Source organism: Rhodococcus sp. BUPNP1 (genome assembly GCF_002215235.1).
GTDB lineage: Bacteria > Actinomycetota > Actinomycetes > Mycobacteriales > Mycobacteriaceae > Rhodococcus.
In genome coordinates this window covers 228646-286316 of sequence record NZ_NERM01000001.1, presented here as the reverse complement: position 1 = coordinate 286316, position 57671 = coordinate 228646, and the positions used below count along the sequence as shown (strand labels likewise).

The window sequence follows — 57671 nt, the reverse complement described above, 5'->3', positions numbered from 1 at the left end:
AAAAAAAGGGCAAATCGGTCCGAGGGGTAATGCATTTCCCAATGACATGTGATGCAATGCACACCGACAGTATCTAACGATGGAGGGGTCACAGTGAGTGAGATTGCCGTGCCACAGTCGTTCTCGATCCCCGAGAACACGTCGATGGCCGACAGCGTCTTCCGCCACGAGAAGGAGTCGCCGGAGTTCGTGCCGTTCGAGCGACTGGTCGACGGCAAGTGGGTTCCCGTCACCGCGCGCCAGTTCGCATCCGAGGTACGCGCCGTGGCGAAGGGCCTGATGGCGTCGGGCATCGAGCTCGGCGACCGCGTCGCGGTGCTGGCAGCGACCCGCTACGAGTGGGTGCTCCTCGACTACGCCATCTGGACCGCGGGCGGTGCCACCGTCGCGATCTACGAGACGTCGTCGGCCGACCAGGCCCAGTGGATCCTCGAGGACTCCGGGACCAAGCTGCTCATCGTCGAGAACTCCGGTCACGTCGACACCGTCCGCGAGGTCGCCGAGAACGCCCCGACCGTGCGCGAGGTCCTGCAGATCGAACCCGCGCCGGGCGGCAAGAGCGCGGTCGACGAGCTCATCGCACGCGGCACGGCGGTCACCGACGAGCAGGTCGAGGAACGGCGCAACTCGGTCACGGCCGAATCCGCGGCGACCCTCATCTACACCTCCGGCACCACGGGCCGGCCGAAGGGCGTGCAGCTCAAGCACCGTCACTTCGCCTCCGAGTCCGCCGCCTGCGGTCTCGCCCTGCCCGACTCGATGCACGAGGGTCAGCGCACCCTGCTGTTCATCCCGATGGCGCACGTCTTCGCTCGCCTGATCTCCTTCGCGGCCTTCGACAGCAAGGTCACCGTGGGCCACACCTCCGACCTGTCGACGTTGCTCGACCAGTTCGCGGTCTTCAAGCCGAACTTCATCCTGTCGGTGCCCCGCGTGTTCGAGAAGGTCTACAACTCGGCGAAGCAGAAGGCCTACGACGGCGGCAAGGGCAAGATCTTCGAGAAGGCCTCCGAGGTCGCGATCGAGTACAGCAAGGCACTCGAGAACGGCGGCCCCGGCCTCGCCCTGAAGATCCAGCACTTCGTCTTCGACAAGCTGGTCTACGGCAAGCTCAAGGCCGCGCTCGGCGGCAACGTCACCCGGGCCGTCTCGGGCGGTGCCGCACTCGGCTCACGTCTCGGCCACTTCTTCCGCGGTGTCGGCGTCACCATCTACGAGGGCTACGGCCTGACGGAGACCACCGGCGGCATCATCATGAACACCCCGGCCGCTCAGAAGATCGGCACCGTCGGCAAGCCGTTCAACGGCTGCGCGGCGAAGATCGCCGAGGACGGTGAGCTGCTCCTCAAGGGCCCTCAGGTGTTCGACGGCTACTGGCAGAACGACAAGGCCACCGAGGAAGCCATCCGCGACGGCTGGTTCCACACCGGCGACATCGGTGCGATCGACGAGGACGGCTTCATCTCGATCACCGGCCGCAAGAAGGAACTGATCGTCACCGCGGGCGGCAAGAACGTCGCACCGGCGGTCCTCGAGGACTCGCTGCGCGCCCACCCGCTGATCAGCCAGGTCATCGTGGTCGGCGATTCCAAGCCGTTCGTCGGCGCGCTGATCACCCTCGACCCGGAGGCACTGCCGGGCTGGCTCGAGCGCCACAACCTGCCGGCGGGCACGACGGTCGCGGAACTGATCAAGAACCCCGACCTGATCGCCGAGATCGACGAGGCCGTCGCCGAGACCAACAAGAAGGTCTCGAAGGCCGAGTCGATCCGCAAGTACCGCATCCTCGAGACCGACTTCAGCATCGAGAGCGGTGAGCTGACCCCGACGCTCAAGCTCAAGCGGAACATCATCCATGACAAGCACGGCGCCGAGATCGCAGCGATCTACAACTGACGCTCCGAACACCACCGGGCCCCTCGCAACCGCCACCGCGAGGGGCCCGGTGGTCTTCCGGGGACTGCGGTGTCAGACGGACAGGCCGCCCACGAACTCGGCGACGTCCGAGGTCACCCTGCGATGGACGGGCTCGTGGAGCAGGTCGTGCCCGGCATCGGGATAGTCGAGCAACTGCGCCCGCGGCACCGCCGCCGCCCAGTCGCGCACCGGATCGATCGGGGCGAGCCGGTCGTCGACACCGTGGACCAGCAGGACCGGCAGGTCGCTCGCACGAAGGGCTTCGGCCGTCGCCGGCAGCGCCGCGGTGCGCGGCGTACCGCACAGGACGACGCCCACGAAACGGGTGCCGCTGGACGCGCCGGACGCCAGCGCCGTCAGGACGGTTGCCGCACCGAGCGAATGCCCCATCGCCACCAGGGGCAGACCCGACTCGGCGGCGATCGCGGCGAGCACGCCGAAGTCCTCGGCGTGGAGCCCGACATCGCCCGGTGAACCGGGTTCTCCCTCCGAGAGTCCGTGTCCGGCGAGATCGAGTCCCCACAACGCAATGCCGTGGGTCGCGAGACCGGACGCGAAACGGTGGTAGTGCCCGGTGTGCTGCCCGAAGCCGTGGGCGAACACGACACCGGCACGCGCATCCGCGACCGGCCAGGACCGCCAGTGGACCCGGCCGACCGCTCCGGGGAAGAACGTCAACGGCATGGACTCATTCTCACCGGGGGCGAGGGGTCACCAGCAGCCGCCCTCACCGCGATAGGTGGGCACCTCGGTGCGTCCGTGCTCGTCGACGAGATACACCCGGTCGAACCTCTCGCACAGTTCGCCGGCCTTCGCGTGGCGGAACCACACCCGTCCCCCGATGGGGATCGACGCGGCCGCGCGACCGCGGACCGGGGTCTGCACCTCTCCCGCGCCCTCGGTCCCCAGCAGTTTCAGTCCCGCCGGCCGGACCGGACTCGGGACCCGCGAGGCCCCGGCCGGGCCGGATGCGATGTACCCGCCGCCGAACAACGTCGTGATCGACGGGGCCGGTTTCCGCACGGCGGGCAGCGCGAAGAACATCGACGGCTTCGGAGTGAACGCGCGGTAACCGTCGAACAGGGTGGGAACGTACAGTCCCGATCCCGCCGTGGCCTCGGTGACGACCCGGTCGGCGGTGGTCACCTCGAGCGACCCGGTGCCGCCGCCGTTGACCAGTTCGAGTTCGCCCACGACCGCGCGGACCGCGTCCACCACGGCGCGGCGGCGCGAAGCGAGCTCCCGCGCCGACAGGCTCTTGACGAGCCGGACCGGCAGCGACGAGTCGGGTAGACCTGCGATCTGGGCCTCGTAGAACATCACGCCGACGACGTCGAACCCGGCGGCCTCGGCGCGACGAGCCAGCTCGGCCGCGGTTTCGGGGGTGCGTATCGGCGAACGCCGCACCCCGAGGTGGACCGGGCCCACTCGCAGCGACGCATCGATGTCCAGGCAGACCCTCGGGCGGAAGTCGTTCTCCCCCACTGCCTCACGACCTGCCTCGTGGATGACGCGGAGATGCTCCGCCGAATCGATCATGAGCGTGATCGCCTGTGCCGCTTCGGGCGACGCCGCGAGACGCCCGAGTGCCGTCCGGTCGACCGTCGGATATCCCATCAGGATGTCGCGGGCGCCGTGCTCGACGAGCCACAGGGCCTCGCGCAGCGAATACGCCATGATGCCGCGAAAACCGCCGCGGGTGGTCAATTCCGGGCCCAGGACCTCGGACAGGACGGCGCGGCACCGCACCGATTTGCTCGCGACCCGCACGGGCACACCGTTCGCGCGGCGGATCAGGTCGTCGGCGTTGCGCCGCAGGGTGGGAAGATCGACGGCGGCGAACGGCGGGTCGAGGTCGGCCGTCGCCGCCTGCACTCGGTCGAGGGCGTCGTCGTGAGCGGAAGCAGCACGGAGCACGGGCGATCCCTTCGGAAAAGGTCGGGTCGGGTCAGGAACGTTCTACGGCACGGGTCGCGATGATGTCGGCGACGACTCCCAGTTCGGTCGTGGCCGCGTCGCCGTCCCGATCGACGAGCCACCGGAGTACGACTCCGTCGAGCACGGACAACGACAGTCGTGCGAGCGTCTCGGTGGGCAGCGACCATTCGACGCCGCACCGCTCGGCACAGGAGTCGAGGAACAACCGGGCCTGCTCGTCCATCAGGCGGTACTGCTCGATGGCGATGTCGCCGCCGGCGGGACTGCCGTCGGTGCGCTGCCGGAGCGAGTAGGCGGTGATCTCGTATGTGAGGGTCTGCAACCCCGGCGTGGATTCGATCGCCGACCACATGGCACGAAGACCGGTGTGGAGCATCGAGCGGAGACAGTCGACGCCGCCGGCCTGCTGCGTGTCGACGGGCACGTCGAAGGCCGCATGCATGGCCCCGGCGAGTTCGCCCACAACGGCGTTCGCCATGGCGACGACGAGGGCTTCCTTGCTGTCGAAACAGTAGTGGACGACGCCCAGTGACACTCCGGCCTTCTCGGCGACGGCACGGACCGTGACGGCCCCGACTCCCCCACCTTCCGCCAGTTCCAGTGCTGCACCCACGAGTTGGGCGCGGCGCTCGTCAGCAGGCAACCGATTCGGCATGACCTGATGGTAGAGGTCGGGAAAGATTCGCGAGCAGGTGTTGACTTGGACGCTCGTCCAGGTCGAAGATGAGGCATGGCCACCTGGCGCAACTGGGCGCGTACCGAGCGCGCGACACCCCGCCGTTTCGAGACTCCCGGCAGCGTCGACGACCTCGCGCGCGTCGTCGTCCGCGCCTCCGAGCGGGGCGAACACGTCAAGGCCGTGGGCGCCGGGCACTCGTTCACCGGCGCGGCCGTCACCGACGGCACGCTGATCTCGCTCGACCGGATGTCCGGTCTCGTCGCGGTGGAACCGTCGGCCACCGGCGCGCGCGTCACCGTGCGGGCAGGGACGCGACTGCACGACCTGAGCGACCTGCTGTGGGCACAGGGTCTCGCCGTACCGAATCTCGGCGACATCGACGTCCAGTCCGTCGCCGGCGCGATCTCGACCGGCACCCACGGCACCGGTGCGACCTTCCGCGGACTGGCGGCAGCCGTGTGCGGTGCGACGATCGTGCTCGCCGACGGCCGGATCGTCGACTGCTCCCCCGAACACGAACCCGACCTGTTCGAGGCCGCGCGGCTCGGCCTCGGCGCTCTCGGCGTGCTCGCGACCGTGACGCTCGACTGCGTCCCCGCGTTCCGTCTGCGCGCGGAGGAAGCACCCTCGTCGCTCCGCACGACACTCACCGCCCTCGACGAACTGCGCAGCGGTGTCGACCATTTCGAGTTCTACTGGTTCCCGCACACCGACGGCGTGCTCGTCAAACGCAATACCCGACTCCCCGGCGACGCCCCGGTGCAGCCGGTCGGGCGGGTGCGCACCCTCCTCGACGACGAACTGCTCTCCAACGGCGCGTTCGCACTCTTCCAGCAGGTCGGGACGCGGATTCCGGCCACCATCCCGGCGCTGAACCGGGTCGCGTCACGGGCGTTGTCCCCGCGCACCTTCGTCGACCGCAGCTACCGGGTGTTCGCCTCCATCCGCCGGGTGCGGTTCCGGGAGATGGAGTACGCGCTCCCCGCCGAGCACCTGCCCGAGGTCCTGCGCGAGATCGATGCGTGGCTGCAGCGCAAGGACGTTCGCGTCGGTTTTCCGGTGGAGGTGCGGTTCGCGCAGGGTGACGACGTGTGGTTGTCGACGGCCCACGGCCGCGACACCGCCTATGTGGCTGTGCACCAGTACCATCGGCGCGACCACGCGGCCTACTTCGACGGTGTCGAGCCGATCCTGCGTGCGGCGCAGGGACGCCCGCACTGGGGCAAGCTCCACTCCCTCACCGCCGACGACCTGCGCGAGCTCTATCCCCGGTTCGACGACTTCCTCGCCGTGCGCGACCGCGTGGATCCGCACCGCACCTTCACGAACCCGTATCTGCGCCGCGTCCTGGGCGAGTGACGCCCGGGCAGACCCACCCGGACGGACTCAGAGGAAGGCGGCGTCCCACGAATTGCGCCGGAGCACATCCCGTTCGGCGTCGGTGAGACCGAGCTGGTCCTTCAGTCCCGCGAGGTTGTCGTCGACGTAACCGCCGAAATAGGCGGGATCGTCCGAGTGCACGCTCACCGACAGGCCCGCCTCGAGCATGCGGCGCAGCGGATGGTCGGCGAGCGTATCCACCACGCGGAGGCGGACATTCGAGAACGGGCAGACGGTGAGGGGAATACTCTCGTCGACCAGGCGCGCCACGAGCTCGGGATCCTCGAGCGAGCGGATGCCGTGGTCGATGCGCTCGGCGCCGAGCAGATCGAGGGCCTGCCAGACATATTCCGGAGGTCCCTCCTCCCCCGCGTGCGCCGTGATGTGGAGGCCTTCGGCCCGTGCCCGCGCGAAGACGTCCTCGAACAGCGACGGCGGGTGGCCCACCTCCGCCGAGTCGAGGCCGAGCGCGATGATCGGCGCGCCGAGGCGCAGCAGTTCGCCGAACACCTCGTGAGCTTCGGGCACGGGACGATCACGCACGATCGACGCGATCATCGCCGCGTCGACCCCGAACTCCCGGTGTGCCCCGGCGACGGCGTCGGAGAGCCCGGCCACGACCTCGGGCAGCGGGACACCGCGTGAGGTGTGGGCCTGCGGATCGAAGAAGAACTCCGCGCGGGTGACGCCCGCCCGCGCCGCACGAGCGAAATAGGCGCGGGCGAGGTCGGCGAAGTCCTGTGCGGTGCGCAGGACCTCCATGTTCGCGTAGTACAGGTCGAGGAACGACTGCAGGTCGGTGAACCGGTAGCGGCTGCGCAGATCGTCGAGATCGCGATAGGGCAGCTCGACGCGGTTCCGCTCGGCGAGGGCGAGGATCAGTTCGGGTTCGAGCGTGCCCTCGATGTGCACGTGCAGTTCTGCGAATCCGTCGGTCACCTGATCCTCGCCATCTCTCGTTCGGTTGCCCTCGAGTGTCAGGAGCTCAGCGACCCTTCCACACAGGAGGCCGCTTCTCGGCGAAGGCGGTGGCGCCTTCACGCGCGTCCTCCGAGGTGAACACGGGCCCCATGATCTCCATCTGCTTCGCGAACGCCTCCTCGCTCGACCAGTCGGCCGAGCGGACGATGATCTCCTTGGTCGCCGCCACGGCGAGCGGTCCGTTCGCCGTGATGCGCTCGGCCAGTTCGAATGCGCCCTCGAGTGCCTCACCGGGTTCGGTGAGGCGGTTGACGAAACCGTATCCGTAGCCTTCCTCGGCGGTGAACGCGTCCCCGGTGAGGGCGAGTTCGAGGGCCTTCTGGTAGGGGATGCGCGACGGCAGGCGCAACAGGCCACCGCCACCGGCGACGAGGCCGCGCTTGACCTCCGGGATGCCGAACTTCGCGTCCTTCGCGGCGACGACGAGGTCGGTGGCCAGGACGAGTTCGGTTCCGCCGGCGAGGGCGAATCCTTCGACGGCGGAGATGAGCGGCTTGCGCGGCGGCGCCTCCGTGAAGCCGAGGCCCTTGCCGGGCACGACCACGTTCTCGCCGGCGACGAACGCCTTGAGGTCCATGCCCGCGCAGAAGTTGCCGCCGGCGCCGGTGAGCACACCGACCGACAGGGAGTCGTCGCTGTCGAGCTGGTCGACCGCCTCGGCGAGCGCGTGGCTCACGGCGGCGTTGACGGCATTGCGCGCCTCGGGCCGGTTGATGGTGATGACGAGAACGCGATCGCGTCGTTCGAGCAGGACTACGTCGGACATGGACACACCTCTCCACTACGGAAAATGCCGGTTCACCCGGTTACAGGCTGTATACCCGACGAGAACCTGTTCCAGGGTTCACGACACCCGGACGGCGATCTGATCGACGAAGCCCTCGTCGTCGATGCGCACCTGATCGCCCGTGCGGAACCAGCCGTCGTCCGTGAACGCCTCGTCCGCGGCGCACGGATCGCGCCAGTAGCGGCGGGCCACGCTCGGTCCGCGGCAGAGCAGTTCGCCGACGCCGTGCTCGGCGTCGGGTCCGAGCAGCGCGACCTCGATCCCTCCGAACGGCACGCCGACACTGCGGGGGTGGCGGGCGCGGTGTTCCGAGGGCAGCAGGAGGCCGATGCCGCCCGTCTCGGCGACACCCCATCCCCGCACGAAGCGTGAGGCGGGGAAGGCGGCGCGGAGATGGCGCCACGGTGCGCGGATCACGCGGGACCCCGAGACCACGACGGTTCCCCCGAAGGCGAGTGTGGGCAGCAACTGGACGCTGCATCCGACCGCCGTGGACAGCGGCGCGGTCAGCACCGTCCGTACGCCGTCGCCGACGAGATCCATGGCGTGGGCGACGGCTTCGATCGTCGACAGCACGTTGGTGTTGGTCAGTTCGACGCCGCGCAGTCCACCACCGGCGACGCGCACGTAGTAGAGCACCGCGAGTTCGTCCGGTGACGCGCCACCGTCGAGGAAGGCGACGCCGTCGGGAAGATCGGAGTCGAGGGTGAGTACCGCCCCGCTGTGGACCTCGACCTCCGCCGCCTCCTCGGGGCTGCAGCTCGGGTCGGGGAGCACCGGGACACCGCCGGCGAGGACCACGCCCAGGAAACCGATCAGCCAGCGGACGCCGTTCGGCTGGTGGATCACCACCCGGTCGGCGGGGCCGACGCCCTGATCGAGGAGGCCACCGGCGACGCGGGCGGCGGCGGCCCACAGTTCGCGGTAGGTGAGGGTGCGGCCGCATCGGTCGACCACGGCCACGCGGTTCGCGAAGCGCAGCGCACTCCGGTCGAGCAGCTCGGCGAGGCACGGCTCCAGGCAGTCGTACTGGAGGATGCCGCTGTCGCGGCGAGTGACCCGATCGTCCCGGAGCCAACGACTCCCTGCAGGAATTTCCACTACGGCCACCGACATGCCACCTCCCACCCGGCGTGCGTGCCTGCACTATATGGCGTGGATCACAGCCATGTGAGGAAACGACGGGTCATGGACACCTCGGAGGGCGCCGCGGGTGGTCGACGGATCAGCCGTCAGGCGCTCGCCGGCGCCGAACGCTCCTCGGCGGCACGCTGTTCCTTCTGGCTCGCGGGCCGGTCGAAGGCGAGCACGGCCACGAGCCCGACGAGCAGGATGCCGGCGGGTAGCCACAACGATTCGGCCATCGCCGCGGCGAACGGTTCGCGCAGGGGCTCCGGCAGGACGGAGCCGGACGCCTCCATCTCCGCCGACCCTCCTCCCCCGCCGACGCCGTTGGCGGTCAACCGCGCCGCCATCATCGCGCCGAGCGCGGCACTGCCCATCACCGCGCCGACCTGACGCGTCGTGTTGTACACACCGGAACCCGCGCCCGCCCGGCTCGGTGCGAGACCGTTCGTCGCGGTGGCCGAGAGCGGCGACCAGATGCCCGCGTTCGCCACCCCGATCAGGGCGATCGGGAGCAGCAGCTGCCAGATCTCCGCGTCGGGGGTCATCACGAGGGCGAGCCAACCCAGTCCGATGGTGAGCAGCGAGAAGCCGGTGCCCGCGATCAGTCGCGGATGGACCCGGTCGACGAGCCTGCCAACGAGCGGCGCGAGCACCCCGCTGAAGACCGCCATCGGCACCATGAGCATCGCAGCACCGGTCGGGCTCAGACCGCGCACCGACTGGGCGTAGAACATGATCGGCAGCATGACGCCGGTGATGGCGAAACCCATCGTCGCGATGCCGATGTTCGCCAGCCCGAAGTTGCGGTCCCGGAACAGCGACAGCGGTACGAGCGGTTCACCGCGGTTGCGCGACTGCTGGACGACGAACACGACGAGCAGCACGATGCCCAGGCCGATCAGTGCCCACACGCGGGCGGTCCACTCGAACGAGTTGCCCTCCTGGATCCCGAACACGAGACAGAACAGGCCGGCACCGCTGAGCAGCATGCCGAGCACGTCGAAGCGGTGCGGGCTCGTGGGCAGCACGGGCACGTACCGCACGGCCAGCGCGAACCCGACCATCCCGACGGGCACGTTCACGAAGAAGATCCACTCCCAGCCCAGGCCGTCGACCAGGACACCGCCGGCCAGCGGCCCGACGAGTGTCGCGACCCCGGCCACGGCGCCCCACAGTCCCATCGCGGTTCCGCGCCGCTCACGCGGGAAGATCCGCGTCACCACGGCCATGGTCTGCGGCGACATGAGCGCCGCGCCGAACCCCTGGAAGACGCGGGCGACGATGAGCATCTCGATCGTCGACGAGAAACCGCACCACAACGACGCGATCGTGAACAGCACCAGCCCGCAGAGATAGACCCGGCGCTGACCGAAGCGGTCGCCGAGGCGGCCCGTCACTAGCAGCGGCACCGCGTAGGCGAGCAGATAGGCGCTCGTGACCCACACGACAGCGGCGATGTCGGCCCCGAAGGTCCGCATGATCGCCGGGTTGGCGACGGCGACGATCGTGCTGTCCACCAGGATCATGAAGAAACCCAGGCACAGGGCGCCCAACGCCGCCCACCGGGCACCGTCGGACATCTCCACCGCCACATCGGACCCGCGGTCGCGCGTGTCCACCTCGCTGTCGTCGCTCACCGGACCTCTCCCCTCGTCGGCGGTCTACGGTAGCGGGGTGGACCCGCACATCTCGAGCATCGCCGCCCTCGCGTGGTGTCGTGCACTGGGCCTACCCGACGGTGCCCTCGTCGAACCCGGGTGCGTGACGCGTGTCGACGACTCGTTCCGCGACGTCCGGCTGCTCGCCGTGGGGCGCACCACCGCGATCGTCGGACCCGACGCCGCGGTCTCCCGCCTCGCGGCCGAACCCGACCCGGCCGAGATCGACGCCCCGAACGCCGAGCTCGTCGTCGCAGGCCACGCGGGTCGTACGGAGATCCTCGCCCTGTGCACCGACTGGATCGACGCGACCCGCGTCGAGAACCCGCTCATCTCCGACGACCCCGAGGACCTCGCCGAGCTGCTGCGGAGCTGCCCGCCCGACGACGTCACCGAGGCCGAACTGTCGCCGACGGGACCGTCGCGCGTGTTCGTGCTGCTCGACGACGATCACCGGCCCCTCGCCGGCGCGGCGTACAGCGAACTCGGGTCGTTGCTGGCCGACGTGCGGGTGCTGACGACACCGCCGGCGCGCCGGCTCGGACTCGCCTCGACCGTCGCGACGCTGGCGACCCACGACGCGCTCGACGCCGGACTCGTCCCGCTGGCCCGCATGCGCCGCGACAACCGCGGTGCCCGCACGGTCGCGGCGGTGTCGGGATACGACATCTGGGGAACCCTCGTGACTGTTCGGGTTCCACCCGAGAAGTGACAAGTGTGCGCGGAAGGATGCGTAGGTGACCGAGAACAAGTACGTCGAGCCGGGTGCGGAGTTCACCCGCGACACCAACTACATCCCCACCCGCATCACCGCGGACGGGCGCGACGGCTATCCCGTCGAGTCGGGGCGGTACCGGCTCGTCGCCGCCCGGGCGTGCCCGTGGGCCAACCGCACCCTGATCGTGCGGCGGCTGCTCGGTCTCGAGGACGCCCTGTCGCTGGGACTGTGCGGCCCGACGCACGACGAGCGCAGCTGGACGTTCGACCTCGACCCGGGCGGAGTCGACCCCGTCCTCGGCATCCCGCGACTGCAGGACGCCTACTTCGCGCGCTTCCCGGAATACGACCGCGGCATCACCGTCCCGGCCGTCGTCGACGTGCCCACCGGGCAGGTCGTGACGAACGACTACCCGCAGATCACCATCGACTTCTCCACCGAGTGGACGCAGTTCCACCGGGAGGGAGCCCCGGATCTGTACCCCGATGAGCTGCGGGACGAGATCGACGAGGTGGCCGAGCTCGTCTACCAGGACGTCAACAACGGCGTGTACCGGTGCGGTTTCGCCGGTTCGCAGGAGTCCTACGACAAGGCCTTCGACCGCCTCTTCGCCCGCCTCGACTGGCTCGAGGAACGCCTCGGGGCGCAGCGCTATCTCGTGGGCGAGACCATCACCGAGGCCGACGTGCGCCTGTTCACCACGCTCGTCCGGTTCGATCCCGTCTACCACGGGCATTTCAAGTGCAACCGGAACCGGCTGGCGGACTTCCCGGCGTTGTGGGCCTACGCGCGCGATCTGTTCCAGACACCCGGTTTCGGCGACACCATCGACTTCGTGCAGATCAAGCAGCACTACTACCTCGTGCACACCGACATCAATCCGACGGGCATCGTGCCGAAGGGACCGGACCTGTCGAACTGGCTCGATCCGCACGGCCGAGAGGCGCTCGGCGGGCGGGCGTTCGGGGACGGCACACCGCCGCCCCCGCCGCGCCCGAGCGAAGTGGTCCCCGAAGGGCACGGCGCGGTCGCCCGCTGATCCCCTGCCACCGTTCCCCTGCGGCGGTTCCTACGGCCGGCGCGGCCGGTAGGTGCCGATCGTCCAGTACACACCGTGCGGGTCGCGGCAGGTGAACCCGTGCGATCCGTAGTCCTCGTCGCGGAGTTCGACGGTCACGGTCGCGCGGACCGCCGGGTCCTCCGCCTGCGCCGAGGCGAGCACCCTCTCGTACAGGGCGTCGACGGTCGCGTCGTCGGGGAGCACGAGATAGGCGGTTCCCCTGTCGGCGTGCTGGTCGAGCGGCGACCCGCGACCGGTCGAGCCGAGCATGACCCCTCCGCCGTGCGGCCAGAGCAGGGCGGCGTGGTCGACGCGGTCCCCTTCCCCGTAGACCTCTGCTTCGGTGAACCCGAGGGTCTCCACGAGGAAGCGGATCGCGCCCCGGGCGTCGGTGTAGGCGAAGCACGGCCACACCGCGTCGACGGTGGGTGTGACGGTGGCCGACTGCTGCGTGGAATTCGTTGTGTTCGTCATGTCTCCGAGTGTCGGACCGGAACGTCCCGGTCGTCTTGGACGAATGGGAACACTTCGTCCTCGAGCCACCGCGACGGCGGGACGCCCGCCAGATCGCGCCAGTCGCGGGCGAGATGCGCCTGGTCGTAGAAGCCGCACTCGGCGGCAACGTCGGCGAGGCGGCGGCCGGGCTCGGCCCGCAGCATCCGCCGCGACCGGTCGAAGCGCGCCACCCGGGCAACATCCTTCGGGGACAGTCCGAACTCGGCGGCGCACCGGTTCGCGAGGTGCCGCCTGCTCCATCCGAGTTCGTCCGCGACCGCGCCGACCGGGCGACCCGGATCCGTCACGAGCAGGTGCCAGGCGTGGACGAGGTGCCCGTCCGGGCTTGTCGACCGTGCAGCGACCAGGCGGCGAGCGAGGATCCGGTCGAGGACGGCGAACCGCTCGTCCCAGGATCCGGCCGCGGAGATCCGGTCGAACAACTCCCGGCCGTCGGCGCCGATGACGTCCTCGAGATCGACGGCCCACGGACCGAGTGCGGCGGCGGGCACACCCAGCAGGGCGCGGGCACCCGCGGGGGTGAGCGCGAGCTGGATCCCGTGCTGCCGTCCGTGGTGGACGATGGGCACCGGTTGCGTCGACAACCCTCCGGCGAGTGCGTCGAAACGTTCCGGGCACCGTCCGTCGCCCCGCGAGAGTTCGACGGGTTCGGAGATCGTGAGGATTACGGTGACCTCCGGAGAGGGCATACCCAGATGGGTCCCCGGCGGGAAACCGTCGAGCCGATACCCCTCGTACGACCGTACGTAGGGTGTCAGCAGGGGTGCCGGACGCCGCCTGGCGCCGTCCGACACACCGACTGCGGACCCGGTCATGGCACCAGCGTAGTGAGAGCAGTCCGGAAGACAAGAGCACCGGAGGACAGGGGCACGATGAGCAGCAAGGCAGGCGTCGCAGAGGCCTTTATCGTCAAGATGCTGGACAACGGCGCGAGACTGCAGGGCCCTGCGGTGGCCAAGTACGTCGATCTCGTGCGGCGCTCACACCCCGACGAGTCCCCGGCGCAGATCATCGAGCGGCTCGAGAAGCAGTTCCTGCTCACCGTCACCGGCAGCGGGTCCGCGGCGGGTGCGACCGCGGCCTTCCCCGGCATCGGGACACTCGCGGCCATCGGCGCGGTGGGCGCCGAGACGGCCTTCTTCTTCGAGGCGTCCGCGCTGCTCACCCTTGCCATCGCGTCGGTGCACGGGATCGAACCCCACAACCACGAGCAGCGCCGCGCGCTGGTACTCGCCGTCTCCCTCGGCGACGCCGGCCGGGAGATCGTCGCGACCGCGACCGGCGCGTCGCTGCGGAACTGGCCCAAGGCCCTGACCACCGGCGCGGGCGGCACCCAGCTGAAGACGCTGAACAATTCCCTGGTCAAGAAGTTCATCCGCCGGTACTTCGCCAAGCGCAGTCCGCTGCTGATCGGCAAGCTCGTCCCCGCCGGCATCGGTGCCGCGATCGGTGGCGTCGGCAACCGCGCGCTGGGCAAGCGCACGATCCAGAACGCCCGCGACGCCTTCGGTCCGCCTCCGGCCGCGTGGCCTTCCGCCCGTCCCGTCCTCCCGGCGAGCGGAGAGGCGCCGGCGCTCGACGCCGGTGTTCCGGTCACGAAGGACTGACCGTGCCGGCCGACGGCAAGGTGTTCGTGCGGGAGTCCGGTGCGGGACCGCGCACCGTCGTCCTGCTGCACGGCTTCTCCGATCACGGCGGTACGTGGTGCAAGGTCGCGCCGGCGATCGCCGAGCGGCACCGGGTGCTCACGGTCGACCTGCCCGGTTTCGGACGCAGCGCGCAGCACTGGCAGACACCCGTGCTCGACCACTACGTCGACGTCCTGGCCGACCTCGTCGACGACGTGCCCGAGCCGGTGTCGCTGGTCGGGAACTCGCTCGGTGCGGTCACCGCGCTGGTGTTCGCGTCGGTCCATCCGTCCCGGGTCGACCGCGTGGTGCTCGCCGACATGCCTGGTCTCGCCGGGATCCCCCGGTGGTGGACGCGAGGTGCGCGCATGCCGGTCGAGCTGTCGCGCCTGTTGCTGCGTCCGCTGCCCGCTCCGGTGATGCAGCAGGCCATGGGTGCCCTGTATGCGCGGGCCGCCGTGCACCGACGCGGCACCTTCGACCGCGCGGCGCGTACGGCCTTTGCGGCGAACTACGCGACCCGCGAGCAGGTCGACACGCTGCTCATGGTGGGCCGGCACGCGATCGGTGAGCTCGGCCGGCTGCCGATCCCGGAGATGGTGCACGCCCTCGACATGCCGGCCCTGCTGGTGTGGGGCGCTCGCGACCGGTTGACGCCCGCTCACGCGGCGCGGCGGGTGCAGGCCGGCGGTCGGAGACGGGTGGTGATCATCCCCGATGCGGGGCACTGTCCTCAGCTCGACGCGCCCCGCGAATTCCTCGACGCCGTCCTGCCCTTCCTCGACTGACCCGTAAGCTCACGGCGACCGCGGCACGAGCCGCACCCACATCTCGACGACGCGGGGGTCCGAATCCGTGACAGCACCGTCAGCGCAACCGCCGTACGGCACACCCGATCCCCGGGTGCCCTCGGGGGCACCGGGCGCGGGGATCGCCGTCCACGGCCTGAGCAGGACGTTCGGTGACCACACGGCGGTATCGAATCTGTGGTTCACGGTGCCGCCGGGCTCGATCACCGGTTTCCTCGGCCCCAACGGATCGGGCAAGACCACCACGCTCGGCATGATGCTCGGCCTCGTCCGGCCGAGCGCCGGGAACGCCTTCGTCGACGGCGTGCCGTTCACCTCCCTACAGCAGCCCGCACAGGTCGTCGGAGCGGTGCTCGACGCGCGCAGCGCCCACCCCAAACACCGGGCGCTGACACACCTGCAGGTCTACTGCGCCGCGATCGGCGTGCCCGACGAGCGGGCGAGGCAGATGCTCGACCTCGTCGGCCTGGGGCCGGTCGCGCGGCGTCGCATCGGCGAGTTCTCCCTCGGCATGCGGCAGCGACTCGCCCTGGCGACGGCCCTGCTCGGACAGCCGCGTTATCTCGTACTCGACGAACCGGCGAACGGGCTCGATCCCGAGGGCATGGCCTGGCTGCGCGACTTCCTCCGCGCGTTCGCCGCCAACGGCGGGACCGTGCTGATCTCGAGCCACATCCTGCGGGAGATCGAGCAGATGGCCGACCGTCTCGTGATCATCGCGAACGGGCACCTGGTCGCGGAGACCTCGATGACCGACCTGCGCGACGCCTACCGCTCGCGGGTGTTCGTCGCGGCCTCCGACCCGGCCCGCCTCGCGACCGCACTCGCCGCGGCCGGGCACACCGACGCGCAGGTGCAGCAGGACGGACGGCTCGCGGTGGTCGGCGTGACTCCCGACCGCATCGCCGAGATCGCCGCGACCGCGGAGGTGACGCTGTTCGGGACGAGTGTCGAGCACGTCGATCTCGAGCAGGTCTACCTCTCGATGACGGCCGGTCGCTACGCGGCCGCGCCGGTCGCGCAGTATCCGGGGCACGGCCCCCACCATCCGCAGGGCCCGCAGTACCCGGGTGCCCAGCAGTACCCGCAGTCGCAGCAGTACCCGCAGTCGCAGCAGTACCCGCAGTCGCAGTGGGGGCAGCCGAACCGACCGCCGACCGGGCAAGGAGGTCCCACCGCATGACCGCGCTTCTCACCGCCGAGTTCCGCAAGGTCCTGAGCCTGCGCTACTGGTGGATCCTCGGCATCGCCCCGCTGCTGGTGGGACTGTTCTGCGGAGCGCTGACGCTGCCGGTCGCGCGGCAACTCGAACTCGGCTTCGGTGACGGTTTCGCCGAGGCCGTCGCCGCCGCAGTCGGTATCTCCCTCTCGCTGTCGCTGGTGTTCCTGTTCGCCGCGATCTTCGGTGCGGTGGCGACGGGCAGCGATTTCGCGCACCGCACGATCGTGACGACCTTCCTCACCGCGCGGGGACGCGACCGGGTCGTCGGCGTGAAGTTCGCGACCGTCGCCGTGATCGGGTTGCTGTACTGCCTCGTCACGGAAGTCGCGGCGGCCGCGACGCTCGTGTTGTTCGGTGGGGGCTTCGACGGTGCCGATCTCGGATCGGTCGTCAAGGTGATGGGGATCGGCCTGTTCTGCGCGCTGTTGTGGTCGCTCATCGGAGCGGGGCTGGGTCTGCTCACGCGGTCGACGACGGGCAGTGTGCTCGCGATCTGCGCATGGGTGCCGTTCGGGGAGCTGATGGTCTCGGTCGTCCTGCACGGTCTCGGTCTCGGCGCCATCGCGTCGTACCTGCCGGCGCAGGTCACCTGGTACGTGCTGTTCTCGGCGGTGTCGATGCCCGAGGACGTCATGCTGGAGATGACATGGCCGGCGGCCCCGCTGCTCCTGGTCCTGTGGACCGTGGTGCTCAGCGGCCTCGGCTGGTGGCGCGCCCGCACCGCCGACGTCCTCTGACACCTCCGGCGACCTGCGTCTCCGTCCCTGGTCGAGCGGCTCCGCCCTGCCCTGTCGTCGCTCGGCGCTAATGTCGGTTCGATGGCACACGACCCGATTCCGCGCTCGCCGGGATGGATTTCCCGGCTCGTCGCCGAATGCCTGAAGCACCGCAGAACAGCCGTCGGGGCGCTGACCGTCACCGTCGTCGCCGCCCTCATCGACATCACCTTTCCGCTGCTGACGAAGGTCGCGGTCGACAGCGCGACCGGGCAGGGCGACGTGCCCGCCGACGACCTGCGTCTGATCGGTCTGGCCGCAGCGGCGATCGCAGGCGGTGCGGTGATCCGGTTCGGCTGCCAGTACGGGCGTCGCATGCTCGCCGGACGCCTGTCGCTCGACGTCCAGCACGACCTGCGGTTGCGTCTGCTCGGCTCGCTCCAACGTCTCGACGGCCACGGCCAGGACCGCATCCGCACGGGCCAGGTGGTCTCGCGGTCCATCACCGACCTGCAACTCGTGCAGGGCCTGCTCGCGATGGTGCCGATGTCGGCGGGTGCGCTGCTGCAGTTCGTGCTCGCGCTGGTGATCATGACGACGCTCTCTCCGCTGCTGACGCTGGTCGCGGTGATCATCGTCCCGATCATCGCGGACATCGTGCGGGTCGTACGCCCGAAGCTGTTCGCGGCGACCTGGTCGGCGCAGCAGCGCGCGGCCGACCTCGCCCAGCACGTCGAGGAGACCGTCACGGGCGTGCGGGTCGTGAAGGGATTCGGGCAGGAGTCGCACGCGGTCGACCAGCTCGAGGAACACGGTCGCAGGCTGTACGCCGAGCGTCTGCGCGCCGCCCGGATCAACGCGTGGTTCTCGGCGCCGATGGGTGCGATCCCGCAGTTCGGGCTCGTCGCCACCATCGCGCTCGGCGGCTGGCTCGCCCTCGAGGGCGGGATCACCGTGGGCACCTTCGTGGCGTTCACCGCCTATGTGGCGACGATGACGGCGACGACCCGCACCCTCTCGCAGGTCGTGATCATGGCGCAGCTGTCCCGCGCCGCCGTCGAGCGGGTGTACGAGGTGATCGACACCGAACCCGACGTCGCCGATCCCACGCATCCCGTCGAGCTGCCCGACGGTCCGCTCGGGGTGCACCTGAAGGACGTGACCTTCGGCTTCGACGACGACCGGGACGTGCTGCGCGGCCTCGACCTGGAGATCGCGCCCGGCGAGACCGTCGCGATCGTCGGCCCGGCAGGCTCGGGCAAGACCGTGCTGTCGCTGTTGCTCCCCCGCTTCTACGCGCCGCACCGCGGATCGGTGTGCCTGACGGCAGAGGGCCGCGACCTCGATGTCGCCACGCTCCGCGCCGACGATCTGCGCGGGGCGGTCGGCCTCGTCTTCGACGAGCCGTTCCTGTTCTCCGACACGGTCGCGTCCAACATCGCTCTCGGCCGGCCCGACGCATCGGACGACGAGATCCGCGCCGCGGCCGCGGCGGCACGTGCCGACGACTTCATCGAGGCCCTGCCCGAGGGATACGACACCGTCGTCGGCGAACGCGGCCTGACGCTGTCCGGCGGGCAGCGACAGCGGGTGGCGCTGGCGCGGGCGCTGCTCGTCGATCCGCGGGTGCTGATTCTCGACGACGCGACCTCTGCGGTCGACGCCGAGACGGAGGCCGCGATCTACGGCGCGCTACGGGCCGGCCGGCGCCGCACGACCCTCGTGCTCGCCCATCGGCGGTCGACGCTCGCACTCGCCGACCGGGTCGCCGTGCTCGACGAGGGACGCATCGTCGACATCGGGACGGTCGAGGAACTCGACGAGCGCAGTCGCGTCTTCCGGCGTCTGCTCTCGACCGACGACGAGGCCGCACCGGCACCGGAACGCCCGGTTCCGGCCGGCGCGTTGTGGCCCGAGGAACCGGACGACGACCAGCCGTCCGAGACCGTCCGGAACCCACCGGCCGTCGGTGGAGGTCGCGGCGGACCAGCGGGCGGTGGCGGCCGCGGAGGGCCGGTGTCCGGTGCGCTCGGTGCGGTGGCCCCGACCCCGGAACTGCGCGCGGCCGTCGACGCGCTTCCCCCGGCCACCGAGACCCCCGGCCGCGATCCGGCGCTGCAGTCCGAGGCCCTGCGCCTGCCCGACCCGCAGTTCCGGCTGTGGACGACCCTGCGCCCGGTACGCGCACTGCTGGCGGTCGTCGTGCTGTGCCTGGCGGTGGAGTCGCTGACGAGCATCGCGTTCCCGTCGCTGGTGCGGTACGCCGTCGACCGCGGGGTGACCCCGGGCGATCCGTCCCGGCTGTGGCAGGCGACCGCCGCTGGTGTGGTGCTCGCGCTGCTCGGCTGGTTCGTGGTCGCGATCCTCACCGTGCTCACCGCCCGGGCGGGCGAACGGGTGCTGTTCGGGCTGCGCGTGCGCTCGTACGCGCACCTGCAACGACTCGGGCTCGACTACTACGAACGCGAGCTGTCGGGCCGGATCATGACGCGGATGACGACCGACGTGGACGCGCTGTCGCAGTTCATCCAGACCGGCCTGTCCACCGCGGTCGTGGCGGTGCTGACGCTCACCGGTATCTCGATCGCGTTGATCGCGACCGATCTGTCGCTGGCCCTGGTGGTGCTGGCGGTGCTGCCCGTGCTGGTCGGCGCGACCCTGTGGTTCCGGAAGGTCTCCGGCACGGCGTACGCGCAGTCCCGCGAACGCATCTCCCTGGTGAACGCGGATTTCCAGGAGAACGTCACGGGTCTGCGCGCCGCTCAGGCCTACCGCCGGGAGGAGACCGCCGCACGCAGGTTCGCCGAGCGCGCGGAGGCCTATCGGCGCAGTCGCCTGCGGTCGCAGCGGGCGATCTCGCTGTACTTCCCGTTCATCACCTTCCTGTCCGATCTGGCGCTCGCGGCGGTCGTCTTCGTCGGCGCCCGTGAGGTGGCCTCGGGTGCGGTCGGCCCGGGCGTGCTGATCGCATTCGTGCTGTATCTGAACCTGTTGTTCGCGCCGATCCAGCAGCTCTCCCAGGTCTTCGACGGCTACCAGCAGGCGCGGGTCGGTCTGCGCCGGATCGGCGATCTGCTCCGGACCGAGAGCTCGCTCGAGTCGTCCGAGGAGGGCACGGTCGCCATCACCGGGCACCTCCGCGGCGACGTCGATCTGCGGCAGGTGGGTTTCCGGTACAGCGAGGCCGATCGCGAGGCGCTGAGCGATGTGGACCTGTCGATCCCGGCCGGATCGACGGTCGCCCTCGTGGGCCGCACCGGCGCCGGGAAGTCGACGGTCGTCAAACTGCTCGCCCGGTTCTACGACCCGACGTCCGGTTCGGTGCGGGTGGACGACACCGATCTGCGCCGCTACCGCCTGCGCGACTACCGGGGCCGGCTCGGCGTGGTGCCGCAGGAGGCGCACCTGTTCACAGGCACGGTGGCGACCAACATCGCCTACGGCCGGCCCGACGCGACGCGCGAGGAGATCGAATCGGCCGCGCGCGCTGTGGGTGCGCTCGACATGATCGCGGGACTCGCCGGTGGCATGAACCACCCGGTGGGTGAGCGCGGCCAGGGTCTGTCGGCCGGCCAGCGTCAGCTCATCGCCCTCGCGCGCGCCGAACTGGTGGATCCCGATCTGCTGTTGCTCGACGAGGCCACCGCCACCCTCGATCCCGCCACCGAGAAAGCAGTGCTCGAGGCGGGTGCGCGGGTGGCCCGCTCGCGCACGGCCGTGGTGGTGGCGCACCGTCTCGCGACCGCCGCGCGCGCCGATCTGGTGGTGGTCGTCGACGACGGCCGTATCGTCGAGTGCGGGCCCCACGACGAGCTCCGCCGAGCGGGAGGTCTGTACACCACTTTGTGGCAACTCGCTACCGGTGGTCTCGTTCCGGAGGAGCCCGAGGTCCTGCTCACTTCGACGACGGAAGGATCGAACATGAGATCGTCCTCACGTTTGTAACGGGGTGCGCGCTGCGCCGATGCACCTTAGAGGGAATAATCGGCTCTCGAGAACCGTCATCGATGGAGACCCCATCGCACCAGATTGTGAGGTAGCCCACCGACATGCGCGGTCAGTTCGGATCGTCACATGCCACGGGCTAGCCTCATATTCACAGGCGCTCCGATCGGGTACCGAAGAAAGAAACGAGGCGAACAACTGCCGTGAGCAGCAGCTCTACATCACAGTTCGGACAGAACCAGTGGTTGGTTGACGAGATGTACCAGCGCTTCCAGGACGACCCTTCGTCCGTGGACGCGAGTTGGCACGAATTCCTCACCGACTATTCGCCGGAAGCCGCGGTGGCCGGAGGCACCAACGGCTCCGACACCGCCACGACCGAGAAGCCCGCGCCGAGCACAGCATCTGCGCCGAGTTCCTCCGCTTCGGCCCCCACCAAGCCTGCACCGAAGGCCGAGACCGCGTCGGCGAAGCCCGCACCGCAGGCCGAGGCCGCGCCTGCGAAGCCTGCACCGAAGGCGGAGACCAAGCCTGCGGCGCAGCCGAAGGCCCAGGCCGCACCCGCGAAGCCGGCTCCCAAGCCCGCCGCGGCCCCGTCGGGCCAGGCCACCGAGGAGAAGAAGGTTCTGCGCGGCGCCGCTGCTGCCGTTGCGAAGAACATGAACGCCTCGCTGTCGATCCCGACGGCCACCAGTGTTCGCGCGGTGCCCGCGAAGTTGATGTTCGACAACCGCATCGTCATCAACAACCACCTCGCCCGCACCCGGGGCGGCAAGGTCTCGTTCACCCACATCCTCGGTTACGCGATCGTCCAGGCGGTCAAGGCGTTCCCGAACATGAACAACCACTTCGCCGAGGTCGACGGCAAGCCGAACCTCGTCGTGCCCGCGCACACGAACCTCGGTCTCGCGATCGACCTTCCGGGCAAGAACGGCCAGCGTTCGCTGGTCGTGGCGGCCATCAAGAACTGTGAGACGATGAACTTCGCGCAGTTCTACTCGGCCTACGAGGACATCGTGCGCCGCGCCCGCGACGGCAAGCTCACCGGCGACGACTTCTCGGGTGTCACGATCTCGCTGACCAACCCGGGCGGCATCGGCACCGTGCATTCGGTCCCGCGTCTGATGCAGGGCCAGGGCGCGATCATCGGCGCCGGCGCGATGGAGTACCCGGCCGAGTTCCAGGGCGCCTCCGACGCACGCATCGCCGAGATGGGCATCGGCAAGCTGCTGACGCTCACCTCCACCTACGACCACCGCGTGATCCAGGGCGCGGAGTCGGGTGAGTTCCTGAAGAAGATCCACGAGCTGCTCATCAGCGACGACTTCTACGACGGCATCTTCCACACCCTGCACATCCCCTACGAGCCGGTCCGCTGGCGCAAGGACGTGCCGGAAGGCCTCGTCGACAAGCACACCCGTGTGCTCGAGCTCATCGCCGCCTACCGCAGCCGCGGCCACCTCATGGCCGACACCGATCCGCTGCAGTTCGTGCGCGACAAGTTCCGCTCGCATCCCGACCTCGACGTCACGACCCACGACCTGACGCTGTGGGATCTCGATCGCGAGTTCAACGTCGGCGGCTTCCACGGCAACCAGAAGATGAAGCTGCGCGACGTGCTGTCGGTGCTGCGCGACGCGTACTGCCGCCACGTCGGTGTCGAGTACACCCACATCCTCGAGCCCGAGCAGCAGCAGTGGCTGCAGGAGCGGGTCGAGGCGCACCACGTCAAGCCGACGGTCGCCCAGCAGAAGTACATCCTGAGCCGCCTCAACGCCGCAGAGGCGTTCGAGACGTTCCTGCAGACCAAGTACGTCGGTCAGAAGCGCTTCTCGCTCGAGGGCGCCGAGTCCGTCATCCCGATGATGGACGCGATCATCGACCAGGCCGCCGAGCACACGCTCGACGAGGTCGCCATCGCGATGCCGCACCGCGGTCGCCTGAACGTGCTCGCGAACATCGTCGGCAAGCCGTACTCGCAGATCTTCTCGGAGTTCGAGGGCAACCTGAACCCGGCCGCTGCGCACGGTTCCGGCGACGTGAAGTACCACCTCGGCGCCGAGGGCACTTACATCCAGATGTTCGGCGACAACGACATCAAGGTCTCGCTCACCGCGAACCCCTCGCACCTCGAGGCGGTCAACCCGGTGCTCGAGGGCCTCGTCCGCGCCAAGCAGGACATCCTCGACAAGGGTGAGGACGGCTTCACCGTCCTACCGCTGCTGCTGCACGGCGACGCTGCGTTCGCCGGTCAGGGCGTCGTCGCGGAGACCCTCAACCTCGCGCTGCTGCGCGGCTACCGCACCGGCGGCACCGTGCACATCGTCGTCAACAACCAGGTCGGCTTCACCACCGCACCGGAGCACTCGCGTTCGTCCGAGTACTGCACCGACGTGGCGAAGATGATCGGCGCGCCGATCTTCCACGTCAACGGTGACGACCCCGAGGCCTGCGTGTGGGTCGCGAAGCTCGCCGTGGACTTCCGCGAGAAGTTCCACAAGGACGTCGTCATCGACATGATCTGCTACCGCCGCCGCGGTCACAACGAGGGCGACGACCCGTCGATGACCCAGCCGGCGATGTACGACGTGATCGACACCAAGCGCAGCGTCCGCAAGAGCTACACCGAGGCCCTGATCGGCCGCGGCGACATCTCGCTCAAGGAAGCGGAAGACGCCCTGCGCGACTACCAGGGACAGCTCGAACGGGTCTTCAACGAGGTCCGCGAACTCGAGAAGTACCCGCCGGAGCCGTCGGAGTCGGTCGAGCTCGACCAGACCCCGCCGAAGCGTCTCGACACCTCCGTCGACCGGTCGGTGCTCGAGCGGATCGGCGATGCCTTCGCCGAGGCGCCCGAGGGCTTCACCGTGCACCCGCGCGTCAAGCCGGTGCTCGAGAAGCGTCGTGAGATGTCGCGCAACGGCAAGATCGACTGGGCGTTCGCCGAGCTGCTGGCGTTCGGTTCGCTGGCCGAGCAGGGTGCCCTGGTGCGCCTGGCCGGTCAGGACTCGCGCCGCGGCACGTTCACGCAGCGCCACTCGGTCATCATCGACCGCAAGACCGGCGACGAGTACAGCCCGCTCGCCATGCTGGCCAACCAGGCCGGCAACGGCGGCCGCTTCATGGTCTACGACTCGGCGCTGACCGAGTTCGCGGGTCTGGGCTTCGAGTACGGCTACTCGGTGGGCAACCCCGACGCGCTCGTGCTGTGGGAGGCGCAGTTCGGCGACTTCGTCAACGGCGCGCAGTCGATCATCGACGAGTTCATCTCGTCCGGTGAGGCCAAGTGGGGTCAGCTCTCCGACGTCGTGCTGCTGCTGCCGCACGGCCACGAGGGCCAGGGTCCCGACCACACCTCGGGCCGTATCGAGCGCTGGCTGCAGCTGTGCGCCGAGGGCTCGATGACGGTCGCGGTTCCGTCGACCCCGGCGAGCTACTTCCACCTGCTGCGTCGCCATCACCTCGACGGCATCCGCCGCCCGCTGGTGGTGTTCACGCCGAAGTCGATGCTGCGCAACAAGGCCGCGGTCAGCAACGTCGAGGACTTCACGCAGGGCAAGTTCCGTTCGCTGCTCGAAGAGGTCCCCTACGAGGAGGGCACGGCCGACCGGTCGAAGGCCACCCGCGTGCTGCTCACCTCCGGCAAGATCTACTGGGAACTGCTGGCGAAGAAGCAGAAGGAAGGTCGTGACGACGTCGCGATCGTGCGCATCGAGCAGCTGTACCCGGTGCCGCGCCGCCGCATCGCCGAGACGCTCGAGCAGTACCCGAACGCCACCGAGTTCTTCTGGGTCCAGGAGGAGCCGGCGAACCAGGGTGCCTGGCCGTTCCTCGGCCTCGCGCTGCCGGAACTGCTGCCCGAGAAGCTCAGCGGCATCAAGCGCGTGTCGCGTCGTGCGATGTCGGCACCGTCGTCCGGATCGAGCAAGGTCCACGCTGTCGAGCAGCAGGAGATCATCGAGAAGGCCTTCGGTCGCTAGAAGCTCCGTTTCGGATCCTTCGGGTCCTTGACGGTTCTCATGTGAGCCGGGTCGGTTCGTCCCCGCGAGGGGCGATCGACCCGGCTCACGCCTTGTGCGGTGTGTTTCGGGCCGGCTCACGCCTTTCCGGTGTGTTTCGGACCGGGCACGACGGGCACCCTTCGGAGGACCCCCGATCGCGTCCTGCGAGGAGCTACCGATGGCGAATCCGACCGTGGCCGACTACCTGTTGCACCGCCTGCGCGCGTGGGGGGTGGATCACGTCTTCGGATATCCCGGCGACGGCATCAACGGGATCCTCGCCGCCTGGACGCGCACCGGCAACGATCCGGTTTTCGTGCAGTCCCGGCACGAGGAGATGAGCGCCTTCGAGGCGGTCGGCTACGCGAAGTTCACGGGCCGGCCCGGGGTGTGCACGGCGACCTCCGGCCCGGGCGCGATCCATCTGCTCAACGGCCTGTACGACGCGAAACTCGACCACGTTCCGGTGGTGGCGATCGTGGGCCAGACCGACCGCTCCGCGATGGGCGGGTCGTACCAGCAGGAAGTGGACCTGCACACGCTGTACAAGGACGTGGCGTCGGCGTTCGTGGAGACCGTGACGGTGCCCGAGCAGTTGCCGAACGTCCTCGATCGGGCGATGCGCACCGCCATCGCCTACCGCACGCCCACGGCGGTGATCATCCACGGCGACGTGCAGGAACTCGAGTACTCCCCGCCAGGCCACGAGTTCAAGATGGTGCCGTCGAGCGTCGGCTTCGACCGTCCGCGCATCGCGCCGGACGACGACGCGATCCGGCGGGCCGCGGAGATCCTCAACGCCGGGAACAAGGTCGCGATGCTCGTCGGCAGCGGCGCCCGGGGTGCCCGTGCACAACTCGAACAGGTCGCGGATCTGCTCGGCGCCGGGGTGGCGAAGGCCCTGCTGGGCAAGGATGTGCTGTCGGACGAGTTGCCGTGGGTCACCGGATCGATCGGGTTGCTGGGCACACGGCCCACCCACGAGATGATGACCGGTTGCGACACCCTGCTCATCGTCGGTTCGTCCCTCCCCTACAGCCAGTTCCTGCCCGAATACGACCAGGCCCGCTGCGTGCAGATCGACATCGACCCGAACATGATCGGGATGCGCTATCCGAACGAGGTCAATCTCGTCGCGGATGCCGCCGCCGCACTCGACGCGCTCGTCCCGCTGCTGCAGCGCAAGGAGGACCGGTCGTGGCGCGAGGGCATCGAACAGAACGTGCAGCGCTGGTGGCAGATCATGGGGCAGCAAGCCGAGGTCGAGACGGAGTTCGTCAACCCGCTGCGGATGTTCGCCGAGGCCTCACCGCGACTGACGGACGATGCGATCGTCACCGCGGATTCCGGGTCGGCCGCCAATTGGTATGCGCGCCAACTGAGGTTCCGCGGCGACATGCGCGGTTCACTGTCGGGCACCCTCGCGACGATGGGTCCGGCCGTGCCGTACGGGATCGGCGCGAAGTTCGCGCATCCGGGCCGTCCGGTGGTCGCGTTCGCCGGCGACGGGGCGATGCAGATGAACGGCATGGCCGAGCTGATCACCATCCAGCGGTACTGGCAGCAGTGGACCGACCCGCGGCTCGTCGTCGCGATCATCCACAACAACGATCTGAACCAGGTCACCTGGGAGATGCGTGCGATGGGTGGGGCACCGAAATTCGCGGAGTCCCAGTCGCTTCCGGACGTCGATTACGCCGCCTTCGCGCGCGGCCTCGGGTTGGGCGGTGAAATCGTGAAGTCCTCGGACGAGATGGGCTCCGCTTGGGATCGCGCGCTGGCCGCGGATCGCCCGACGGTGCTGGACGTGTACACCGATCCGGACATGCCACCGATCCCGCCGCACGCGACGTGGGAGCAGTTCACCGACGTCGCCAAGGCCGTGCTCGCCGGTGACGAGAACCGTTGGGGCTTCGTGAAGCAGGGCGTCAAGACGAAGCTGCAGGAATATCTTCCCGGAAACGATCGCTGAGATCCCCACCGGCCGGAGCCTCGCCACCGGCCGGAGAGTGGAGCGAATGCGCGGCCAGCGCAACACCGGACAGCGCCGCGATGGCCAGTTCGACGAACTCGTCGCGGGTGAGTTCGGGGTCGCGTAGCCACGCGACGGTCGTGTCCTCGACGAAGGCCACCCAGCCGCGCACGGCGAGCCGCACGGCCGGTGTCGGCTCGATCCCGATGGCGGGCAGGTGCGCGACGGTCCGGTCGACGAGCGCCGTGCGAGTGTCCTCGAAGGCCGCCCGCATGTCGGGGTCGCCACTGGTCGCGCCGCGCAGGATCGAGACGTACATGTCGCGACGCCGGGTGACGTAGTCGACGTACGCGACGAGCGTGCCGCGCAGCATCTCGATCGGTTCGAGGCCCTCGTCCGGTGCGGTGTACTCGACGAGATCCCGGCCGACGCATCGCACGAGTTCGACGTGGTAGTCGTGCTTCGAGGCGAAGTAGTGGAACAGCAGCCCCTTCGAGACACCGGCCCGTTCGGCGACCTCGTCGACGGAGATCTGCTCGAGGGGCCGGTCGGCGAGCAGCTCGAGGCCCTGCTCGATCAGCTGGGCTCGGCGTTGGGTGGGACCGAGTCGGGTCCGGCGGGGTCCGGGACTGTCTTCTGCCACGTCCACCATGCAAACACCGTTATTGAATTATGGTCAACAAGTGTTGACCAGGTCACTGGAACGCTCTAGCCTCAAGTACATGAGTCTTCCGGTAACAGATACCGTCGCCGACGCGGAGATCCGTCAGGTCGACACGCTGATCATCGGCAGCGGGTTCGCCGGGCTCGGCGCGGCCATCCGACTGTCGCAGGCGGGCAAGGACTTCCTCGTGCTCGAACGCGCCTCCGAGGTGGGCGGCACCTGGCGCGACAACACCTACCCCGGCGCGGCGTGCGACGTGCCGTCGAACCTGTACTCCTACTCCTTCGCCCTCAACCCCGGCTGGACGCGCTCGTTCTCGCCGCAGCCGGAGATCCAGGAGTACATCCGCTCGGTCGCCGACCGGTACGACGTGCGGCGACGCACCGTCTTCGGGTGCGACGTGCAGACGGCCCGCTGGAACACCGCGACGCACCGCTGGGACGTGGCCACCACGCGCGGGAAGTACAGCGCCAAGGTCGTGATCTCCGCGGTCGGCGCACTGTGCGAGCCGTCGCTGCCCGACATCGAGGGCATCTCCGGGTTCGAGGGCGAGATCTTCCACTCGGCACGGTGGAACCACGACGCCGACCTCGCCGGCAAGCGGGTCGCGGTCATCGGCACCGGAGCCTCCGCCATCCAGATCGTGCCGGCCATCGCGGGCACCGTCGGCCGTCTCGACGTGTACCAGCGCACGGCACCGTGGATCCTCCCCCGCTTCGACCGCGAGTACACCGCACCCGAGCGGTTCGCCTTCCGCTACATCCCCGGCTTCCAGCGCCTCTCCCGGGCCCTGCAGTACACCGCCCGCGAGACGCAGGTCGTGGGCCTGGCCAAGGCTCAGGCATTCATGAAGCCGCTCGAACTCGCCGCGCGCATCCAGGTCCGCCGGCAGATCCGCGACAAGGAACTGCGCCGGAAGGTCACGCCGAACTACGGCATCGGCTGCAAGCGGATGCTGATCTCGAACAACTACTACCCCGCACTCGACCGGCCGAACGTCGACCTCGTCACCGACGGCATCGCCCGCGTCACCCCGCGCGGCATCGTCACGAAGGACGGAACCGAACGTGAGGTCGACGCGATCGTCGTCGCGACCGGCTTCCACGTCACCGACTCCCCGACCTTCGCCGGCATCTTCGGCAAGGACGGACGCTCGCTGGCCGAGGTCTTCGACGAGACCGGCATGCAGGGGTACAAGGGCAGCTCGGTCGCCGGCTTCCCCAACCTGTTCTTCCTCGTCGGCCCGAACACCGGACTCGGCCACACCTCGATGGTGTACATGATCGAGTCGCAGCTCGACTACGTCGTCGACGCGATCCGCACGATCGACCGCAACCGCATCGGCACGGTCGAGGTCCGCGCGGACGTGCAGGACGAATACAACCGCGACCTGCAGCGCGCGCTGCGGCCGAGCGTGTGGAACAACGGTGGGTGCGCGAGCTGGTATCTCGACAAGCACGGCAACAACACCACGCTGTGGCCGGGATTCACCTTCGAATTCCGCCGTATCACCCGCAGATTCGACCTCGAGGCGTACCGTAGCGTCGCCGAGTCGGATCTCCCCGTCGCCACCGACCGTCCCGCGCAGGAGCGCACGTCCCGAGAGGCAGCAGTTCGATGAGTGATTTCGCAGGCCGGGTCGTCGTCGTCACGGGCGCGGGTTCCGGGATCGGACGTGCCCTCGTCCTCGCGCTCGCCGCCCACGGTGCCCGCCTGGCGATCTCGGACGTCGACACCACGGGGCTCGAGGAGACCGCGCGTCGCGCACGGGAACTCGGCGCCGAGGTGAAGGCCGACCATCTCGACGTCACCCAGCGCGAGAAGGTCCTCGAATACGCCGAGCAGGTCGCCGCCCACTTCGGTGCGGTCCACCAGGTGTACAACAACGCGGGCATCGCCTATCACGGCGACCTCGAGCGCACCGAGTTCAAGGACATCGAACGCGTGATGGACGTCGACTTCTGGGGAGTCGTCAACGGCACCAAGGCTTTCCTGCCGTATCTCATCGCGTCGGGCGACGGTCACCTGATCAACGTCTCGAGCCTGTTCGGCCTGCTGAGCATCCCGGGCCAGGCAGCGTACAACTCGGCGAAGTTCGCCGTGCGCGGCTTCACCGAGGCGGTGCGGCAGGAGATGCTCGTCGCGCGACATCCCGTACAGGTCACGTGCGTGCATCCAGGGGGCATCAAGACCGCGATCGCGCGCAACGCCGCCGTCCCGGACGGCGACGACCAGGCGACCTTCGCGGAGTTCTTCGACCGCAAGCTCGCACGCACCACCCCCGAGGACGCGGCGAAGACCATCCTCACCGGTGTGCGGAAGAACAAGGCCCGCGTGCTCATCGGCGCCGACGCGAAGCTGCTCGACGCCTTCGTCCGCGTCGCCGGACCGGCCTATCAGCGTGTCGTCGCGACCGTGACCTCCCGGGTCGTGCCGAAGGGATAGGCTGCGGCATGCCTCCGACACCCGAGATGTCACCGCGGGTGGCGCGTACCGCCCTGCGTCCTCTCTTCCGTGCGCTGCTGTCGCCGCGCTGGTCGTTCGCCACGCAGCGCCGGTTGCTCGATCTCGCGGCGCCGTTGCAGTTCCTCCCGAAGGACACCGTGGTGCGCCCGATCCGTCTGGCGGGACGCCCCGCCGAGCGGATCACCGTGGGCGCCACCGAGCGGACCACAGCGATCCTGTATCTGCACGGCGGCGCGTACACCGGCGGGTCGCTCGCCACGCACCGCTCGCTCGCGGCGTATCTCGCGGCCGCGTCCGGGTCGGCCGTGTACGTCCTCGACTACCGGCTCGCTCCCGAGCATCCCTATCCGGCGGCGCTGAACGACGCCGAAGCGGCCTATCTCGAACTCGTCAGCGAGCACGGCTTCGAGGTGCCGGGCACCGCGATCGCCGGCGACTCGGCCGGTGGTGGTCTCGCTGCGGCCACCACGCACCGGCTCATCGATCGCCACGGGATCACCCCGCCCGCGCTCGGTCTGCTGTCGCCGTGGACCGATCCCGGTGTCCGCGACCTGCCCGAGGTGAACGACGTCGTGATCAACACCGGCTGGCTGTACGCCTCGGCCGAGGCATATCTCGGCGGCGGCGATCCCACCGATCCCGGTTACGCGCCCATGCACGCCGATCCCGCGGGTCTGCCGCCGACGCTCATCCAGGTGGGCACCGCGGAGATGTTCTACCCGCAGGTGCGGCAGTACGCCGAGAAGCTCCGGGCGGCGGGCGTCGACGTCACCCTCGTCGAGCAACCCGAACTGTGGCACGTCGCGCCGTTGCAGGCGTCGCTCGTTCCCGAGGCCGCCGCGGCGATCTCCGATTTCGGCGTCTTCCTCCGCGACCGGATGGGCACCCGCGCCGGCTGAGTACCAGCGGGGTGCCGTTCACGCTCCGGCGTGTTCGTCGATCCACTCGCGGGCCACGGTCTCGGGATCGTCTCCCTCGTCGACCCGCGCACGCAGTTCGGTGAGATCGCTCGAGGTGAGCTCACCGGCGATGGTCCGCAGCGCGTCGAGTTGCGCCTCGTCGAGTGCGCCCTTGCGGAAGACCGGGACGACGTTCTGGGCCGGCAGGACCGGTGCGGGGGCGTCGTCGGCCTCCGGATCGTCCTGCGGGTTGCGGTCGGGGGCGTCGGGCACGGTGCTCACGGGCGAGTCCGCGTCGATCTCCGCGAGGGCGGGTGACGTCGTGGTGGTTCCGACGACCGTGTCGGCTTCCGATGCGACGGCAGCGGACTGCGCATCCTCGATCCGCCGCACCTCGCGCGGGCGGCAGTCGGCGCGTTCGAGTGCGGTGAGTCCACCGGCGGATTCGAAGTCCTCGGTCACCGCGAACGTCAGGTCGGCGCAACGGTCGGCGAGGTCGGCCACGCGGCTCACCGACCATTGTGTGAGCCGTTCGCGGTCGGCGAGCAGCACCGCGCGGTCCTGCGCCGAGGCGTAGTCGGAGATCGTCAGTTCGTCGGGCAGTGCCCGCGCCAGCGCCTCGAAGACGTCCTCGGCGTCGGTCGCGTCGGCACCGGGGTCGTAGGACGCGAGCAGCCGTCCCGTGTAGCCGGGGATCAGCGTGAGGTCGGCGGCGTCGAGCGCTGCGGGCGGGTCGGCCACGTCGGAGCGGACCTGCACGTCGATCCCGCTGCCGCGCAGTGCTCCCGCGTACAGCTGCGCGAGCAGTTCCTCGTCGGGCCGCTCCCCCGCTCCGACGATCACCGTCGTCGACGGTGCCGCCTCGTCGAGGACGGGTGACGCGCATCCCTGGAGCACAATCACCGCCGCGCATGCGGTGAGCCCCGTCGCCGCGACCGGCCGGATCCGTCTCGCTTCGTTCGCCACGGCGGTCATTGTCGCCCACCGGTGTGCCACGGTCCGCACGTGCCCGGGCGTCCGGCCCGCCGGGACGCCGAACGCCCCGGTCCGGAACCCTTGTGCGGTTCGGATCGGGGCGTTCGGTGCGATCTCGCCGGGAGCGAATCCCTAGTCGGTGACACCCTCGGCCTTCGCCGCGGCCGCGACGGCCTCGGCGACGGCGGGCGCCACGCGCGGATCGAGCGGGCTCGGGACGATCTTGTCCACGGCCAGTTCGTCACCGACGACCGAGAGGATGGCCTCGGCGGCGGCGAGCTTCATGCCCTCGGTGATGCGGCGGGCACCTGCGTCGAGCGCGCCCTTGAACACACCGGGGAAGGCCAGCACGTTGTTGATCTGGTTCGGGAAGTCGCTGCGACCCGTCGCCACGATCGCGGCGTGCTTGTGGGCGATGTCGGGGTGGATCTCCGGATCCGGGTTCGACATCGCGAAGATGATGGAGTCGTCGGCCATCGTCGCGACGATCTCCTCGGGCACGGTGCCCGACGACACGCCGAGGTAGACGTCGGCGCCGTCGAGCGCCTCGGCGATACCGCCCTTGCGGCCCTCGGGGTTGGTGCGGGAGGCCAGATCGGCCTTGATCTCACCGAGATCGGTGCGGTCGGCGGAGATGATGCCCTTCGAATCGAGCACCACCACGTCGCGCGCACCGGCGGCGAGCAGGATGTTCGTGCACGCCACGCCGGCAGCACCGGCGCCGGAGATCACGATGCGCAGGTCGGCGATGTCGCGACCCTGCACCTTGAGCGCACCCTTGAGGGCGGCCAGGGCGACGATCGCGGTGCCGTGCTGGTCGTCGTGCATGACCGGGCAGTCGAGCGCCTCGATGACGCGCTTCTCGATCTCGAAGCAGCGCGGAGCCGAGATGTCCTCGAGATTGACGGCGCCGAAGGACGGACGCAGCCGGATGAGGGTCTCGACGATCTCGTCGGGATCGGTGGTGTCGAGCACCAACGGGATGGAGTTCAGGCCCGCGAACTTCTTGAACAGCGCGGACTTGCCTTCCATCACCGGAAGCGAGGCGCGTGCGCCGATGTTGCCGAGACCGAGGACCGCGGTGCCGTCGGAGACGACGACGACCAGGCGGTTGGTCCAGGTGTATCGGTCGACGAGGGTCTCGTCGGCGGCGATGGCCCGGCAGACCTGGGCGACACCGGGGGTGTACGCGATGGACAGGTCGCGCTGGTTCTCGAGCGGCGCGGTCAGCTCGACCGACAGCTTGCCGTCGACGTGACTCGAGAAGATCTCCTCGTCCGTCAACTCGAGCTTCTGAGGGGTAGGTGCATCAGACACAATTGACACGATGACACTCCTGCGTGTGCCGAGTCGACCTCTGGACTCGGTTGCTGCGAAAACACCGCATTTCAATGCATTTCACACACGTGTATGCATCGAGATGCAGTGCTTCGCCAAGGACATTGGGTTGAAGCTTCCGGGCGCGATCACGACTGCCGCTGTACAACGCTGTACGGCTTCCGGAACGTGATGGAGCCGGGGCGGGTGGCCCTGGCATCGAGCCCTGGGTGATCTAGCCCTGGGTGGGTCTGCCATCCTTCGTCCGATTCCGGGGTATTCCGGCTTTCGGATTGCCGCAAGTTTGCCACCTTCGCAGACGAACAATCAAATCGGCGTCGATTGCGAAGGTCTCACGGTTTTATCGCCTCACCTGTGAGTTTACGTGCCGTGAACACCGCGCCGCGGGCGCATCGGCCTGAATTTCCGCAGTTACACGAGGGCTACCGGCGGGTAGCCGAGATGGCACTCGGGGCCGTCATCCCCACCACTGGGTGATCATCAGAATCGATGCAGTGAAGATCACCACAAGGCTCGACAGGAGTGCTGCGCCACCCGACCGCCGATCCGCGGTCACCTGGGCGATCACGGCCACCAGCGCGGCGACGAGGTGCGCGGCGACCGAGGTGGTCCCCGGACCGGGGAAACCGCGGTCGCCGGCGAGGTACTGGGCGCCGCACACCACGAGCGTCAGGACCAGCACCGCTCCGCACACCACGCCCGAGAGAGCGCGGAGGACGCGGACCGGCAGACTCGCCCGGCGCGGTGCGGATTCGTACGGATCGGCGTAGTACCCGTCGTCCGGGTAATACGGCTCGGTGTAGTACTCACTGTCGTAGTAGTTTTCGTCGTCCGGCGACCCGTACTCCTCGTCCGGATACCGCGCGCCCCGTCGCCTCATCCCTCGAGCACCTCCACGCCGGTCGCGCGGTCGAGAAGCGCCTCGTACGCCGACGAAGCAGTGGTGAAGCTGCCGAGCCTCACGGTCTTGTTGTCGCCGTGATAGTCGGACGATCCCGTGACGACCACGCCGAGCGACCGCGCGAGGTCGCGCATCGTCCGTACGTCCTGCTCGTTGTGATCGGGATGGTCGGCCTCGACACCACCGAGCCCGAGTTCGGCGAGTTCCTCGATGTGGTCGAGGGCGAGGAGCCGCCCACGCGCACGTGCCCGGGCGTGCGCGACCACCGGCACACCACCCGCGGCCGTCACCATCTTCACGGCGTCGACGAGCGGGGTGTCGGCCTTCGGTACGTAGTAACGGCCGCGCGGCGACAGCAGCTCGGTGAACGCGTCGGCCACCGTGGGCACCACACCGGCGGCAACGAGCGCCCGCGCCAGATGGGGCCGGCCCGCGGCGGGGCCCGCCTCGGCGAGCACCGCATCGATGTCGATCGGCAGACCGTCGTCCGCCATCCGCACACCCATCGCCCGGATCCGCGACACCCGCTCCCCGCGGAGCCGCTCGAGTTCGGCGACGAAGACCGCGTCGTGCGGATCGAACAGATAGGCCAGCAGGTGCACGGCGACCGGAGCTCCGTCCTCCCCGCGTCCCGTGCAGGACATCTCCATCCCCCGGACGAGACGCAGGCCCGCCGGCAGGGCCGCCGCGGCCTCGTCCCATCCCGCGGTCGTGTCGTGGTCGGTCAGGGCCACGACGTCGAGACCTGCCCGGGCAGCGGCACGGACCAGGTCCGCAGGAGCATCGGTGCCGTCCGACGCGGAGGAGTGGGTGTGGAGATCGATACGCACGCCACCAGTCTGTCAGGTCGGCGGGCTAGCATGACTGGAGCTGCCCCGCCCGGTCCCCCGACGGGCGACCGCCGCGTCGCGGGCCTGCGACCGGGCCGCGTCCCAGCGGCATGCCGTGAGGAAGGACAACATGCCGCACCAGCCTTCTCGTGCCGCCCGTCGCGGTCCCACTCCCCCGGTTCCCACCGTCCCCACCGAGCACGCGGTGGTCGACTGCGCGGTCTACGTCGACGGGCACCGCCTGCCCGGCCGCTACACCCACACCGAGGCAGTGGCGGAGGTACGTCGGCGCGGTACGGGATTCGTGTGGCTCGGGCTCCACCATCCCGACGAGGAGCAGATGACGAACGTCTCGCGCACCTTCGGCCTCCACGAGCTGATGGTCGAGGACGCCGTCCACGCCCACCAGCGGCCGAAGCTCGAGCGCTACGACGACGTGCTGTTCCTGGTGCTGCGCACCGTCAGCTACATCGAGCACGAGTCGGTGACGACCACCAAGGACATCGTCGAGACCGGCGAGATCATGTTGTTCACCGGCCCCGACTTCATCGTGAGCGTGCGGCACGGCGACCACTCCGAGCTGTCGCACGTGCGCAAGCGCCTCGAACTCGATCCCGATCGTCTGGCCCGCGGTCCGGCGGCCGTGCTCCACGCGATCGCCGACCATGTGGTCGACTCCTATCTCGCCGTCACCACGGCCGTTCAGCCCGACGTCGACGACATCGAAGAGCTCGTCTTCACACCCGACACGCGGATCGCCGTCGACCAGATCTACATGCTCAAGCGCGAGATCGTGCAGCTGCGCCGTGCCGTCGTTCCGCTCGCCGAACCGCTGCAGCAACTCATCCGGGCGCCGGGTAACCCGATCCCGAAGGACGTCCGGCGGTACTTCCGCGACGTCGCCGACCATCACACGACGGTGTCCGATCGCATCGCCGCCTTCGACGAGACGCTCGGCACGCTGCTCGACGCGGCGATCGCGAAGGTCACCGTGCAGCAGAACACCGACATGCGCAAGATCTCCGCGTGGGTCGCGATCGCCGCCGTGCCGACGATGATCGCCGGGATCTACGGCATGAATTTCGATCGCATGCCCGAACTGCAGTGGGAGTACGGCTATTACGTCGTGCTCTCCGCGATCGTCGCGATCACCGTGGGACTGTTCGTCACCTTCAGGCGCAACAACTGGTTGTGACCACCGAACTCGACCGCCCCTCGACACGCGCTGCGCAGGCGGCGCGATCTCCTCGGCGCCACGTGCTCGCCGTCGCCCTCGCGCTGATCCTGCTGCAGACGATCCTCCGGACCGTGGTGGCCGCGACCGGCGAGTTCTACTGGGACGACCTGATCCTCGTCGGGCGCGCGGGGTCGTATCCACTGCTGTCCGACGTCTTCCTGCGGTACGACCACGACGGTCACCTGATGCCCGCCGCCTTCCTCGTGGCGGGGATCGCCACGGCGATCGCGCCGCTGGAATGGTGGCCGGCGGCGGCCTCGCTCGTGATCGGTCAGCTGCTCGCGTCGCTGGCGGTGTTGCGGGTGCTCTGGTTGCTGCTCGGCCCGCGACGCGCGCTGTGGGGGCCGCTGCTGTTCTATCTCCTCACACCGCTGACACTTCCGGCGTTCGCGTGGTGGGCGGCGGCGCTCAACGCGCTGCCGCTGCAGGCGGCACTGGCCTGGGTGACGGGAGATGCGCTGCAGTACAGCAGGACCGGTCGACGGCGTCATCTCGTGAGCGCCCTCGTCGTCACCGCTGTGGCGCTGGTGTTCTTCGAGAAGTCGGTCCTCGTTCCGTTCGTCGCGTTCGCGACGGTCGCGCTCGCACACCACGTCGACGGACTCGCCCGGCCGATCCGCAGCACGTGGGCGCAGGGCCGCCCGTTGTGGCTCGGTTCGGCAGCCGTGCTGGTCGCGTGGGCGGTCGGTTACGCGACGATCGTCGAATCCCGGTTCGGGATCCCGCCGTGGTCGATGGTGGCCGGGCTGACCCATCACGGCATCTCCTACGGGCTGTTGCCGTCGCTGCTCGGTGGTCCGTGGGAGTGGGAACGGTGGAATCCGAGCCCGCCCTGGGCCGATCCCCCGCTCGTGCTCGTCGTCGTCGCGTGGCTCGCCGTCGCGGGTGCGGCAGTGTGGACGGTGCGCCGGCGGCGACGGACCGGGCCGGTGTGGCTCGCAACGATCGCCTACGTACTCGCCTCCCTCACCGCGATGATCAGCACCCGCTTCGGCCCGGAGACCACTTACGAACTCGCACGCACGCTGCGCTACTTCGCCGACTCCGCGGTGGTCGTCGCGATCGCCGCGGCGCTGATCCTGCGCGCCCCGCGACGGGGCACGACGACCCGTCCGCGTGCCGTGCGTGCGACCGCCTGGATCTGCGCGGCCGTGTTCACCGTCGGCTCGCTGTGGTCGACCGTGACGTTCGCGCGCAGCTGGTCGGACAATCCGACGGGCGACTATCTCGCGGCGGCGAAGGCCGCGCTCACGGCCCGGCCCGACCAACCCGTGCTCGATCATCCGGTGTCGGTGTGGATCCTGCTGCCCGTGACCTACCCGCACAACCTGGTGGGGTCCGTCTTCTCCGCGCTGCCCGGCAGGTCCGACATCCGCGACCACGCGACCGACCTGTGGGTCCTCGACGATCTCGGCCATCGCACCCCCGCCGACCTGCTGCCGCTGCGCTTCGTCCCGCCCGGCCCCGAGCCCGACTGCGGTCATCGCGTCACCACCGGCGCCGTCACGGCCGTGCCGCTCGACTCCCCTGCGGGCGACTGGGAGTGGACCGTGCAGGTGAACTATCGGGCCTCCGCCGACGGCACGATCGACCTCGGTTTCCCCGGCCACGCATCCGTCACGGTTCCCGTCACCGAAGGACTCGGGACGGTGTACGTCCGCGTGTCCGGGGACGGCTCGGCGTTGCAGGCGCGCTCGTCCACTCCCGGCACCACCGTGTGCCTCGGTGCCGGATCGCTCGGGGTCGTCGTGCCGCAGGGATGACGACGGGTCGGGAGCGCCTCAATCGGCGTCGACGAACCGCACGTCGTGCGTGCCGGCCTCCGGCGCCGCGAAGTTCAGCAACCGCAGGCCCTCGGCTTCGAGCGCCGACCGCGCGGACACAGGGATCGTCCGCCACAGCGTCATCTCCACGGCGGCAGCCTTCCGGTCGGTCGTCACGCGGGCGCTACCGGCGACCGTGCCTCCGACGAGCAGCAGGGGCGCGATGATCCCGTTCTCCGCCATGATGCGCTTGCGGTGCTCGTCCGAGACGAACCGGGTGCGGTCGGCGTGCGAGAGGAGCACGTTGTCGAACGGCGCGAGGATCCGTACGGGTGCAGGGGTCGACGGGTCGGGTCGCGGCGCGTCGGGCAGGTCGAACAGTTCCGTTCCGCGTTCGTCCCGGAAGACCACGAGTTGCGGGCGGAGCCGGTCGACGATCTCGGCGAGCCGGGTCAGGCCGCACCAGGTCTGCACGTCCCTGACGCTCGCGGGACCGAAGGCCGCCAGGTACCGCAGGATCAGCCGATCGGGCCCGGGAAGCGCGGGCGATGGACCGACATACTCGTCGAGGTGCGCCAATCGTGGCTGTCCCGATCGTCCCCACAGTCCTCGCGGCGGCACCTGCACGAGCGGGAGCAGGCACCGCACCGCGTGTGCCAGCGCGGCCGGATCCTGGTCGGGGAACCGTTCGGCGAGCAACGGCCGCAGCTCGGCCTGACTCATCGGGGTGCCAGCCAACAGATCCCGGGCGACCGACACGAGCGCCGACCGGTCGAGACCCTCGAGGCCGATGCGGTGGGCCTTGTTCGCGTCTACGCCCCGGTCGAGCACCGGCTGCACCCACGGTCGCAACGCCTGCGCGTCGGCGCCGGAGACCGCGAACACGGTGCCGCGCATCAACGCGATGCGGACGACCGCCCGCGACTCCAGCAGCTCCGACAATGCGTCGGGCCGGAAGTTCCGTATGCGGGTCCACAGCGCGAAATACGGGGCGAGAGGTGCCTGCGCCTGCAACCCGAGCAGATGCTCGATCATCGACAGGGCATCCGTGCTGCTCCGCCGCAGCAGGTGCTGGCGGGCCAGCGTGGCGCGTCCGAGCGCGCGGTCGGTGAGAACCGGGACGGTCACAGACGTGCTTGCGCCCGGCGCGGGTCGCTCAGGTCGATGCCCGCTTCCTCCCACGCCTCGCGCAGCGCCTCGGTTCCCTTCAGCCGCTTCCAGGCCGCCTCGGTACCGGTGATCGGGCGGGCCTCGAAGAAGTGGACCGGGTCGGACGGCTCGGGCAACTCCAGCGACGGCACGTCGGCCGCCTCGAGCAACACCGCGGTGAACGGGGCACCCGGCCACAGCGGCTCCCCGAGATCGAGCAGGGCGTCGTCGGTGAGAACCACGCCCTCCACGGCGGGCAGCGCCGCGAGCACCGCGAGGGTGCGGTGGACGCCGGCGGTGACGCCCTCGTTGTCGCGCAGGCTGAGGACCAGTTCGGCACGCGGCCCGCGCGTCGGGTCGGCCACCATGTCGGTCGGGTCGCCCATCGGGTGCCGGGAACACCCCAGGGTCGCGTACCGCAGGAGTTCGGAGCCGCGGAAACGGAGGACCTCGATCGGTTCGAGACCGAGGAAGGTCACCGACGCCGATTCCGGTTCCGGATCACCCGGCGCGGTCAGGTGCTCGGTGAGGTGGCTACGGACGGTGGCGAGAACTGCGTCGGTCACCCCTGCAATGTAGCCCCCGTCCCGCACATGCGGTTCCCACCCGGACCTGTGCACCGCCCGGTACCGTCGAAGCGTGGCTCGCGACACCGGTTTTCCGGTCTCCGATGCCGGCGACGATTTCGCCCGGCAACGCCGGCGCGCCGAGTACGCCCGGCTGATCGCATGGCTGCGCCGCGAACCGGCCGACATCAACACGGTGCTGCCCTTCGACGACGTCGTCGCGGCCCTCGGGCGTATCGGCGAGCGGCGCCTCGGGTTGCAGATCATCGAGGTCGCCTCGATCGTCGGCAGCGTCGACCGCGCCGACGACTTCGACCGCCGCTTCCGCCCCACCTCGGCGCGTCTGCGTGCACGCTGGGAACGCATCGCGGCCGCGCGGCGTCGCGGCGAGGCCATACCCCCGATCTCGGTGTACCGGGTGGGGCCGATGCACTTCGTGCAGGACGGGCACCACCGCGTGTCGATCGCCTACGCGCAGGGCGACCGCACCATCGACGCCTACGTCACCGAGATCACCACGAAGGTGCCCGCGGAGGGCATCACGGCCCGCCCCGATCTCGTGCGCAAGGACCACTTCCGCATGTTCCTCGGCCGCGTCCCCCTCCATGGCGCGGCGCAGGACGCGATCCGCGTGTCCGACCCGTGGGGGTACGCCGAACTGGCCGAGGCCGTCGAGGCGTGGGGTTTTCGGCTCATGCAGGATCTCGGCGAGTACCTCACCCGTGAGGAGGTCGCGCGTCGCTGGTACGAGGAGGAGTTCGTTCCCGTCGTCGCGATGGCCCGGGAGGCGGGAATGCTGCGCTCACGCACCGACGCCGAGGTCTATCTGTGGATCGCGAGCGAGCGGTATCGACTCGTGCGGCGGCACGTGTGGAGCGAGGAGATCGTCGACGAGCTCCGCAGCCGCGCACCCCGCTGACGACTTCGGTGGATCCGGCCCCGCTTTCCGGGGCCGGATCCACCGAAGTTCGTATTCGTCAGAGGGTGACGTTCGCGCCGGTCTCCTGATCGAACAGCGCGATCTTCGCCGGGTCGAACCACAACTGCACGGTCCCGCCCTTGGTGGCCTGCGATTCCACCGACAACCGCGCGACCAGCGATTCGGCCGACATGTCGGCGCCGGCGTCGGCGGCGAGTTCGTCGAGGTCCTTCGAGTGCACGCCCGGACCCTCGGTCGAGAAGTAGGCGAACTTGTCGGAGCCCATCGACTCGAGCACGTCGACCTCGGCGGAGAAGGTCACGCCCGCCTCCCGCTGGGCCGGGTCGAGCAGGTCGGCGTCCTCGAAGTGCTCCGGACGGATACCGACGACCACCTCGCGCGACGGATTGTTGCGGCGCACGGTCTCCCACCGCTCGTCGGGCAACCGGAACTCACCGAACGAGGTGCGGATCGAACCGTTCTCGATCTGTCCCGGAACGAAGTTCATCGACGGCGACCCGATGAATCCGGCGACGAACAGGTTCTGCGGATGGTCGTACAGTTCCTGCGGCGCCCCGACCTGCTGCACGAGCCCGCCGCGCATCACGACGACGCGGTCGCCGAGCGTCATCGCCTCGGTCTGGTCGTGGGTGACGTACACCGTCGTGGTCCCGAGACGCTTCTGCAGTCGCGCGATCTCGGTGCGCATCTGCACGCGCAGCTTGGCGTCGAGGTTCGACAGTGGCTCGTCCATGAGGAACGCCTTGGGGCTGCGCACGATCGCCCGCCCCATGGCCACGCGCTGCCGCTGACCACCCGACAGGTTGGCGGGCTTGCGGTCGAGATGCTGTGTGAGATCGAGGATCCGGGCCGCTTCGTCGACCTTGCGGCCGATCTCGTCCTTGGGCACCTTCGCGAGGGTGAGCGGGAACGCGATGTTGTCGCGCACCGACATGTGCGGATACAGCGCGTAGGACTGGAAGACCATCGCGATGTCGCGGTCCTTCGGCGCCCGCTCGTTGACCCGCTCCCCCGCGATACGCAGTTCGCCGTCGGAGATGTCCTCGAGACCGGCGATCATGTTGAGCGTCGTGGACTTTCCACACCCGGACGGGCCGACGAGGATGATGAACTCGCCGTCGGCGATCTCGAGATCCACGTCGCTGACGGCCTTCGCTCCGTCCGGATATTCCTTCGTCACCTTGTCGAGCACGATCTCGGCCACGGTAGTTATCCCTTCACTGCGCCGGAGGTCAGTCCGGCGACGATTCGACGTTGGAAGATCAGGACGAACACGATGATCGGGATCGTGATGACGACGGCGGCCGCCGCGATCGACCCGGTCGGTTCCTCGAACTGCGAGGCACCCGTGAAGTTCGCGATCGCGGCGGGTGCGGTGATAGACCGTTCGGTGGAGGTCAGCGAGATCGCGAACAGCAGGTCGTTCCAGCAGAAGATGAACACCAGGATCGCCGCCGTGATGATGCCGGGAGCGGCGAGCGGGGCCACGACCTTCCGGAACGCCTGACCCGGTGTCGCGCCGTCCATCTTCGCGGCCTTCTCGAGTTCCCACGGGATCTCTTTGAAGAAGGCCGAGAGGGTGTAGATCGCGAGCGGCAGCGAGAAGGTGATGTACGGAAGGATCAGCGCCGCCCACGTGTCGAACAGTCCGAGGCCGCGCATGATCTCGAACAGCGGGCTGACGAGTGAGATCTGGGGGAACATCGCGATGAGCAGCGCCACGCCCACCAGGATCTTCTTACCGGGGAAGTCGAGCCGGGCGATCGCGTAGGCCGCCATCGTCCCGAGGATCACCGCGATGACCGTGGCGATCAGGCCGATGCCGATGGAGTTGATCAGGGCGCTCGTGAACGCGTCGGTGCGGAAGATGCCGCGATAGTTGTCCAGCGTCCACTGCTGCGGAATGAACCGGCCGTCCTGGATGGTGCCGGGCGGCTTGAACGACAGGCTCGCGATCCACAGCACCGGAACGAGTGCGTAGAGCAGGACGATCAGGTTCACCGCCGACCACGACAGGGTCCGTTTCCTGGTCTCGGCCATCATCGGCCCCCTTCGTCCGAACCGGGCGCGGATGCACCGAACAACTTGATGAACACGAACGCGATGATCGCGACGCACAGGAAGATCAGGACGCTGATCGCCGACCCGATGCCGAGGTTGAAGGCCCGGAACAGATTGTCGTAGCCGAGGATCGACACCGACCCGGTGCCGTTGGCACCGCGGGTGAGGACGTAGATGTTGTCGAAGATGCGGAAGGCGTCGAGCGTGCGGAAGAGCAGGGCGACGAGGATCGCCGGTTTCATCAGCGGCACGATGATCCGCACCAGACGCGTCCACGCCCCGGCGCCGTCGACCTGTGCCGCCTTGAGCAGATCGTCGGGGACGAGTGCGAGGCCGGCGAGGAGGAGCAGCGCCATGAACGGCGTGGTCTTCCACACCTCGGCGAGCACGATGATCGCCAGGGATGGGATCTGGTCGGTGAGTGGGGCGCTGCCGTCGGGCAACAGATTCGCGAGATAACCCGTGCCCGGGGTCCACGCGTAGTACCAGCTGTAGGCGGCGGCGACGGTGACGATGCCGTACGGGATCAGCACCACCGTGCGCACGATGCCCTTGCCGACGATCGTGCGGTGCATGACGAGAGCGATCGCCAGACCGAGCACGAACTCGATCGCGACGGAGACCAGGGTGACGAGCGAGGTGACGACGAAGGCCTGCCACCAGAATCCGTCGCTGAGCACCGCGACGTAGTTCGACAGTCCGACGAAGCGGCGCTCGTCGGGGAACCGCAGATCGTAGCGCTGCAGACTGAGCCAGACGGCGTATCCCACCGGATAGGCCGTCACGGCGAGCATCACGATCGCGGCGGGCGCGACGAGCAGCAGACCGAGTCGTCGTTCGGCCTTCTTCCCCTCCGACAGCGCTGCTTTCGTCTTCGTCGACGGTTCCTTCGGGGTCTCGTCGGTCGGTTTCGATTCGACGGCGGTCACGGGATCAGTCCTTCCGAATTGACCGCCTTCTGCACCTGTTCGGCGAGTTCCTCGACGGTGCGGGGCGGCTCGATCTGGTCGACCGGGTTGAGGGTGGCCGTCACCAGCGTCGAAATGCTCTGGTAGGCCGGTGAAGCGGGACGCACCGCGGCGTTCTCGAGACCGGCGCGGACCTCACGCCAGGCCGGATAGGCCTCCTGGAATTCGGGGTCGTCGTACAGCGCGGCCAGCGTCGGCGGCACGCCGCCACCGATGGCGTTGTTGCGCTGGTTCTCCTCGTTGCGCAGGCACTGCATCGCCTCGAACGCGAGGTCGGGGTGGGTGCTCGTGCGGGCGACGGCGATGTTGAACCCGCCGATGGTGACCTGGGCGGGCTCGCCGGGGATCACCGAAGGGTACGGGGCGGGAAGGAAATTCTGCTCACCGTCGACGGTCAGGACCGTGTTGCCGGTGTCCTGCGAGGTGACGTTGCCGTTCTCGTCGATGAAGGGCAGGGCCGCTTCGTTCTCCAGGATGCCCGGCAGGACGAACGGCCAGTTGACCTGGAATGCCGTGCGCCCGCTCTCCATGCCGAGACGGACGGCCGCCTCGTCGGCCTGGTTCAGGGACGGATCGGCGCCGGGCGCCGTCGCGACGCGCTTCATGATGTCGAGCGCGGTCACCGCGGCGTCGTTGTCGGTGAGGGTGACGGTGACACCGTCCTCCCCCACCACCGAACCGCCGGCGCTCGAGAGCAGGGTGTTGAACCACACCATCAGCCCCTCGTACTGCCGGCCCTGCACACCGATCCACGACGGCCGGCCCTCCTCTGCGAGGCCGCTCGCGATCTCGATCATCTCGTCCCAGGTCTCCGGAGGTCGCCCGTCCGGCATGAGATCCTTTCGGTACCAGAGCAACTGGGTGTTGGTGTTGAGCGGCGCGGCGTACAGCTGGTCCTGCCAGGTCGCCGATTCGAGGGGGCCTTCGAGGGTGCCCTCGGAGACCGCGGCGGCCACGTCGTCGGGCAACGGCAGTGCCCACCCGGCCTCGGCGAACTCGGCCGTCCACACGACGTCGAGGGTCATGAGGTCGAGTCCCGGGTCGTTACCCGTCAGCCGCCGCGCCAACTGCAGTCGCTGGTCGTCGGCGTTCTTCGGAAGTGTCCTCTGCTGCACGCGATATCGGCCGCCGGCCTGCTCGGTGCACACCTCCGCGGCCTGCGCGTACTGCTCGGCACCGTCGGCGGCCGTGTAGAAGGACAGGACGACACCCTCGTCGTCGCTGCCGCACGCGGCCAGTCCCGACGCCAGGAGCACCGCGGCCGCAGAAGCTGTGACCGCCCGGCTCGTCCGCCGTCTCTTGCCCGACCGTCTCATGCGCGACTCCGCTCGCATCGGGGACCTGATGATCCGACGATATCGCCCGTACCGGCCAGCCGTAGCAAAACGAGCAGGGCGTACAACCGGAGCGGAATCGGCACGACGACGAGGTCAGAAGGAGGTCCCCGAGAAGGGTGCCTGGGGCCAGGAGAACAGCAGGTCAGCGGTGTCGACGGCCTCCGGTCGGTGCACCCGGGCGCGACCCGCGTCGACCATCCGGTGCCAGCCCTGCCGGCCCAGCAGGAGCGCACCGAGGTCGGCGATGTCGATCGTCAGATCGGCCGGTCCCGCGGTGCGCGCCACGCCATCGGCGGATATCTCGAAGACACCGGCGTTGTCGGTCAGCAGCGGATCGGTCACCTCCACGGTCACCGAGCCGAACCCTCGGTAACTGCGCGCCGACAGCGCCCGATCGAGGTCGAGGATGCGCAACCACGTCTCGTCCGAGACCGAGCGGAAGTGCACGGCACGCGCGTCGCCGAGCATGAGCGGGAGCTGGTCGTCCTGCGGAAGCGCCGCGAACCGCAAGGTGTCGACCAGATCGAGGTCGAGCAGGAACCGGATCAGGCCGGCGTACGCCCCGGGCGACGGGGCGAAGAAGTCGTCGACCACGACGGTGCGGTTGCGACTGGTGAACCACCCCTGCGTGTCGATCGGGTGGTATCGGACGAAACCGTCCTCCTGCCCCGGTTCGCCGTGCACCGCCACGTACATCGGATCGGTGAGCGAGTCGGCCCGCCACCGGCGCGAGTTCCACCAGTACTCCGACCGGTCGATCATGCCGGGGCGCGGCGGCAGATGACGGGAATGTATCTGCGCCAGCACGTCCCACGCATCCGGATAGGTCAGCAGACGCACCGCTCCGGACTCGGGCACGTCGGGACGCAGCGCGGCACCACGCACGTCGACGTCGACGGATACCGAGGTCGAGGCGACGCCGTAGCCGAACCGGCCGTAGATGGTCGCTTCGGAGGCCCGCAGCGTCGCAAGGATCTCACCGCGGTCGCGCGCGTCGCTCAGCTGCCGGTGCACGAGTCCGGAGATCACGCCGCGACGCGTGTGGGTGGGCAGCACACCGATGTGGGTGACCGCCGCGTGCGGTACCCGGGCACCGCCGGGCAGGGTCAGGTTTCCGCTCGTGGCATCCACGGTGCCGACGAGCATGCCGTCGAGGAAGGCGCCCCACGTGCGACCGGCCTCGAGGTAACGGCTCACCGTCCCGTCGGGAACCTCGGGCCACGAGGGCAGGCCCACCATCGCCGTGCGGAACAGCGCGGACGCCTCCCGCAGTTCGGCTTCCGACTCCAGAATTCTGATCTCCGGTTCCGTTCGCTCACCCATGGAACGACATTATCGAGCGCGAACTTGCACCGCGGGTGAACGGCCGTGACGTTCGGTACACCGGCTCCGGGCGGGTAGGTTTCCAGCGTGCGACGCGAGTGGGATCCAGCAGACACCGGGGTGCTGCAGCTGCCCTCCGGCCGACTCGTGCGGGGACGCGGGATGCGCAGACCGGTGTTCGACGAGCCGTTCCCCGACTTCGGGGTGTATCTGCTCGGCCGACCCCCGGCAGCACCGTTCGAGTGGGAGTCGCGGTGGATCCACTGGCCCGACTTCCGCACGCCGCGCGACCCGGAGGACGCTCTCGCCATCCTGTACGAGGCGTGGATCCGGGCGGGACGGCAGCGGGTGGAGGTCGCGTGCGGGCGGGGACGCGGCCGCACCGGCACCGCACTGGCGTGCCTCGCCGTCCTCGACGGGCTCTCCCCGGAGGAGGCGGTCGACTTCGTTCGGCGGCACTACCATCCGCGCGCGGTCGAGACTCCCTGGCAGCGAAAGTTCGTCGCGCACGCGAAGGCGCACTCCTGACGGCTCAGTTCTTCGTCCGGGCCAGGTCGGCCTCGGCAGCCGAGACGGCACGTTCGGCGGCGACCACCCGTTTCTTCGCCTCGGCGGCGGCGCGACGCGCGAAGGTGCGTTGCTGCTCGGCGTGTTCGAGCTTCGCCCGCAGCTCGGCGACCTCCTCCTCGTGACGGGCCAGCTCCTGCTCGGCCGCCGACGCGGCCTCGCGCGCCTCCTCGGCCGCGTTGTGCGCCGAGTCGAGAGCGGCAGCGGCCTCGTCGATCTCCGCCTCGCGAGCCGCCTGCGCCGCCTTCTCGCGCTCGGTGGGTTCGCGCTCGCCCTTGCTCGTGCGTGCAGACTTGCCCGCTGCCGTTCGGTCGTCCTCGTCGTTCTCCTCCGACCCTCCGCGGACGACGGTGAGCGGCATCGCCGACAGGTCGCCGAAACCGTCGGACTCGACGATCGCGTCGAGCCGGCCCTGCCGGACCTGCTCCCCGATGTCGGGATCCGACAGTGCAGCGTTGAGGGTGCGCCCCACCTCGCGCAGTGCGCTCTCCGAGACGGTGCGGCCGCGGTCGGCAGCGAGCCGTCCCGCGTCGCGCTCGAGGGCGGCGACCACCCGGCGCCGCTGCTCGGACAGTTTCCGCATCTCGCTGCCGGACAGTCGTCGTTGCGCGGTGCGCAGGGCAGCTCCGATGTCGAGCAGCGCCGCGAGTTCGTCGGCCCGTTCGCGGGCGAGCAGGTTGACCATCCAGGCCGCGACCGTCGGTTTGCGCAGTCTGCCGATGGCCGCCGTCAGCTCGCGGTCGCCCGCTTCGCGTGCCTGCGCCGCGAATTCGGAGCGGGCCGCCACGAAGTCTCCTGGGTCGAGGCCGTAGAGGGCGTCGGCCACCGAATCGAGGTCGGGCATGGGATCGACAGTAGTGGCGCGAGGCCCGTCGCGACGAGTGCCGTTCTCGGCGAACGCGCGACCTCCCGACGATCAGATGGCCAGCTTGGCGAGGATGTCGCGCGCCTTCTCGGCGGTGGGCGGCTGGCACAGCACGTCGTAGCGGCCGGCGACGAGCTGCATGGTGGACGAGAAGTCGCGCTGGCCGCGGGTCGCGGCGTACGGGATGGTCGCCGAGATGAGGCCGAAGACGATGCCGCCGACGAGGCCGACGAGCAGCGGGCCGAGGAAGTCGGTGGAGAAGATGCCGAGCAGCAGACCGAAGAACACGCCGAGCCATGCGCCCGAGACGATGCCGCCACCGATCACCTTCGGCCACGTGAGCCGACCGGTGACCCGCTCGACCTGCATGAGATCGACACCGACGATGGTGACGTCCTCGACGGAGAAGTTCTGATCGGCCAGATGGTCGACCGCGCGTTGCGCCTCGGCGTAGGTCGGGTACGAACCGACGGGCCAGCCCGTGGGAGGAGTCGGCAGACCGGGTACCTGGCGACCGGGTCCGAGGGGATTCGTCATGTCGTTTCGGCTCCTTCGCGATGCACGCCGACCGTCGCGGCGCCGGTCTCCATTCTGCCTCGACGGGGACCGGCACGCCGCGATGGTTCGCCCGATATGTTCTTTTTCCTGGTCGTTCCCGTCAGGAGGCCGGCGGCTCGAACTTCTGGGTGCGCTGCAACCCGGCGGCGCGGCCCTTGGCGGAGATCACGAGGGCCATCTTCCGGCTCGCCTCGTCGATCATCTCGTCGCCGAGCATCGCGGCACCGCGGGCGCCGCCCTCGGCCGAGGTGTGCCACTCGTAGGCGTCGAGGATCATCTCGGCCTTGTCGTAGTCCTCCTGCCGGGGGCTGAAGACCTCGTTGGCCGCGTCGATCTGACTCGGGTGCAGCACCCACTTGCCGTCGAAGCCCAGGGCAGCGGTGCGCTGCGCCGACCGGCGGAAGGCGTCGATGTCGCGGATCTGGAGGTAGGGACCGTCGATGGCCTGCAGCCCGTGGGCACGCGCGGCCATGAGGATCGTCATGAGGATGTGGTGGTAGGCGTCGCCGACGTCGTAGCCCTCGGGCTGCTCACCGACGACGAGGGTGCGCATGTTGATGCTCGCCATGAAGTCGGCGGGACCGAACACGAGCGTCTGCACGCGCGGGCTCGCCGTCGCGATCTCGTCGATGTTCGTCAGCCCGATGGCGTTCTCGATCTGCGGTTCGATGCCGATCCGTCCCACCTCGAGACCGTGGGCCTTCTCGACCTGCGTGAGGAGCAGGTCGAGTGCCTTCACGTGGCTCGCGTCGGGCACCTTCGGCAGCAGGATCGCGTCGAGGTTCGCGCCGGCGCCACCGACGACCGTCGCGACGTCGAGATAGGTCGCGTCCGTGGTCCAGTCGTTGACGCGCACGACCTTGATCTGGTCGTCCCAGCCGTCCTCGTTCAGAGCTTCGACGATGGTGTTGCGGGCCTGTTCCTTGGCCAGCGGCGACACGGCGTCCTCGAGATCGAGGAAGATCTCGTCGGCGGGAAGGCCCTTGGCCTTGTCGATCATCTTCCGGCTGCTGCCGGGAACCGCGAGTACCGACCTCCGGGGCCTGAACGAAAACGACATGACCTGACCAGACCTCCGAGTTCCGGGAACAGCGTGGGCACGCTCTAGCCTGGCAATCATGGCAGCAGTGAGCAAGGTCTTCGTCGCGCGGCTGGCCGGACTGGTCGTTCTCGGCCCCGACGGCGAGTCCATCGGCCGCGTCCGCGATGTCGTGCTGACCATCCGGGTGGGGCGTCAGCCTCCTCGTGCGCTGGGGCTCGTCGTCGAACTGCCCACCCGCAAGCGGATCTTCGTCCCGATGCTGCGCGTGACAGCGATCGAGCCCGGCGCGGTCACCCTCGTCACCGGCAACGTGAGTCTGCGCCGGTTCACGCAACGGCCCTCGGAGGTGCTCGCCCTCGGTCAGGTCCTCGATTCGCGTGTGCGCGTCGACGACCCGGAGCTGCCGGACCTGATGGGTGTCGACGCCGTCGTGGTGGATCTGGGGCTCGAGCTCATGCGCACCCGCGACTGGGTCGTCGCCCGCGTGGCGGTGCGTCGCCATCGCGGCCGGCTCGCGCGCCGCTCCCCCATCCACATCGTGGAATGGCCGCACGTGCACGGACTCACCCAGCAGGCGCTGTCGATGCCCGGACAGGGTGTCGCGCAGTTGCTCCTGCAGTTCGAGGACATGCGCCCGCCGGACGTCGCGAACGCCCTGCGCGACCTGCCGATCAAGAGACGTACCGAGGTCGCCGCGGCGCTCGACGACGAACGCCTCGCCGACATCGTGCAGGAGTTGCCCTCCGACGATCAGACCGATCTGCTCACCCAGCTCGGTCTCGACCGGGCGGTCGCGGTGCTCGAGGCGATGGATCCCGACGACGTCGCCGACCTCCTCGGTGAGCTGCCCGCCACGGACGCCGAGTCGTTCCTGCAACGCATGGACCCCGAGGACTCCGAGCCGGTGCGCCGCCTGCTCGAGCACTCCCCCGACACCGCCGGTGGTCTGATGACCCCCGAACCGGTCGTGCTGACACCGGCGACCACGGTGGCCGAAGCGCTCGCCCGCGCCCGCAATCCGGATCTGAGTCCGGCCCTGGCGTCGATGGTCTTCGTCGTGCGGCCGCCCACCGCGACGCCCACCGGCAAGTACCTCGGCTGCGTCCATCTGCAACGATTGCTCCGGGAACCGCCTGCGAGCCTGGTGGGAGGGGTCGTCGACGACGATCTGCCGCGCCTGGCCCCCGACGACGCCCTGACCACCGTCACCCGATACTTCGCGACGTACAACCTGGTCTGCGGCCCGGTGGTGGACGACGAGGGGCACCTGCTCGGCGCGGTGAGCGTCGACGACGTGCTCGACCATCTGCTGCCGGAGGACTGGCGCGAGGAGGACATCGAGGATGAGTGACCGCAGCACGCAGGGCCGCTCGCGCCTCGAGACACCCCAGGCGTCGAGGTTCCGGTTCAACTTCGACGCCGAGGCGGTCGGCCGGGTCAGCGAGTCGATCGCCCGGTTCCTCGGAACGGGCCGCTATCTCGCCATCCAGACGATCGTCGTCATCGTGTGGATCGCCCTCAACATCACCGCGGTCGGCCTGCAGTGGGATCCCTATCCGTTCATCCTTCTCAACCTGGCGTTCTCGACGCAGGCCGCCTACGCGGCGCCGTTGATCCTGCTGGCGCAGAACCGGCAGGAGAACCGCGACCGCGTGTCGCTCGAGGAGGACCGCGCCCGCGCCGAGCAGACCAAGGCCGACACCGAGTTCCTGGCACGTGAACTCGCGGCCCTGCGACTCGCGGTGGGCGAGGTCGCGACCCGCGACTATCTGCGTCGCGAACTCGACGACCTGCGTGCCCTGCTGGTCGACGACGAGAACGAGGACGACGCCGGTCCTCCGCGCAGCCGCGCGCCCCGTCGCTGAAGGAACCCACCCGCTCGTCCTGTTGTCCGGCACGCCCGGTTGCACACAACGCGACATCCTTCTGTAACCTTCGTCACAGCAGTCGGACGGACGACCGGAGGAGGGTGATCGCGTGCGGTGGAGGGTCGCGCTGGCGATGCCGGTGATCGTCGCTGCCGGACTCGCGGCGACAGCGTCGTCGGCGACAGTGGTGGCGGAGACGACGTCCACCGAGGCCGAGCCGAGCGCCGCCCCGGCGGTGGGCGTGCTCCCCGGCGAGGTGCGCGAGGCGCAGCCACTGCGCAGCCCGAGCGACCCGCTCGTCCAGCTTCCGCCCGAGGCCCTGGCCGCGGCAGGAGGTGCGGCGGTGCTCGGGGACGGGCCGCTCGCAATCCCCGAACTGGTCTTCTACGCCTATCGCGCGGCCGAGATGCAGCTGGCCATCGACTCCCCCGAGTGCGGCCTGCCGTGGAATCTGCTCGCCGCCGTCGGGCGGCTGAGCTCCGGGCACGCGGACGGGGGGCGCACCGACATCCTGGGCACGCTGACCACGCCGGTCGTCACCCCGGAGGGACTGCTCGGGCCGATGCGCCTGGCCCCCGCGGTGTGGGAGCAGTACTCCGCCGACGGCAACGCGGACGGCACCGCCGATCCGCAGAACATCTTCGACGCGACCCTGGCCGCCGGTGCCCGGATGTGCGCGGAGGGCGGAAACCTGCGCGAGCCCGACGGTGAGGCGCGGGCGGTGGCGGCGGTCGATCCGTCCCCTGACTATCTGGCGAACGTCCGGACCTGGTCGGGCGCGTATGCGAAGGCGGCCGAGGTGGCTCCCGCCGATCTCGCCCCGATCCCGGCGCGGCCGGTTCCGAACGCCGCGGATGTCGCGGCCCCCGCTCCGGCTCCGGTGGTCACCGTGCCCGCCCCGGCCGCAACGCCGCCGGCCGAGCCATCGGACGAGCAGGCGCCTGCAGAGCCCTCGCCGGAGCAGGCTGCCCCGGCTGCACCCGCGATGCCGGAGTTGCCCGAACTCCCCTGCCTGGTGCCCGCCTTCTGCGAATAACTCCCGGCACACGAGCGAGATGACGACACGCGCGACACGCGTGTCGTCATCTTTCTCTTTCACCCCACCCGACCCACGGGACCAGCACGGATGGGCCACAGCAGTGCGCATGCACCCCCGTTACATCACGTTTGAGTAACGGAAAAGCATCGAATGCTGTAGCCTCGGCCCGGCACGTAACGAAGGTGTCTCGTTCCGAGGCACCCGAGGGAGGGTTATCCATTGGGCCGCCACGCCAAACCGTCGGATTCGAAGCTTCGGCGAAATTCCGTCATCGCGATGACCGGACTCGTTCCGGTCGGACTGGTCGCCGCAGCCGCGACCACTGCGGGTGCGTCGCCGCGAGCACTGATGGGTGCAGCTCACCACGAGACCGAGCCGACGGCGTCGTCGACCGACTCGGCCGACCTCGCCGCCGCGGTTCCCGAAGCGGTCGCCGCCGTGCAGACGATCATGCTCGAGCCCGAACCGGCACCCGTGCGCACCTTCAAGGCCGCCCCCGAGCCGGAACCCGAACCCGAGGTCCTCGAGGAGGGCCCGCTCGGCATCCCCGGGATCAACTACGCCGCCTACCGCAACGCCGAGCGCGTCCTCGCCGAGGAGAATCCCGCCTGCGGCATGCACTGGACGCTCCTCGCCGGCATCGGCCGCGTCGAGTCCGGACACGCCAACGGTGGTCGCGCCGACGACAAGGGCAACCTGCTCGAGCCCGTCATCGGATTGCCGCTCAACGGCAGCCTGCCCGGCCAGGCCGTCATCCACGACACCGACGGCGGCGCTCTCGACGGCGACACCGTCTACGACCGCGCGGTCGGGCCGATGCAGTTCATCCCCACCACGTGGAACCAGTACGCGGGCGACGGCAACGGCGACGGGGTCTCCGATCCCCAGAACCTGTACGACTCGACGCTCACCACCGCGAAGTACCTGTGCGACGGCGGCCTCGACATGCGCAACATCGCGCACTCGACGAAGGCGATCCACCGCTACAACAACTCGATGGCCTACGTGGCGAACGTGCTCGCCTGGTCGACGGCCTACTCCACCGGCATCGACCCGAGCCCCGCGGATCTGCCCCGTATCCACTGACAGGCGAAGGCGGTCGTCGGGTCACCTCGACCCGTATCCGGTCGCGAGCGGCCTGCCGCCTACCATGGGCGTCATGGCAGTCAGTGAGTCCGACGTCCGCAGTGCGCTCGCACGGGTCCAGGACCCGGAGATCCGCAAGCCCATCACCGATCTCGGAATGGTCAAGAGCATCGAGATCGGCGCCGACAGCAGCGTCGACGTGGCGATCTATCTGACCACCGCCGGGTGCCCCATGCGCACCGAGATCTCGGAGCGCGTCACCAAGGCCGTCGCCGACGTCGCCGGCGTGGGCGAGGTCCGGGTGACCCTCGACGTGATGAGCGACGAGCAGCGCACCGAGCTCCGCAAGTCGCTGCGCGGCGATTCCACCGAACCCGTCATCCCGTTCGCTCAGCCCGGGTCGCTCACGCGCGTCTACGCGGTGGCCTCCGGCAAGGGTGGTGTCGGCAAGTCGTCGGTCACCGTCAACCTCGCCGCGGCGATGGCCGCGCGCGGACTGTCGGTGGGTGTGCTCGACGCCGACATCTACGGTCACTCGATTCCCCGTATGCTCGGCACGTCCGCGAAGCCCACGCAAGTCGAGCGGATGATTATGCCGCCGATCGCGCACGACGTGAAGATGATCTCCATCGCGCAGTTCACCGAGGGCAACACCCCGGTGGTGTGGCGCGGCCCGATGCTGCACCGCGCGCTGCAGCAGTTCCTCGCCGACGTCTTCTGGGGCGACCTCGACGTCCTGCTCCTCGACCTGCCGCCCGGCACGGGCGACGTCGCCATCTCCGTCGCGCAGCTGATCCCGAACGCCGAGATCCTCGTCGTGACGACGCCGCAGCAGGCCGCCGCCGAGGTCGCCGAGCGTGCCGGTTCGATCGCGCTGCAGACGCGTCAGCGCATCGCCGGCGTGGTGGAGAACATGTCGTGGCTCGAGCTGCCCGACGGCACCCGCATGGACGTCTTCGGCAGCGGTGGCGGTCAGGCCGTCGCCGAGCGGCTCACCCGCGCGGTGGGTGCGACGGTGCCGTTGCTCGGCCAGATCCCGCTCGACCCGGCCGTGCGCGAGGCCGGCGACTCCGGTACTCCGATCGTCCTCGCGGCGCCCGACTCGGCGCCCGCGGTGGCGCTGAAGGAGGTCTCCGACAAGCTCGCGGTGCGCAAGCGCGGACTGGCCGGCATGTCGCTGGGAATCGACACCACGCGTCACCTGTAGAGACCCATATCGATCGAGCCCCCGCCGTGCTTCACGGCGGGGGCTCGATCGTAGGAAAGCTGTCAGGTGGCGTCGGGATCGATCGGCGGCTTCTCGTCCGGAGCGAGCGGCTTCGACAGATTCGGCCGGGCCGCGCCGTTGGTGGGTGTTCCCGGGGTCGCCGAGGACGGCTTGTCGAAATTGCCGGTGAGGATCGAGTCGTCGCCGTCGAGCAGATGCTTCGTGATCACGGCCCGCGGTGTCATGCCGCGCAGCTGGTTCAGCTCGGACAGCGGTTGCCGCAGGTCGTCGAACTCCGGCCCGAGTTCCTGCTTGAGCTGGTCGCGCGCACCCGTGGCGTAGTCGCGTACCTGACGCAGCGACTTGGCCACCCACGAGACGGCGCCGGGCAGGCGCTCCGGGCCGAGAACCACGAGGGCCGCCACGATGAGTACCAGGAACTCGCCCCAACCGATGTTGCCGAACACGCATCCAGGGTACGTGGTCGCGTCCGGATCGCATCACCTACGGGGAAGGTCACATCACGCGAGGGGAACCGTTCAGTCGGAGACGGGGGTGACCTCGACGTCGACGAGGCGGCCGTTGCGCACGAGCTGGACGGTGACCGGCTCGTCGATCTCCTGCTGCTGGACCGCCACGACGAGTTCGTCGGCGCTGGTGACCTCGCGGTCGTCGACCTTGACGATGACGTCGCCCTCGACGATGCCGGCGCGCTGAGCCGGGCTGTCCTGACGGACGTTGGCGACCTCCGCGCCGCTCGCGACGTCGTTGACGACCGAGCGCGCGTTCACGCCGATGTCCGGGTGGCGCATCTCGCCGGTGCGGATCAGCTCCTGCGCCACCTCGGTGACGTCGTCGATGGGGATCGCGAAGCCCAGACCCACCGAGCCGCCGGTCTCCGACTTGATCGCGGAGTTGATGCCGATCACGCGCCCCTCCATGTCGATGAGGGGGCCGCCGGAGTTGCCGGGATTGATCGAGGCGTCGGTCTGGACGGCGTCGATCACCGCGTCGGTGTCGGTGCCCTGTCCGCTGAGCCGCATGGGCCGGTGCAACGCACTGACGATGCCGCGGGTGACGGTCTTGCTCAGGCCGAGCGGCGAACCGACCGCGACGACGTCCTCGCCCACCTGGACGTCCTCGGAGCGGCCCAGTTCGGCGACGACCAGGTTGTCGACGTCCTCGACGGCGAGCACGGCCAGGTCGGTCTTGATGTCGCGTCCGACGATCGATGCGGGCACCTTCGTGCCGTCGTCGAAGGTGACCTGCACCTTCGCGTCGGGATTTCCGGCGGCCATCGAGATGACGTGGTTGTTGGTGACGATGTAGCCGGCACCGTCGATCACCACGCCCGAGCCGGTGCCGGCGTCGCCGCCGACGGTGGTCTGGATGGAGACGACCGCAGGGAGCACGGTGTCGGCGACCCGAGCGACCGCGCCGGTCGGCAGTTCCTCGTCGGGACCCGACTGGCTCAGCGTCACGCCGCGACTGGTCAGCGAGCCGTTGTCGGCGGTCGCCAGTGCCACGACGAGTCCGCCGACCATGCCGATCACGACGGCCACCGCGGCCAGGGTCGCGAGCGCGCGCGGCTGGACGCGGCGGTCGAACAACACTTCACGCAGGGTGAGTCCGGGAGCCGGGGGAAGTTCCTTCTCCTCCGCCTGCCCGACCAGGGGCGGACCGAGCCGCACCGCGGAGTCGGGGTCGCGCCAGGGATCGGGTTCGGTGTCGTCCTCGGCCTCGGCCGCGGGCTGCGAAGGGGGACGCTGGAGCGTCTCGTCGGCGTCGGACGGCCGTCCGTAGGCCTCGGCCAGGATCGCGTCGGTCGGAGGTGCCTGCTGGACGCGCGGGTCGACGACGCGGGGATGGGCCGAGGAGTCGAACGATCCCTCGGTGCCGGCCGGGCGCCCGAAGACACGAGCCGATGCAGGATCGACGGTGGGCCGGTAGACGGGCCGGGGTTCGAGACGGGGAGCGTCGTCGGGGCGCGCGATCGCTCCGTCGGGCAGCCCCGACGAGGCGTTGCCGGACGAGCCTCTGCCCGACGAGTCCTTACCCGACGAGGCATGGGGCAACTCGTCGTCGCGACGAGGATCGTCGCCGGCCCGTCGTTCGGTGTGCTGCGCAGATTCGGCCGTCACGCGTGCCCGTCTCCCCCGTCTAGGTCCGTCACGCAGCCCAGTATCACCGATGGCATCGGATCACCTGTTACCGCCCGTCCGGTCACCGGCGCCGGAGAATCGACCAGCGGCGCGCGGCGAAGCCTTCCTCCGCCTGCGGCTGCGGGGACGGATCGCACAGGTGTGAAGGAATGTTGCTGAGCGTCCCGAGCAGAGAACTCGGCATACGCGGTACGTGATCGGCAGCGGACCGCAGTGCGTGGCGGGCCTGCTGCTGGGCTTCGACCTCGGCGGCACACTCCGGACACATCGACAGGTGCTGGGCGGCCCGCATGTAGGCCGCCATGCGCAGTTCGCCGTCGACGAATGCGGCAACTGCCTCGCTGGCGAGATGTTCCGTGGAGCCGAACCTGCGAGGTGGTTGCACCATCGTCATCACTACCTCCCGGCGGCTACCCCGCATCGACGCGACCGTTTTCGACCTTTCCATGCTCGCGCAGGTACTCGCGGAGTGCCTGGCGGCCTCGGTGGATACGACTACGCACCGTACCGAGTTTCACCCCCAGTGTGGCACCGATCTCCTCGTAGGACAGACCTTCGATGTCACAGAGCACCACTGCGGCACGGTACTCGGGTCCGAGCGAGTCCAGAGCGGACTGCAGGTCGGCGCCGAGACGCGCGTCGTGGTAGATCTCCTCGGGGTTCGGCCCTGCGGCCGGTACACGATCGTAGTCCTCCGGGAGCGCTTCCATCCGGATGCGGTTCCGGCGGCGCACCATGTCCAGGAAGAGGTTCGTGGTGATGCGGTGCAACCAGCCCTCGAAAGTGCCGGGCTGGTAGTTCTGCA

General features: G+C 69.4%; 51 protein-coding genes (1 of these 51 running past the window's edge). 23 read left to right on the top strand and 28 right to left on the bottom strand.

Annotated features, from left to right (window positions below):
• Positions 1 to 93: 93 nt before the first annotated feature.
• On the top strand, positions 94 to 1896 hold the full coding sequence (locus B9C99_RS01250) for a long-chain fatty acid--CoA ligase (RefSeq protein WP_026061097.1): 1803 nt from the start codon (positions 94 to 96) through the stop codon (positions 1894 to 1896).
• Positions 1897 to 1968: 72 nt separating this feature from the next.
• On the opposite strand, the gene B9C99_RS01245 is transcribed toward B9C99_RS01250, so the two are convergent.
• The 3 genes from B9C99_RS01245 to B9C99_RS01235 are packed head-to-tail and all read right to left on the bottom strand — an operon-like array spanning position 1969 to position 4510.
• Positions 1969 to 2601: an alpha/beta hydrolase gene (locus B9C99_RS01245; RefSeq protein ID WP_088896711.1), complete on the bottom strand. Its 633-nt coding sequence runs from the start codon at positions 2599 to 2601 to the stop codon at positions 1969 to 1971.
• A gap of 27 nt (positions 2602 to 2628) precedes the next feature.
• Positions 2629 to 3834 carry an alanine racemase gene (locus B9C99_RS01240; protein WP_088896710.1) on the bottom strand — a complete coding sequence of 402 codons (1206 nt, stop codon included), beginning with the start codon at positions 3832 to 3834 and terminating at the stop codon, positions 2629 to 2631.
• 31 nt (positions 3835 to 3865) lie between these two features.
• A complete protein-coding gene (locus B9C99_RS01235) occupies positions 3866 to 4510 on the bottom strand; it encodes a TetR/AcrR family transcriptional regulator (protein ID WP_026061099.1) in 645 nt (214 codons plus the stop codon).
• A 75-nt stretch (positions 4511 to 4585) separates the two neighbouring features.
• Between B9C99_RS01235 and B9C99_RS01230 the strand changes: the two genes are divergently transcribed.
• Complete coding sequence (locus B9C99_RS01230; protein ID WP_016691990.1) at positions 4586 to 5893, top strand: D-arabinono-1,4-lactone oxidase; 1308 nt, start codon at positions 4586 to 4588, stop codon at positions 5891 to 5893.
• A 27-nt stretch (positions 5894 to 5920) separates the two neighbouring features.
• Here the strand turns inward: B9C99_RS01230 and B9C99_RS01225 are convergent, their stop codons facing one another.
• The 4 genes from B9C99_RS01225 to B9C99_RS01210 all read right to left on the bottom strand — a co-directional run bounded on the left by B9C99_RS01225 (position 5921) and on the right by B9C99_RS01210 (position 10390).
• Positions 5921 to 6853 carry an adenosine deaminase gene (locus tag B9C99_RS01225; protein WP_016691991.1) on the bottom strand — a complete coding sequence of 311 codons (933 nt, stop codon included), beginning with the start codon at positions 6851 to 6853 and terminating at the stop codon, positions 5921 to 5923.
• 46 nt (positions 6854 to 6899) lie between these two features.
• Complete coding sequence (locus B9C99_RS01220; protein WP_016691992.1) at positions 6900 to 7661, bottom strand: crotonase/enoyl-CoA hydratase family protein; 762 nt, start codon at positions 7659 to 7661, stop codon at positions 6900 to 6902.
• A 78-nt stretch (positions 7662 to 7739) separates the two neighbouring features.
• Positions 7740 to 8783: a class I adenylate-forming enzyme family protein gene (locus B9C99_RS01215; protein WP_016691993.1), complete on the bottom strand. Its 1044-nt coding sequence runs from the start codon at positions 8781 to 8783 to the stop codon at positions 7740 to 7742.
• Between the two features lie 131 nt (positions 8784 to 8914).
• The gene (locus B9C99_RS01210) at positions 8915 to 10390 is read right to left on the bottom strand and encodes a DHA2 family efflux MFS transporter permease subunit (RefSeq protein WP_037190196.1); all 1476 of its coding nucleotides are present in this window, start codon (positions 10388 to 10390) and stop codon (positions 8915 to 8917) included.
• Between the two features lie 94 nt (positions 10391 to 10484).
• Between B9C99_RS01210 and B9C99_RS01205 the strand changes: the two genes are divergently transcribed.
• A complete protein-coding gene (locus B9C99_RS01205) occupies positions 10485 to 11180 on the top strand; it encodes a GNAT family N-acetyltransferase (RefSeq protein WP_088896803.1) in 696 nt (231 codons plus the stop codon).
• 25 nt (positions 11181 to 11205) lie between these two features.
• Positions 11206 to 12225: a glutathione S-transferase family protein gene (locus B9C99_RS01200; protein WP_088896709.1), complete on the top strand. Its 1020-nt coding sequence runs from the start codon at positions 11206 to 11208 to the stop codon at positions 12223 to 12225.
• 30 nt (positions 12226 to 12255) lie between these two features.
• Here the strand turns inward: B9C99_RS01200 and B9C99_RS01195 are convergent, their stop codons facing one another.
• Both B9C99_RS01195 and B9C99_RS01190 read right to left on the bottom strand, forming a co-directional pair.
• Complete coding sequence (locus B9C99_RS01195) at positions 12256 to 12720, bottom strand: VOC family protein (protein ID WP_016691997.1); 465 nt, start codon at positions 12718 to 12720, stop codon at positions 12256 to 12258.
• Positions 12717 to 13577, bottom strand: a complete 861-nt coding sequence (locus B9C99_RS01190) for an AraC family transcriptional regulator (RefSeq protein WP_016691998.1) — start codon at positions 13575 to 13577, stop codon at positions 12717 to 12719. Before B9C99_RS01190 ends, B9C99_RS01195 begins: the two co-directional genes overlap by 4 nt.
• A 57-nt stretch (positions 13578 to 13634) precedes the next feature.
• On the opposite strand from B9C99_RS01190, the gene B9C99_RS01185 reads away from it, so the two are divergent.
• The 7 genes from B9C99_RS01185 (at position 13635) to B9C99_RS01155 (ending at position 27055) form a co-directional block, all read left to right on the top strand.
• A complete protein-coding gene (locus tag B9C99_RS01185; protein ID WP_016691999.1) occupies positions 13635 to 14369 on the top strand; it encodes a hypothetical protein in 735 nt (244 codons plus the stop codon).
• Positions 14370 to 14371: 2 nt separating this feature from the next.
• Complete coding sequence (locus B9C99_RS01180) at positions 14372 to 15178, top strand: alpha/beta hydrolase (RefSeq protein ID WP_088896708.1); 807 nt, start codon at positions 14372 to 14374, stop codon at positions 15176 to 15178.
• Between the two features lie 115 nt (positions 15179 to 15293).
• Positions 15294 to 16382, top strand: coding sequence for an ABC transporter ATP-binding protein (locus tag B9C99_RS01175; protein ID WP_172414839.1), 1089 nt, complete (start codon positions 15294 to 15296; stop codon positions 16380 to 16382).
• Positions 16379 to 17158: an ABC transporter permease gene (locus B9C99_RS01170; protein WP_088896706.1), complete on the top strand. Its 780-nt coding sequence runs from the start codon at positions 16379 to 16381 to the stop codon at positions 17156 to 17158. Before B9C99_RS01175 ends, B9C99_RS01170 begins: the two co-directional genes overlap by 4 nt.
• Positions 17159 to 17239: 81 nt before the next feature.
• Positions 17240 to 21082 (top strand): ABC transporter ATP-binding protein, encoded by a 3843-nt coding sequence (locus tag B9C99_RS01165; RefSeq protein ID WP_088896705.1) that lies wholly within the window; start codon positions 17240 to 17242, stop codon positions 21080 to 21082.
• Between the two features lie 203 nt (positions 21083 to 21285).
• Positions 21286 to 25062 carry a multifunctional oxoglutarate decarboxylase/oxoglutarate dehydrogenase thiamine pyrophosphate-binding subunit/dihydrolipoyllysine-residue succinyltransferase subunit gene (locus tag B9C99_RS01160; protein ID WP_080597652.1) on the top strand — a complete coding sequence of 1259 codons (3777 nt, stop codon included), beginning with the start codon at positions 21286 to 21288 and terminating at the stop codon, positions 25060 to 25062.
• 199 nt (positions 25063 to 25261) lie between these two features.
• Positions 25262 to 27055: a thiamine pyrophosphate-requiring protein gene (locus tag B9C99_RS01155; protein WP_016692006.1), complete on the top strand. Its 1794-nt coding sequence runs from the start codon at positions 25262 to 25264 to the stop codon at positions 27053 to 27055.
• On the opposite strand, the gene B9C99_RS01150 is transcribed toward B9C99_RS01155, so the two are convergent.
• Entirely contained in the window at positions 27012 to 27707 is a 696-nt protein-coding gene (locus tag B9C99_RS01150; RefSeq protein ID WP_016692007.1) for a TetR/AcrR family transcriptional regulator, read from the bottom strand. The two genes, B9C99_RS01155 and B9C99_RS01150, sit on opposite strands and share 44 nt — an antisense overlap.
• 70 nt (positions 27708 to 27777) lie before the next feature.
• Here B9C99_RS01150 and B9C99_RS01145 point away from each other — a divergent pair, with 70 nt between their 5' ends.
• From B9C99_RS01145 to B9C99_RS01135, 3 genes are read left to right on the top strand one after another with little or no spacing between them, the layout of a single operon-like run.
• The gene (locus tag B9C99_RS01145) at positions 27778 to 29340 is read left to right on the top strand and encodes an NAD(P)/FAD-dependent oxidoreductase (RefSeq protein WP_088896704.1); all 1563 of its coding nucleotides are present in this window, start codon (positions 27778 to 27780) and stop codon (positions 29338 to 29340) included.
• Positions 29337 to 30164 carry an SDR family oxidoreductase gene (locus tag B9C99_RS01140; protein ID WP_016692009.1) on the top strand — a complete coding sequence of 276 codons (828 nt, stop codon included), beginning with the start codon at positions 29337 to 29339 and terminating at the stop codon, positions 30162 to 30164. Before B9C99_RS01145 ends, B9C99_RS01140 begins: the two co-directional genes overlap by 4 nt.
• A gap of 8 nt (positions 30165 to 30172) precedes the next feature.
• Positions 30173 to 31084, top strand: coding sequence for an alpha/beta hydrolase (locus B9C99_RS01135; RefSeq protein ID WP_088896703.1), 912 nt, complete (start codon positions 30173 to 30175; stop codon positions 31082 to 31084).
• An 18-nt stretch (positions 31085 to 31102) separates the two neighbouring features.
• On the opposite strand, the gene B9C99_RS01130 is transcribed toward B9C99_RS01135, so the two are convergent.
• The 4 genes from B9C99_RS01130 to B9C99_RS01115 form a co-directional block, all read right to left on the bottom strand.
• Complete coding sequence (locus tag B9C99_RS01130) at positions 31103 to 32059, bottom strand: glycine betaine ABC transporter substrate-binding protein (protein WP_088896702.1); 957 nt, start codon at positions 32057 to 32059, stop codon at positions 31103 to 31105.
• Positions 32060 to 32191: 132 nt separating this feature from the next.
• Complete coding sequence (locus tag B9C99_RS01125; protein WP_088896701.1) at positions 32192 to 33385, bottom strand: malic enzyme-like NAD(P)-binding protein; 1194 nt, start codon at positions 33383 to 33385, stop codon at positions 32192 to 32194.
• A 469-nt stretch (positions 33386 to 33854) separates the two neighbouring features.
• On the bottom strand, positions 33855 to 34277 hold the full coding sequence (locus B9C99_RS01120) for a hypothetical protein (RefSeq protein WP_016692013.1): 423 nt from the start codon (positions 34275 to 34277) through the stop codon (positions 33855 to 33857).
• Positions 34274 to 35128, bottom strand: a complete 855-nt coding sequence (locus B9C99_RS01115; RefSeq protein ID WP_088896700.1) for a PHP domain-containing protein — start codon at positions 35126 to 35128, stop codon at positions 34274 to 34276. Before B9C99_RS01115 ends, B9C99_RS01120 begins: the two co-directional genes overlap by 4 nt.
• Before the next feature lie 130 nt (positions 35129 to 35258).
• Here B9C99_RS01115 and B9C99_RS01110 point away from each other — a divergent pair, with 130 nt between their 5' ends.
• Positions 35259 to 36323 (top strand): magnesium and cobalt transport protein CorA, encoded by a 1065-nt coding sequence (locus tag B9C99_RS01110; protein WP_026061105.1) that lies wholly within the window; start codon positions 35259 to 35261, stop codon positions 36321 to 36323.
• The gene (locus B9C99_RS01105) at positions 36320 to 38128 is read left to right on the top strand and encodes a hypothetical protein (protein WP_088896699.1); all 1809 of its coding nucleotides are present in this window, start codon (positions 36320 to 36322) and stop codon (positions 38126 to 38128) included. The genes B9C99_RS01110 and B9C99_RS01105 overlap by 4 nt, the downstream gene beginning before the upstream one ends.
• A gap of 18 nt (positions 38129 to 38146) precedes the next feature.
• Here B9C99_RS01105 and B9C99_RS01100 read toward each other — a convergent pair whose 3' ends face one another.
• Together B9C99_RS01100 and B9C99_RS01095 are read right to left on the bottom strand one after the other, a co-directional pair.
• The gene (locus B9C99_RS01100; RefSeq protein ID WP_016692017.1) at positions 38147 to 39256 is read right to left on the bottom strand and encodes a winged helix DNA-binding domain-containing protein; all 1110 of its coding nucleotides are present in this window, start codon (positions 39254 to 39256) and stop codon (positions 38147 to 38149) included.
• On the bottom strand, positions 39253 to 39843 hold the full coding sequence (locus tag B9C99_RS01095; protein ID WP_016692018.1) for a suppressor of fused domain protein: 591 nt from the start codon (positions 39841 to 39843) through the stop codon (positions 39253 to 39255). The genes B9C99_RS01100 and B9C99_RS01095 overlap by 4 nt, the downstream gene beginning before the upstream one ends.
• A gap of 73 nt (positions 39844 to 39916) precedes the next feature.
• On the opposite strand from B9C99_RS01095, the gene B9C99_RS01090 reads away from it, so the two are divergent.
• Positions 39917 to 40762: a chromosome partitioning protein ParB gene (locus tag B9C99_RS01090; protein ID WP_016692019.1), complete on the top strand. Its 846-nt coding sequence runs from the start codon at positions 39917 to 39919 to the stop codon at positions 40760 to 40762.
• Positions 40763 to 40820: 58 nt separating this feature from the next.
• On the opposite strand, the gene B9C99_RS01085 is transcribed toward B9C99_RS01090, so the two are convergent.
• The 5 genes from B9C99_RS01085 to B9C99_RS01065 form a co-directional block, all read right to left on the bottom strand.
• Positions 40821 to 41987 (bottom strand): ABC transporter ATP-binding protein, encoded by a 1167-nt coding sequence (locus B9C99_RS01085; protein ID WP_059383057.1) that lies wholly within the window; start codon positions 41985 to 41987, stop codon positions 40821 to 40823.
• A gap of 5 nt (positions 41988 to 41992) precedes the next feature.
• Positions 41993 to 42823, bottom strand: coding sequence for a carbohydrate ABC transporter permease (locus B9C99_RS01080; protein ID WP_006554305.1), 831 nt, complete (start codon positions 42821 to 42823; stop codon positions 41993 to 41995).
• Entirely contained in the window at positions 42823 to 43704 is an 882-nt protein-coding gene (locus tag B9C99_RS01075; protein WP_088896802.1) for a carbohydrate ABC transporter permease, read from the bottom strand. The genes B9C99_RS01080 and B9C99_RS01075 overlap by 1 nt, the downstream gene beginning before the upstream one ends.
• A gap of 65 nt (positions 43705 to 43769) precedes the next feature.
• Positions 43770 to 45128: an ABC transporter substrate-binding protein gene (locus B9C99_RS01070; protein WP_051032977.1), complete on the bottom strand. Its 1359-nt coding sequence runs from the start codon at positions 45126 to 45128 to the stop codon at positions 43770 to 43772.
• A gap of 114 nt (positions 45129 to 45242) precedes the next feature.
• Positions 45243 to 46472 (bottom strand): GNAT family N-acetyltransferase, encoded by a 1230-nt coding sequence (locus B9C99_RS01065; protein WP_016692023.1) that lies wholly within the window; start codon positions 46470 to 46472, stop codon positions 45243 to 45245.
• Between the two features lie 162 nt (positions 46473 to 46634).
• Here B9C99_RS01065 and B9C99_RS01060 point away from each other — a divergent pair, with 162 nt between their 5' ends.
• Positions 46635 to 47000, top strand: a complete 366-nt coding sequence (locus B9C99_RS01060) for a protein-tyrosine phosphatase family protein (protein ID WP_229568274.1) — start codon at positions 46635 to 46637, stop codon at positions 46998 to 47000.
• Between the two features lie 4 nt (positions 47001 to 47004).
• Here B9C99_RS01060 and B9C99_RS01055 read toward each other — a convergent pair whose 3' ends face one another.
• The 3 genes from B9C99_RS01055 to B9C99_RS01045 form a co-directional block, all read right to left on the bottom strand.
• Complete coding sequence (locus tag B9C99_RS01055; protein ID WP_016692025.1) at positions 47005 to 47883, bottom strand: hypothetical protein; 879 nt, start codon at positions 47881 to 47883, stop codon at positions 47005 to 47007.
• 72 nt (positions 47884 to 47955) lie between these two features.
• The gene (locus B9C99_RS01050; protein ID WP_016692026.1) at positions 47956 to 48441 is read right to left on the bottom strand and encodes a general stress protein; all 486 of its coding nucleotides are present in this window, start codon (positions 48439 to 48441) and stop codon (positions 47956 to 47958) included.
• Positions 48442 to 48562: 121 nt separating this feature from the next.
• A complete protein-coding gene (locus B9C99_RS01045; RefSeq protein WP_088896698.1) occupies positions 48563 to 49522 on the bottom strand; it encodes a CoA ester lyase in 960 nt (319 codons plus the stop codon).
• A gap of 58 nt (positions 49523 to 49580) precedes the next feature.
• Between B9C99_RS01045 and B9C99_RS01040 the strand changes: the two genes are divergently transcribed.
• The 5 genes from B9C99_RS01040 to B9C99_RS01020 all read left to right on the top strand — a co-directional run bounded on the left by B9C99_RS01040 (position 49581) and on the right by B9C99_RS01020 (position 54704).
• Positions 49581 to 50855: a CBS domain-containing protein gene (locus tag B9C99_RS01040; protein ID WP_006554297.1), complete on the top strand. Its 1275-nt coding sequence runs from the start codon at positions 49581 to 49583 to the stop codon at positions 50853 to 50855.
• On the top strand, positions 50848 to 51369 hold the full coding sequence (locus B9C99_RS01035) for a DUF1003 domain-containing protein (protein WP_088896697.1): 522 nt from the start codon (positions 50848 to 50850) through the stop codon (positions 51367 to 51369). Before B9C99_RS01040 ends, B9C99_RS01035 begins: the two co-directional genes overlap by 8 nt.
• A 112-nt stretch (positions 51370 to 51481) precedes the next feature.
• Positions 51482 to 52408, top strand: a complete 927-nt coding sequence (locus tag B9C99_RS01030) for a hypothetical protein (protein WP_088896696.1) — start codon at positions 51482 to 51484, stop codon at positions 52406 to 52408.
• A 222-nt stretch (positions 52409 to 52630) separates the two neighbouring features.
• Positions 52631 to 53497, top strand: a complete 867-nt coding sequence (locus B9C99_RS01025; RefSeq protein ID WP_172414831.1) for a lytic transglycosylase domain-containing protein — start codon at positions 52631 to 52633, stop codon at positions 53495 to 53497.
• Positions 53498 to 53570: 73 nt separating this feature from the next.
• Positions 53571 to 54704, top strand: coding sequence for an Mrp/NBP35 family ATP-binding protein (locus B9C99_RS01020; RefSeq protein ID WP_088896801.1), 1134 nt, complete (start codon positions 53571 to 53573; stop codon positions 54702 to 54704).
• A gap of 62 nt (positions 54705 to 54766) precedes the next feature.
• On the opposite strand, the gene tatB is transcribed toward B9C99_RS01020, so the two are convergent.
• The 4 genes from tatB to sigE form a co-directional block, all read right to left on the bottom strand.
• Positions 54767 to 55171, bottom strand: coding sequence for a Sec-independent protein translocase protein TatB (gene tatB / locus B9C99_RS01015; protein WP_016692032.1), 405 nt, complete (start codon positions 55169 to 55171; stop codon positions 54767 to 54769).
• Between the two features lie 72 nt (positions 55172 to 55243).
• On the bottom strand, positions 55244 to 56698 hold the full coding sequence (locus B9C99_RS01010) for a trypsin-like peptidase domain-containing protein (protein WP_216359284.1): 1455 nt from the start codon (positions 56696 to 56698) through the stop codon (positions 55244 to 55246).
• A gap of 229 nt (positions 56699 to 56927) precedes the next feature.
• Positions 56928 to 57260, bottom strand: coding sequence for an anti-sigma factor (locus tag B9C99_RS01005; protein ID WP_016692034.1), 333 nt, complete (start codon positions 57258 to 57260; stop codon positions 56928 to 56930).
• A 16-nt stretch (positions 57261 to 57276) separates the two neighbouring features.
• Positions 57277 to 57671 carry the 3' portion of an RNA polymerase sigma factor SigE gene (sigE, locus tag B9C99_RS01000; RefSeq protein ID WP_016692035.1) on the bottom strand. It continues 241 nt past the right edge of the window, so the window shows 395 of its 636 coding nt (coding positions 242–636); its start codon lies off the right edge, out of view; its stop codon occupies positions 57277 to 57279.

Coding starts and splice junctions, on each gene's coding strand:
- B9C99_RS01245 (WP_088896711.1), bottom strand. CDS start 2,601: ATGCCGTTGACGTTCTTCCCCGGAGCGGTCGGCCGGGTCCACTGGCGG.
- B9C99_RS01235 (WP_026061099.1), bottom strand. CDS start 4,510: ATGCCGAATCGGTTGCCTGCTGACGAGCGCCGCGCCCAACTCGTGGGT.
- B9C99_RS01230 (WP_016691990.1), top strand. CDS start 4,586: ATGGCCACCTGGCGCAACTGGGCGCGTACCGAGCGCGCGACACCCCGC.
- B9C99_RS01220 (WP_016691992.1), bottom strand. CDS start 7,661: ATGTCCGACGTAGTCCTGCTCGAACGACGCGATCGCGTTCTCGTCATC.
- B9C99_RS01210 (WP_037190196.1), bottom strand. CDS start 10,390: ATGTCCGACGGTGCCCGGTGGGCGGCGTTGGGCGCCCTGTGCCTGGGT.
- B9C99_RS01195 (WP_016691997.1), bottom strand. CDS start 12,720: ATGACGAACACAACGAATTCCACGCAGCAGTCGGCCACCGTCACACCC.
- B9C99_RS01190 (WP_016691998.1), bottom strand. CDS start 13,577: ATGACCGGGTCCGCAGTCGGTGTGTCGGACGGCGCCAGGCGGCGTCCG.
- B9C99_RS01185 (WP_016691999.1), top strand. CDS start 13,635: ATGAGCAGCAAGGCAGGCGTCGCAGAGGCCTTTATCGTCAAGATGCTG.
- B9C99_RS01170 (WP_088896706.1), top strand. CDS start 16,379: ATGACCGCGCTTCTCACCGCCGAGTTCCGCAAGGTCCTGAGCCTGCGC.
- B9C99_RS01165 (WP_088896705.1), top strand. CDS start 17,240: ATGGCACACGACCCGATTCCGCGCTCGCCGGGATGGATTTCCCGGCTC.
- B9C99_RS01155 (WP_016692006.1), top strand. CDS start 25,262: ATGGCGAATCCGACCGTGGCCGACTACCTGTTGCACCGCCTGCGCGCG.
- B9C99_RS01150 (WP_016692007.1), bottom strand. CDS start 27,707: ATGGTGGACGTGGCAGAAGACAGTCCCGGACCCCGCCGGACCCGACTC.
- B9C99_RS01145 (WP_088896704.1), top strand. CDS start 27,778: ATGAGTCTTCCGGTAACAGATACCGTCGCCGACGCGGAGATCCGTCAG.
- B9C99_RS01140 (WP_016692009.1), top strand. CDS start 29,337: ATGAGTGATTTCGCAGGCCGGGTCGTCGTCGTCACGGGCGCGGGTTCC.
- B9C99_RS01135 (WP_088896703.1), top strand. CDS start 30,173: ATGCCTCCGACACCCGAGATGTCACCGCGGGTGGCGCGTACCGCCCTG.
- B9C99_RS01130 (WP_088896702.1), bottom strand. CDS start 32,059: ATGACCGCCGTGGCGAACGAAGCGAGACGGATCCGGCCGGTCGCGGCG.
- B9C99_RS01120 (WP_016692013.1), bottom strand. CDS start 34,277: ATGAGGCGACGGGGCGCGCGGTATCCGGACGAGGAGTACGGGTCGCCG.
- B9C99_RS01110 (WP_026061105.1), top strand. CDS start 35,259: ATGCCGCACCAGCCTTCTCGTGCCGCCCGTCGCGGTCCCACTCCCCCG.
- B9C99_RS01080 (WP_006554305.1), bottom strand. CDS start 42,823: ATGGCCGAGACCAGGAAACGGACCCTGTCGTGGTCGGCGGTGAACCTG.
- B9C99_RS01070 (WP_051032977.1), bottom strand. CDS start 45,128: ATGAGACGGTCGGGCAAGAGACGGCGGACGAGCCGGGCGGTCACAGCT.
- B9C99_RS01065 (WP_016692023.1), bottom strand. CDS start 46,472: ATGGGTGAGCGAACGGAACCGGAGATCAGAATTCTGGAGTCGGAAGCC.
- B9C99_RS01060 (WP_229568274.1), top strand. CDS start 46,635: ATGCGCAGACCGGTGTTCGACGAGCCGTTCCCCGACTTCGGGGTGTAT.
- B9C99_RS01055 (WP_016692025.1), bottom strand. CDS start 47,883: ATGCCCGACCTCGATTCGGTGGCCGACGCCCTCTACGGCCTCGACCCA.
- B9C99_RS01050 (WP_016692026.1), bottom strand. CDS start 48,441: ATGACGAATCCCCTCGGACCCGGTCGCCAGGTACCCGGTCTGCCGACT.
- B9C99_RS01045 (WP_088896698.1), bottom strand. CDS start 49,522: ATGTCGTTTTCGTTCAGGCCCCGGAGGTCGGTACTCGCGGTTCCCGGC.
- B9C99_RS01040 (WP_006554297.1), top strand. CDS start 49,581: ATGGCAGCAGTGAGCAAGGTCTTCGTCGCGCGGCTGGCCGGACTGGTC.
- B9C99_RS01035 (WP_088896697.1), top strand. CDS start 50,848: ATGAGTGACCGCAGCACGCAGGGCCGCTCGCGCCTCGAGACACCCCAG.
- B9C99_RS01020 (WP_088896801.1), top strand. CDS start 53,571: ATGGCAGTCAGTGAGTCCGACGTCCGCAGTGCGCTCGCACGGGTCCAG.
- B9C99_RS01005 (WP_016692034.1), bottom strand. CDS start 57,260: ATGACGATGGTGCAACCACCTCGCAGGTTCGGCTCCACGGAACATCTC.